General features: G+C 37.8%; 44 protein-coding genes and 2 pseudogenes. 23 read left to right on the top strand and 23 right to left on the bottom strand.

Translation table 11 applies throughout. From position 1 onward, the window contains the following. Positions 1-177: 177 nt before the first annotated feature. Positions 178-642: a hypothetical protein gene (locus tag FJR37_RS11255; protein WP_039201585.1), complete on the top strand. Its 465-nt coding sequence runs from the start codon at positions 178-180 to the stop codon at positions 640-642. Positions 643-689: 47 nt separating this feature from the next. Then, positions 690-2,573, top strand: a complete 1,884-nt coding sequence (locus tag FJR37_RS11250) for an ABC transporter ATP-binding protein (protein ID WP_168466048.1) — start codon at positions 690-692, stop codon at positions 2,571-2,573. A 127-nt stretch (positions 2,574-2,700) separates the two neighbouring features. On the opposite strand, the gene rnhA is transcribed toward FJR37_RS11250, so the two are convergent. From rnhA to FJR37_RS11225, 5 genes are all read right to left on the bottom strand, one after another. Then, positions 2,701-3,609 carry a ribonuclease HI gene (rnhA, locus tag FJR37_RS11245; RefSeq protein ID WP_168466047.1) on the bottom strand — a complete coding sequence of 303 codons (909 nt, stop codon included), beginning with the start codon at positions 3,607-3,609 and terminating at the stop codon, positions 2,701-2,703. 87 nt (positions 3,610-3,696) lie between these two features. Next, the gene (locus FJR37_RS11240) at positions 3,697-4,131 is read right to left on the bottom strand and encodes a GNAT family N-acetyltransferase (protein WP_168466046.1); all 435 of its coding nucleotides are present in this window, start codon (positions 4,129-4,131) and stop codon (positions 3,697-3,699) included. Between the two features lie 541 nt (positions 4,132-4,672). Then, positions 4,673-9,364, bottom strand: coding sequence for an FkbM family methyltransferase (locus tag FJR37_RS11235; RefSeq protein ID WP_168466045.1), 4,692 nt, complete (start codon positions 9,362-9,364; stop codon positions 4,673-4,675). Between the two features lie 156 nt (positions 9,365-9,520). After that, on the bottom strand, positions 9,521-9,670 hold the full coding sequence (locus tag FJR37_RS26195) for a hypothetical protein (RefSeq protein WP_168644775.1): 150 nt from the start codon (positions 9,668-9,670) through the stop codon (positions 9,521-9,523). Between the two features lie 405 nt (positions 9,671-10,075). Beyond that, positions 10,076-10,516 carry a TEK-like protein gene (locus FJR37_RS11225; protein WP_217355244.1) on the bottom strand — a complete coding sequence of 147 codons (441 nt, stop codon included), beginning with the start codon at positions 10,514-10,516 and terminating at the stop codon, positions 10,076-10,078. A 2,052-nt stretch (positions 10,517-12,568) separates the two neighbouring features. Here FJR37_RS11225 and FJR37_RS11220 point away from each other — a divergent pair. Then, on the top strand, positions 12,569-15,355 hold the full coding sequence (locus tag FJR37_RS11220) for a hypothetical protein (protein WP_168466044.1): 2,787 nt from the start codon (positions 12,569-12,571) through the stop codon (positions 15,353-15,355). A gap of 220 nt (positions 15,356-15,575) precedes the next feature. Here the strand turns inward: FJR37_RS11220 and FJR37_RS11215 are convergent, their stop codons facing one another. Both FJR37_RS11215 and ilvC read right to left on the bottom strand, forming a co-directional pair. After that, positions 15,576-16,142: a hypothetical protein gene (locus FJR37_RS11215; protein ID WP_168466043.1), complete on the bottom strand. Its 567-nt coding sequence runs from the start codon at positions 16,140-16,142 to the stop codon at positions 15,576-15,578. Between the two features lie 457 nt (positions 16,143-16,599). Continuing rightward, positions 16,600-17,595, bottom strand: a complete 996-nt coding sequence (ilvC, locus tag FJR37_RS11210; protein WP_168466042.1) for a ketol-acid reductoisomerase — start codon at positions 17,593-17,595, stop codon at positions 16,600-16,602. Positions 17,596-17,935: 340 nt separating this feature from the next. Between ilvC and FJR37_RS11205 the strand changes: the two genes are divergently transcribed. Beyond that, positions 17,936-19,294 (top strand): NAD(P)/FAD-dependent oxidoreductase, encoded by a 1,359-nt coding sequence (locus FJR37_RS11205; RefSeq protein WP_168466041.1) that lies wholly within the window; start codon positions 17,936-17,938, stop codon positions 19,292-19,294. Between the two features lie 607 nt (positions 19,295-19,901). Here the strand turns inward: FJR37_RS11205 and FJR37_RS11195 are convergent. Together FJR37_RS11195 and FJR37_RS11190 are read right to left on the bottom strand one after the other, a co-directional pair. Then, the gene (locus FJR37_RS11195; protein ID WP_039205326.1) at positions 19,902-20,981 is read right to left on the bottom strand and encodes a T3SS effector HopA1 family protein; all 1,080 of its coding nucleotides are present in this window, start codon (positions 20,979-20,981) and stop codon (positions 19,902-19,904) included. Between the two features lie 186 nt (positions 20,982-21,167). Then, the gene (locus FJR37_RS11190) at positions 21,168-22,406 is read right to left on the bottom strand and encodes an aminoglycoside phosphotransferase family protein (protein ID WP_039205325.1); all 1,239 of its coding nucleotides are present in this window, start codon (positions 22,404-22,406) and stop codon (positions 21,168-21,170) included. A gap of 680 nt (positions 22,407-23,086) precedes the next feature. Here FJR37_RS11190 and FJR37_RS11185 point away from each other — a divergent pair. After that, on the top strand, positions 23,087-24,436 hold the full coding sequence (locus tag FJR37_RS11185) for an ATP-binding protein (protein WP_039205324.1): 1,350 nt from the start codon (positions 23,087-23,089) through the stop codon (positions 24,434-24,436). After that, positions 24,420-25,736: a tellurite resistance TerB C-terminal domain-containing protein gene (locus tag FJR37_RS11180; protein WP_168466040.1), complete on the top strand. Its 1,317-nt coding sequence runs from the start codon at positions 24,420-24,422 to the stop codon at positions 25,734-25,736. The genes FJR37_RS11185 and FJR37_RS11180 overlap by 17 nt, the downstream gene beginning before the upstream one ends. Positions 25,737-26,079: 343 nt before the next feature. On the opposite strand, the gene FJR37_RS11175 is transcribed toward FJR37_RS11180, so the two are convergent. After that, positions 26,080-26,427, bottom strand: a complete 348-nt coding sequence (locus FJR37_RS11175) for a Rieske (2Fe-2S) protein (protein ID WP_015080325.1) — start codon at positions 26,425-26,427, stop codon at positions 26,080-26,082. 260 nt (positions 26,428-26,687) lie between these two features. Between FJR37_RS11175 and FJR37_RS26960 the strand changes: the two are divergent. Continuing rightward, positions 26,688-26,885, top strand: a pseudogene (locus tag FJR37_RS26960) (bile acid:sodium symporter family protein); the annotation flags it as partial. Between the two features lie 299 nt (positions 26,886-27,184). On the opposite strand, the gene FJR37_RS11165 reads toward FJR37_RS26960, so the two are convergent. Beyond that, positions 27,185-28,240 carry a tellurite resistance TerB family protein gene (locus tag FJR37_RS11165; protein ID WP_039205319.1) on the bottom strand — a complete coding sequence of 352 codons (1,056 nt, stop codon included), beginning with the start codon at positions 28,238-28,240 and terminating at the stop codon, positions 27,185-27,187. Between the two features lie 257 nt (positions 28,241-28,497). After that, positions 28,498-28,914, bottom strand: coding sequence for a hypothetical protein (locus FJR37_RS11160; protein WP_039205318.1), 417 nt, complete (start codon positions 28,912-28,914; stop codon positions 28,498-28,500). Positions 28,915-29,029: 115 nt separating this feature from the next. Between FJR37_RS11160 and FJR37_RS11155 the strand changes: the two genes are divergently transcribed. From FJR37_RS11155 to FJR37_RS27705, 4 genes and pseudogenes are all read left to right on the top strand, one after another. Then, positions 29,030-30,523 (top strand): dolichyl-phosphate-mannose--protein mannosyltransferase, encoded by a 1,494-nt coding sequence (locus FJR37_RS11155; protein WP_168466039.1) that lies wholly within the window; start codon positions 29,030-29,032, stop codon positions 30,521-30,523. A gap of 348 nt (positions 30,524-30,871) precedes the next feature. Then, positions 30,872-33,181, top strand: a complete 2,310-nt coding sequence (locus tag FJR37_RS11150) for an ATP-binding protein (protein ID WP_168466038.1) — start codon at positions 30,872-30,874, stop codon at positions 33,179-33,181. Next, the gene (locus FJR37_RS11145; protein ID WP_027403448.1) at positions 33,126-33,572 is read left to right on the top strand and encodes a response regulator; all 447 of its coding nucleotides are present in this window, start codon (positions 33,126-33,128) and stop codon (positions 33,570-33,572) included. Before FJR37_RS11150 ends, FJR37_RS11145 begins: the two co-directional genes overlap by 56 nt. 202 nt (positions 33,573-33,774) lie before the next feature. Further along, positions 33,775-35,042: pseudogene (locus FJR37_RS27705) on the top strand (ATP-binding protein). 53 nt (positions 35,043-35,095) lie between these two features. Here FJR37_RS27705 and FJR37_RS11130 read toward each other — a convergent pair. Continuing rightward, positions 35,096-36,679: a B12-binding domain-containing radical SAM protein gene (locus FJR37_RS11130; protein ID WP_039205312.1), complete on the bottom strand. Its 1,584-nt coding sequence runs from the start codon at positions 36,677-36,679 to the stop codon at positions 35,096-35,098. Between the two features lie 323 nt (positions 36,680-37,002). On the opposite strand from FJR37_RS11130, the gene FJR37_RS11125 reads away from it, so the two are divergent. The 3 genes from FJR37_RS11125 to FJR37_RS11115 all read left to right on the top strand — a co-directional run bounded on the left by FJR37_RS11125 (position 37,003) and on the right by FJR37_RS11115 (position 38,018). Then, entirely contained in the window at positions 37,003-37,320 is a 318-nt protein-coding gene (locus FJR37_RS11125) for a S1 RNA-binding domain protein (RefSeq protein ID WP_039205311.1), read from the top strand. Positions 37,321-37,398: 78 nt separating this feature from the next. Further along, a complete protein-coding gene (locus FJR37_RS11120) occupies positions 37,399-37,647 on the top strand; it encodes a DUF433 domain-containing protein (protein ID WP_039205309.1) in 249 nt (82 codons plus the stop codon). Further along, positions 37,608-38,018, top strand: a complete 411-nt coding sequence (locus tag FJR37_RS11115; protein ID WP_152608997.1) for a hypothetical protein — start codon at positions 37,608-37,610, stop codon at positions 38,016-38,018. The genes FJR37_RS11120 and FJR37_RS11115 overlap by 40 nt, the downstream gene beginning before the upstream one ends. 218 nt (positions 38,019-38,236) lie before the next feature. Here FJR37_RS11115 and FJR37_RS11110 read toward each other — a convergent pair whose 3' ends face one another. After that, the gene (locus tag FJR37_RS11110; RefSeq protein WP_039205305.1) at positions 38,237-38,578 is read right to left on the bottom strand and encodes a type II toxin-antitoxin system PemK/MazF family toxin; all 342 of its coding nucleotides are present in this window, start codon (positions 38,576-38,578) and stop codon (positions 38,237-38,239) included. Then, on the bottom strand, positions 38,578-38,823 hold the full coding sequence (locus tag FJR37_RS11105) for a hypothetical protein (protein WP_039205304.1): 246 nt from the start codon (positions 38,821-38,823) through the stop codon (positions 38,578-38,580). Before FJR37_RS11105 ends, FJR37_RS11110 begins: the two co-directional genes overlap by 1 nt. A 120-nt stretch (positions 38,824-38,943) precedes the next feature. Between FJR37_RS11105 and FJR37_RS11100 the strand changes: the two genes are divergently transcribed. The 5 genes from FJR37_RS11100 to FJR37_RS11085 all read left to right on the top strand — a co-directional run bounded on the left by FJR37_RS11100 (position 38,944) and on the right by FJR37_RS11085 (position 40,330). After that, positions 38,944-39,237, top strand: a complete 294-nt coding sequence (locus FJR37_RS11100) for a DUF433 domain-containing protein (protein ID WP_039205302.1) — start codon at positions 38,944-38,946, stop codon at positions 39,235-39,237. Continuing rightward, a complete protein-coding gene (locus FJR37_RS11095; protein WP_039205301.1) occupies positions 39,234-39,578 on the top strand; it encodes a DUF5615 family PIN-like protein in 345 nt (114 codons plus the stop codon). Before FJR37_RS11100 ends, FJR37_RS11095 begins: the two co-directional genes overlap by 4 nt. 165 nt (positions 39,579-39,743) lie before the next feature. Then, positions 39,744-39,959 carry a DUF433 domain-containing protein gene (locus FJR37_RS11090; RefSeq protein WP_039200616.1) on the top strand — a complete coding sequence of 72 codons (216 nt, stop codon included), beginning with the start codon at positions 39,744-39,746 and terminating at the stop codon, positions 39,957-39,959. A gap of 18 nt (positions 39,960-39,977) precedes the next feature. Continuing rightward, the gene (locus FJR37_RS27700) at positions 39,978-40,061 is read left to right on the top strand and encodes a DUF5615 family PIN-like protein (RefSeq protein ID WP_200888894.1); all 84 of its coding nucleotides are present in this window, start codon (positions 39,978-39,980) and stop codon (positions 40,059-40,061) included. After that, positions 40,058-40,330, top strand: coding sequence for a DUF5615 family PIN-like protein (locus FJR37_RS11085; protein ID WP_200888895.1), 273 nt, complete (start codon positions 40,058-40,060; stop codon positions 40,328-40,330). Before FJR37_RS27700 ends, FJR37_RS11085 begins: the two co-directional genes overlap by 4 nt. A 549-nt stretch (positions 40,331-40,879) precedes the next feature. Here FJR37_RS11085 and FJR37_RS11080 read toward each other — a convergent pair. The 4 genes from FJR37_RS11080 to corA form a co-directional block, all read right to left on the bottom strand. Then, positions 40,880-41,836 (bottom strand): NAD(P)-dependent oxidoreductase, encoded by a 957-nt coding sequence (locus FJR37_RS11080; RefSeq protein WP_168466035.1) that lies wholly within the window; start codon positions 41,834-41,836, stop codon positions 40,880-40,882. 229 nt (positions 41,837-42,065) lie between these two features. After that, the gene (locus tag FJR37_RS11075; RefSeq protein ID WP_039200639.1) at positions 42,066-42,431 is read right to left on the bottom strand and encodes a hypothetical protein; all 366 of its coding nucleotides are present in this window, start codon (positions 42,429-42,431) and stop codon (positions 42,066-42,068) included. 490 nt (positions 42,432-42,921) lie between these two features. After that, positions 42,922-43,974: a uroporphyrinogen decarboxylase gene (hemE, locus tag FJR37_RS11070; protein WP_039200619.1), complete on the bottom strand. Its 1,053-nt coding sequence runs from the start codon at positions 43,972-43,974 to the stop codon at positions 42,922-42,924. A gap of 663 nt (positions 43,975-44,637) precedes the next feature. Further along, positions 44,638-45,789 carry a magnesium/cobalt transporter CorA gene (corA, locus tag FJR37_RS11065; RefSeq protein WP_168466034.1) on the bottom strand — a complete coding sequence of 384 codons (1,152 nt, stop codon included), beginning with the start codon at positions 45,787-45,789 and terminating at the stop codon, positions 44,638-44,640. Between the two features lie 677 nt (positions 45,790-46,466). Here corA and FJR37_RS11060 point away from each other — a divergent pair. Together FJR37_RS11060 and FJR37_RS11055 are read left to right on the top strand one after the other, a co-directional pair. Further along, positions 46,467-47,273 carry an SDR family oxidoreductase gene (locus FJR37_RS11060; RefSeq protein ID WP_168466033.1) on the top strand — a complete coding sequence of 269 codons (807 nt, stop codon included), beginning with the start codon at positions 46,467-46,469 and terminating at the stop codon, positions 47,271-47,273. A 17-nt stretch (positions 47,274-47,290) separates the two neighbouring features. Then, the gene (locus tag FJR37_RS11055) at positions 47,291-48,559 is read left to right on the top strand and encodes a hypothetical protein (RefSeq protein WP_168466032.1); all 1,269 of its coding nucleotides are present in this window, start codon (positions 47,291-47,293) and stop codon (positions 48,557-48,559) included. A 275-nt stretch (positions 48,560-48,834) separates the two neighbouring features. Here FJR37_RS11055 and FJR37_RS11050 read toward each other — a convergent pair whose 3' ends face one another. Both FJR37_RS11050 and FJR37_RS11045 read right to left on the bottom strand, forming a co-directional pair. Further along, positions 48,835-49,290, bottom strand: coding sequence for a cupin domain-containing protein (locus FJR37_RS11050; RefSeq protein ID WP_039200623.1), 456 nt, complete (start codon positions 49,288-49,290; stop codon positions 48,835-48,837). A gap of 45 nt (positions 49,291-49,335) precedes the next feature. Continuing rightward, positions 49,336-50,106, bottom strand: a complete 771-nt coding sequence (locus FJR37_RS11045) for a cysteine hydrolase family protein (RefSeq protein WP_168466031.1) — start codon at positions 50,104-50,106, stop codon at positions 49,336-49,338. A gap of 82 nt (positions 50,107-50,188) precedes the next feature. On the opposite strand from FJR37_RS11045, the gene FJR37_RS11040 reads away from it, so the two are divergent. Beyond that, positions 50,189-51,589: an amidohydrolase gene (locus FJR37_RS11040; RefSeq protein WP_039200625.1), complete on the top strand. Its 1,401-nt coding sequence runs from the start codon at positions 50,189-50,191 to the stop codon at positions 51,587-51,589. Positions 51,590-51,908: 319 nt separating this feature from the next. Here the strand turns inward: FJR37_RS11040 and FJR37_RS11035 are convergent, their stop codons facing one another. Then, entirely contained in the window at positions 51,909-52,352 is a 444-nt protein-coding gene (locus FJR37_RS11035; protein WP_039200626.1) for a BON domain-containing protein, read from the bottom strand. A 235-nt stretch (positions 52,353-52,587) separates the two neighbouring features. Continuing rightward, entirely contained in the window at positions 52,588-52,785 is a 198-nt protein-coding gene (locus tag FJR37_RS11030; RefSeq protein WP_039200627.1) for a hypothetical protein, read from the bottom strand. A gap of 32 nt (positions 52,786-52,817) precedes the next feature. On the opposite strand from FJR37_RS11030, the gene FJR37_RS11025 reads away from it, so the two are divergent. After that, on the top strand, positions 52,818-54,251 hold the full coding sequence (locus FJR37_RS11025) for a sensor histidine kinase KdpD (protein WP_039200628.1): 1,434 nt from the start codon (positions 52,818-52,820) through the stop codon (positions 54,249-54,251). Positions 54,252-54,844 lie beyond the last annotated feature (593 nt).

The raw sequence follows: 54,844 nt of genomic DNA, 5'->3' as shown, positions 1-54,844 counted from the left end.
TAGCAATCCTATTTGATTTGTGAACATTGCCAGAGTCAAATCCCCGACTTCTTAGAGAAGTCGGGGATCTTGTTTTTCATAACTAATTTAGGATCGCTATATAGTCCAGGTGATTAAAAATTGCCTAGTACAGTGTATATTAATAATTGACAAAATAATTAAAGGAGAATTTACTCCATGAACAAATTATTAGATGAAACCCTATCTAATGAAATTGCCAAAGCCATCAAAAGTAAAGCTAAAAAACCTTTTGATAATGCTTATAAAGCAGTTTTAATCACCGAAGGGGCAAAGTATATTCAAGGCTTTTTAGTATTTGCTGGTCAGCCCTATAAACCAGTTGAACATGGTTGGATTGAAGTTAATGATGTAATTATAGATCCGACACTTCCCCATTTACAAAAAAATCCCCAAGAACTTTATTATTTTCCGGCTCAAAGTCTGAGCGCTAAAAAGCTCAAAGCTATGATTGAAGAATCCAAAGAAGATTATCCAGAGGATGATCCTTTACCTATTTATGGTGAAGCCCCCTATGATTATTATGGTGATGTCATGCTGGGGGGGCTAGAATATTTGACAGCTTATCAAGCAGCACAGGCAAAATGTCAAGAAATCAATGGCTTAAATTTTGAAAAAAATTAGTCTCCCAGAGCAGAATTTCACATTATTTTTCTCCTAAATTGTTATTTATGGGCATCTCTCCATCTCCAACTAAATCCAATCCCGAATACCGTCGTCGAGAAAATGACTGGCGGTTATTTTTACGCTTAGTTCCCTATGGTCGTCGTCATGGCAAACTATTAGCAGTATCCATGTTCATGCTTGTTCCTATTGCTGTTGCTAGTGCTATCAAACCCCTATTAGTAGGACAGGCAATTTCTTTAATTCGCAAAGAACCAAGTACATATCAATTTCTGCAAAATATGCCTTTATGGCAAGGCTTAAATATCTTGATTGGAATGTTGCTCATTGCAACTACTATCCGCTTAGTATTAACAGGTGTCCAAGGTTATTTAGTTCAGAAACTAGGGCAAAAAATTACGGCGGCTATTCGTGAGGATTTATTTACTCATGTGACATCTTTAGCTGTGCGGTTTTTTGATCAGACACCTGTAGGTAAATTGATTACTAGACTAACGAGTGATGTCGAAAGTTTAGGAGATGTTTTTTCCACTGGGGCTGTAGGCATTGTCTCTGATTTACTATCTATGGTAGTAATTGTGGGATTGATGTTTTCAATTCAATGGCAACTTGCTTCTTTGTTGATATTCATCCTCTTGCCAGTAACTTGGTTGATAATTTATTTTCAACAGCAGTATCGAAGGGCTAATTATAAAACCAGGGAAGAACTTTCTACACTCAATTCTCAACTTCAAGAAAATATTGTCGGTATTAATATAGTTCAATTATTTCGCCGCGAAAAATTTAATGTTGAGTTATTTCGATCTGCTAACCAACGTTATATTAAGGAAGTAGATATTAGCATTTGGTATGATTCCGCAGTTTCTGCAACCTTAGAATGGATTGGTTTAATTGCCGTTGCTGGGGTACTATGTTTAGGTGGTTGGTTATTATTAAATCAACAAATCTCTTTTGGTATTTTATCAGCATTTATTTTATATGCCCAACAATTTTTTGAACCATTGCGGAATTTTGCGGAAAAGTTTACGGTGATTCAATCTGGTTTTACGGCTATTGAAAGAGTAGTTGATATTTTAGATGAACCTATCGAAATTAAAGATTACTCTCAGCCTCGAAGTTTAAATGTAGATTTTGAATTTGGCTATATTAATGAGATAGCTTCTAAGTTAGAATCTCAAGATTTTACACCCGTTCCGGCTTTGGGAGAAATTAAGTTTGAAAATGTTTCTTTTGCCTATAAAGATGATGATTACGTTATTAAGAATTTAGACTTTACTATTCACCCAGGGGAAAAGGTGGCTTTAGTTGGTCCCACAGGTGCGGGTAAAAGTTCAATTATTCGCCTTTTGTGTCGTCTTTATGAACCAACCCAAGGACGCATTCTCATTGACGGTGTGGATATCCGCGAGATTCCCCAGGTGGAACTACGACGTTATATGACGGTGATTTTGCAAGAGGCTTTTTTGTTTGCTGGTGATGTTAAAAGTAATATTACTTTAGGTGATAATTACAGTTTTGCAGAAATTCAACAAGCAGCAGAAAAGACGAATGTAGCGACGTTTATTAACCAATTACCCCAAGGTTATGATACTCAATTACGAGAACGGGCGACAAATCTTTCTAGTGGACAAAAACAACTTTTAGCCTTTGCGCGGGCGGCTATTCGCAACCCCCAAATTTTGGTATTAGATGAAGCTACAGCGAGTTTAGATGTGGGAACTGAGGCTTTAGTTCAATCAGCTTTAAATCAGTTGTTAATCCAACGAACTTCAATTATTATTGCTCACCGTCTCTCAACAATTCGGAATGTAGACCGGATTTTTGTGCTGAAACGGGGGGAATTAATTGAACAGGGAAGTCATGAAGAATTATTACAACAACAAGGATTTTATGCGACTTTGCACAATTTACAAATGTTAGGAGCTGATTAAATACAATCGAGGGCGCATACCCTGCGCCCCTACGATTTTTGCGATTTTAAAATTTTAAAATGTACCTCACCGATTTGAAAATCACTATATCCTACTTGCAAAACCTAATTACGAATTACGAATTATTTTATTCTACTTCTGGTTCTATTTTGTCCCCACGTTCAAGTTCCCAGAGAATTTGATTACCTTCACGTCTTACTCGTGAAACTATCCAATTTCGCCAACGCCATTCATCACCTCGGCTGGTAACGGCGCTAGAGTGAACACCCATTAAGTCTGCTAATTCTGAACTGGTAATTAGGTAGCCTTTTTCGGCAATTTCGTCTGCAATCCGTAAGGTTTCCACCAAGTTGCGAAGTTGTAAAACCCTGATTTCAGTGGGTTGTTCGTTGGTTGTAGTCGCAGTTGGTGTTGTAGATGGTTCCATAGTGCTTGTATCTGATGCAGACGGACTGCTTTCTAGTGTGTTTTTATTAGTTATTGTAGAGTTTATTGGATCATTAGATACTTTTGCTGGGCTTATTTTCCCAATTTTAGGTAAATTTTCGTGAAGAAGTGCAGGTAATAATTGTTTGAGGTGAGGGATTTTATGGTTGGCGAAGGAACGCGCAATGACATCACAGCGTTCATTGCCAATATTACCAGAATGTCCGCGAACGTGTTCCCATTGTACCAGTCGGCTATTGAGTTGATCCAGAATTTCTAGGAGGTCTTGGTTTTGGACGGGATTCCCATCTGCTTTTTTCCAGCCGTTCTTTTTCCAGCCTTTTACCCATTTTGTCACACAATCAATTACATATTTACTATCGGTGTACAGGGTAATAGGTTGCGTTTGTCGAGATGATTTGAAAAATTCCAAGGCGGCGATCGCAGCTTGCATTTCCATTTTATTATTAGTGGTGTGCTGGGATGAATCACCCATTTCGTGAACTGAACCATCACTAAAATAGACAACTGTACCCCAACCACCAGGTCCAGGATTGCCTGTGCAAGCACCATCTGTGTATATACTTTGAATTAGACGTTGAGTAGACATAGTGCAAGTATCAAACTGTAAATATCATCAAGAAAGTCATTACTGACGAATTTTAGTCAATAATCTTCAGACTATCATAGTTAATAATCATGGTTCTATTCCTCCCATAACTGAATCATACCGGTGCATTATTTTCAGTGCATTTACATCATATATAAAACCCCACCGTTCATAAAAAGGAATCATTTCTGGTAAACAGAAAAGAGCAATATCTTCTACTGCTTTTAATTGGGTATGATTAACGACTTCATCTAATAATTTAGCACCAAATCCCATTTTTCTATAACTAGGTTTAACAATCACATCATAAAGAACTCCCCGATAAACAAAATCAGTCAAAACACGACAAAAAGCAATTAGTTCTTTTTCCTCATTTATTAAAGCAATAATAATATCAGATGCAGTCAACATTTTGGTAACACCTTGATATGTCCGATTTTTACTCCAAAATTCATGTTTGTATAATTCCACAAGTTCAAAGATTTGAGTTTCATTTAATTGGTTAACAACTTGGTAATTCATTTTTTAAACTTTATTGTGCATAGTTTTGATCTAATGTGGATTTTATCTCTTGTAGGGTGCGTCAGACCCAATGATTTGGTAAAAAACAGATTTCCTCTATCTGACGCACCTTACTAAATATGTAATGTGGATTTTATGTTATGAGGTACAAGAACCCCACCCCCAACCCCCTCCCCACAAGCGATGAGGGGGCTATGATATACTCAATATATAATAATTTTTAACCCCTCTGGTAAACCTCTCCCCGCACCTCTCCCTAACCCTCTCCTAAGAGGAGAGGGAAAAGGAATAATATTTAATACTGGAGAGACTTTGAACTTGTTCTTTGTATGATAAAAAAGTCCAGCTTCTAGCCGTTTTGAGTATAATGATAAGTTAAAATGCCCCTCTCCGTGTCGGAGAGGGGTTGGGGTGAGGTTCAATCACTCCTACGTCGTCACGCTACGCTATCGAATTTACGTTAAAAATACGTAGGGTGTGTTAGCGACAGCGTAACGCACCAAATCCTTGATCATAGTGCATTACTAATTTCATCCTATCGTTATCCGTCAAGTCGTTTACTGGCAAGAAGTAATCGGCCTTCTGATTGATGACTGTGGAAGGGTTTATGAATAATCTGATTGAGTAAAGATACCGATTGTTTAACTGAGAAGTAAGACGAGAAAACGCGGCTATTCTCGCAGGTTTCAACAACACTTACTAAGAACCAGTCTTGCAGATTATTGTTAAATATCTGATGATCGTATTGCTGACTCACAGGCAGAAAAGGCTCATTTACCCTAATTAATCTACCAGAATTGATATTGGTAATTAATTTTTCCAGTATTTCCACACTAACTTGTCTTTTCCCTAACTCTGTCGCTACTCTAGCCAAACTACAATATCTAGTCAACGAAGGTTGAGCCTTAACAGCTTGCTGAATACATTCAAAGGAATGTTCTAAGGAGGCAAACTTTTCTCCTGGGGAAAGGCTGACTGTTTTTGAGAGAAAGAAGTAATTTAGCCCTTCTAAATAAACTTGATTATCAGCATTGGCAACCGTTGCGTATTCTTGCCACTGATTTAGGAAAGGAGTTGCATAACTATAAGCTGCTATTGCTTCTAACCAGTAGGATGGTTGTGGAAGTAGAGGCTTTTCTTTAACTTGTGTTACTAGTAAACCACGTTCAGCTAATTGTTGCGATCGCTCTGGCTTACAAGCAAACAAGTTTAATTGATAGCCATCTACTGGCTGATTCACATCAAAAGGCACTAAACAACCGATGCTAGAAATTAAGTAGTAAGTCTCATAGCCGAGATTTTGAAATAGTTGAATTAACCGCATATTAATATGTTTGCCATGCTTGAGTTCAAACATAATTAATGGCGATTGCTCAAAAAAGAATCTTTTCCCACCTGCGAGAATCTTGGCTTCTTCTCCTTCTGCATCTAGCTTAATAAAGTCAATTTTCTGCCAGTTACGCAGGGCTAATTCTTGATCCAAGTTCAGCAGTTTAATAATTTCTTGTTGTTGAGATGAATTATCGGGCTGTAGAGAATTTAGTTCACTATTTGTTGATAGAAATAAAGTTGCTTCACCCTCACAATCTGATAAGCCGGCATTAACTATCTCTACATTCGTGAAACCATTAGCTTCTACACCTTTTCTCAATAAAGAAACAACTGAACTAGCGGGTTCATAAGCCGTAATTTTACCTTCTCCTTGGAGTAACTTAGCCATAGTTAAGGTATAGACTCCATGATTAGCACCAATATCTAGGATTTCCATCCCTGGTGTAATCAGTTTGCGAATAAACTCCATTTCTGACTCAAACCAATCACCCTGTTCTAGCAAAACATAAGTTGTCAAGCTGTTGATATCATTCTTAACACATACTTTAATTCCACCCTCAATCTCCACTAGGCATTCATGAGGATCAGCATCAGTGAATTTAAAATATTTAAGCTCTTCAGAATTGTTAGCATTTTCCTGAAAAATGGGAATAATTTTATTAGCAGGTCGAGAACGATACTGTTGTAAAAAACCTTTGAAATTTTCTCGTATTTCACTATCATCAGGTGCTAATAACAACGCACAGCGATAATATTTTTCAGCCTCTGCAATTAATTCCTGTTCTTCTAACAATTTACCTAAAGCTTGATAAGTGGCAGCAGAACCGCGATTAATGGCAAGAGATTGCAAATAAGATGGAATCGCATTTTCTACATCATCTAAGGCTTGATAAGCTAGACCTAAATGATAATATCCCTGGGCATCATCAGGATGATTTTCGATATATTGCTGATAGTAATTAATAGCATCAACAGGTTCTAATTCCACCGGAATAGAAGCATGATTAGGGAGATTTTCGCTGTTAGATATTGTGGTTTTTTCAATATAAATCTGCCACATTTGGCGATAAGCTGCTTCTAAAGTGCTGGCCATGTTTTTCACATCCAACAAAGGAGAGTGCAGCATTCGTTCACGCATATTTAAGCGCAAAGATTGAAGATAATCTGGATTTTGGGCTAATGCGATCGCTCTTTGAACATACTCTGTGGCACTATGGACAATACAATCATCCAAACCAACACTGTGGAGAATACTGGCACTCATGCGCTCCATTTTCCGCGTCCCTGCTAGGGTTAATGTTGGTACTCCCATCCACAGGGCTTCACAAGTTGTAGTACATCCCGTATAGGGAATACTATCCAAATGCAAATCAACCTGATTATAAAGATTCAGATGGTCTTCATCAGTAGCAAACGCACCATATAAGAAGATGCGTTTAGGATCAATACCCTGTTCCACAAAGGGGGTTTGGATTCTCTCGGTAATTAAGGGACTGAATACATCAGAACTAGCGCATTTTAACACCAAGCGAGAATTAGGAACTGCTTTGAGAATTTCAATCCACAGCGCAAAAGTTTCTGGTGTAAGTTTGCGTAAATTATTGAAAGATGAAAAAGTGAAAATTCCCGTTTTTTTTCTAGGAAGTTCAGTAATTTCCGGGGCATTGTTCAGCGGTTCATAACCTACATAGCAACGGGGTAAACGCCATATAGTTTCGCTGGTTTTTTCCTCTGTATCATGGGGGTGAAGAAACTGATCAGTAATCCAATAGTCAATTGTCGGTAAACCTGTGGTAGCAAAATAGCCTAAATATGTAGTTTGAATCGGCGCTGGTTTCATCCCCAAGACCATCATCCGGTTATTTGCCGTATGCCCTGCCAAATCAACGATAATATCTATGCGGTCTGCTTGAATTAATTCAGCCACTTGTAAATCTGAAAGACCCACAGTAGAACGCCAAGCATCGCAGATATCTATAATTTCCTCTGTAATTGCATCCGGTTCTTTGACTTCCCCATAACAGAAAACCTCAACCTGGGTGCGGTCATGGTGTTGAAAAAGGGGTTTAATAAATGAACTTACCGAATGTCTGCGAAAATCAGGGGAAATATAGCCAATGCGTAAACGACGGTGTGGAGTTTTATCCTGAGAGTGGGTGGTGAGGGTTGGTAGCCATTGACTAACTACTTGTTGTTGATACCACAGTTGAGCAGAATCTAATATTTCTTGAGGTGTAAAACTGACAAGAGAAGATAAATTAAACAGAAAACAAGAATGTAGTTTAGGATTATTAGGATTAATTTTCAGGGCTTCATTTAACAGACTAATACACTCTGATAATTTTCCTTGTTCACCGGCAATAAATCCTAAAAGTTCATAAGTTTCGCTATGGTTAGGATTTAATTGCAATATTTTTTGGAAGCATTCTTGGGCTAAATCTGCTTGTCCATTTTTATAGTAAACATAACCTAAATTTTTTAAGGAATCAATGTAATTTGCATTAATCTTTAAAGACCGACGATAGGAAGTGATTGCTTCTGGATAGCGATTTTGATTTTGTAAAACACAACCTAAATTATAGTGAGCCAAAACACAATCTGGATCTAGTTCAATCACCGATTTAAAATAGATTTTGGCTTGTTCCCATTGTCGTTCACGCACCAACATTGCCCCAGTGTCGTTTATTTCTTCTGGGAGATTAAGCAATAATTCTAGGTCTGTTTCTTCTAACAAATTTTGGATGAAATCTGCACCTTCTCCTTGTTGCCAAAGTAAAGCTAAATTGAACTTTGCCCCCTGATGCGTTGGATCTAGGTGCAAGACTTGAGAAAATTGTTCTATGGCTTGAGTAAATTGCTTTTGACGTTTAAAAATCAATCCTAAGCGATAGTAAGCCTTGGTATAATTCCCATTGATGGTGATAGCATGATTATAATGAACAATAGCTTTTTCCCAATCATCCTCCTGTTCATAAACAAAGCCCAAATTATAATGAGATTTGGCTAACTGAGGTTGGATATTCAGAGCGCGTAAATACCATTTTTCTGCTAATTGTAAGTTATTTTGTAAAGTTAGGGCTGTTCCTAGTAAATGGCAAACTTCCGCCGCTTCATTTAACCGCCCCATTGCAGTTAAAATGGTGATCAGATATTGATCAATGGATTCGTAAAATTGTTCCCGTACTTCGGTCTTTATCTGGCTAAATTTACCAATAATTTTATCAATTTGGATTAGCAGTGGTTCTAATTGAATTGCTGCTAAATGTTGTTCTAATCTTTCGGATATACTAAACTCATCTTCGTCATTAAATTGTAGGAGTAATGGTTTGAGCAAAGTTTCAATAATTAAGCATTGCTCAGAACTGAGAATTTCTTGCCATTGTGGTACAGTTGCCGGTGCTGGTAACTGACACTGCTTTAATAACAAATAAATTTCCGATTCGGTAAATTCAATATTTAAATATGTTGCTAACTTAGAAATTTCTGAATGTGGTTCTGAAATTAATTTTTCTCTACGAATTAATAAAGTTTGATGGCTATCAGAAAACCACTTTTCTTGGTATTGTTGCCAAAGGTTGATAAAAGTAGATTCAAAGGTTAATTTCTGTTCTAAAGAAGCGAGAACAGCAGCCAAAATTTCACGGGGATCTTGATGCAGATAAATACTCTTAACTTCACCGTGCTGAATTTTTTCTAAAGTTAATTTTGAGGGAATCTGATATTGAATGAGTGTTACAGGTGAGGATGGTTGTAAAAGCTGAAAATAAGCATCTATTTCCGAGGCAGTATTGCAAATAGTTCCTTGAATATTGCTTTTATCTATTTGAGTTAGTAAAGTCTGGCAAAGATTGTAACCCAGACTTCTTAAATCCTTAGCTGTTCCACCACAAAAAATAATCATAAAACCCTTCACATCCTGATAATTTCTAAAAAATAATGCTCAAATAAAGGCAAATAAAAATAGCCATTTAATTTTTGTCAGGCAGAAATTTTATTTATAGCCGCCGACAGATTCTTGTAGAGACGTTCCGCCGGAACGTCTCTACTCAAAACATAATTAATCTAGAGCCGCAGAACCACCACTTTGCCAAGATTTAACAATACCGATAATGTCACCAAAGCGATGATCATTAATAGCAGTATCAATGGCGCGAGCGATCGCAGCTTGAATAGTATTATCTGGATAATTGACAGTTCCAACATTCATATTTCCCTTGATAATTGCCACCTGACTGGGATCATTACCTACAGAACCATAGATAACTTTTATTGTCAGACTACCGTTAGGGCTACAGCGGAAACCGCTGTTATAAGGTACATCTTAGCCCCCTCATCGCTTGCGGGGAGGGGGTTGGGGGTGGGGTTCTTGTACCTCATAACATCGGGAAATGCTGTAATAGAACCTTGGGGAAATACAATTTCCGAGACAAAACTGTTAATTGTCTTTTACGCTTACCGGATACTCTTGTAAAATAAACTTATCCCCCAGTTGTTGAAGCCAGGGGGATAAACTGTGGAACATAGGGCATTGATTTTTAGCCTATGTCCCATCAAGGTGGTTGACGATTCCTTCTATTTCCTTTAATGAGTAGGAATCGCCGACTTTCTCTAACTAGTCCAACCCACCATTTTGAAAGGATTTAACGATATCGCTAGCGGCACCATATTGACTAGCACCAACCGCAGCACCAATTGCACGAGCAGTAGCAGCTTCAACTGTGTTGGCAGTATAAGTTTCTCTACCAGCGTTCATGTTTGCTGTTGTAATCGCAACTTGGCTTAAATCACCGCCACTTGTTCCGCCAACTACAGAATAGGTAACATTCATTGTGACTGCACCAGTGGAGGCTATAGACTCCTGTGGCAGTAAAACTTCAGCAGCAAAGCTATTGGTTACACCATTGGTTAAAACACTAGTCAGCGCACCGGATACTTTGGAAGATTGAGGATCAGCTTGAGCGGACTCAGCATTGATGAATGAACCTGCAACTGCTCCACCTGCTAAGAGAGAGGCAATGGCAGCAGCTTTTAATACTTTGTTAGATGTTTTCATGATTTTATTCCCTGATTTGTTTATCAAAATAGAACTTACACACTGCCAAAAATTTTCATCATCTGTATCCGAAAAATCTCTTGATTTCAGGCTTTTCAACCTTCGGATAGGGAGCAATTTTTTCAGAGTATGAAAGAAAAACTTTGTGATTCAAGCATCCCGATAAATTCCCATGATAGAGATTAATGCTGTTAGTTTTACTGGCAAGTAAGAACCTATCTATGTGTATCAGTTTATGAATAATTCCGATATTTGTCAATCAGAAAATAATTTAAATTGCAACACTTAATCGCTCTTCGGCACAAGTTATGCCAAATATGAATTTATTTACTTCAAAACCTTTATAAATGAAAGATTTCATAGGTTTGTGTCCTCAAAATATAAGTCTATGTTTTATACTCCGCAAGGTAATAAATTGAGCTTTTGCTTAAATGTAATATATGGATTTAAAAATGCAATAGTTATTACTTTGTCAATTATATAAGCCTTTTATCACTATCGTAACCAATAGGGATAGCTACGTGAATGACAATATCTTTGGAGGATATATTTACGTAAATAAGTACCTAGTTAAGACTACGTAAGTAGGTGAACACAATAAAACCAAACTGTGTAAAGAAATGTAAAATCGCCCAAACCCTTTTCACTCTTGCCTCTTGCCTCTTGCCTTTTGCCTTGCCATAACGACAATTTTCAACGCTCACCTACTTATTCGTCGATAACTATAGTGAAAAGTTCAGTATTTTCTTGATGATAAAATATAAGAAAAATTTTCTTATAGCCAAATTAACTGCTATCATCTAGCCATTAATTCCAAGTTACAGGGTTTAAATTGGGTGAGGATAAGATTACTTTTTAATCCTTGTAATTATATATATTTATATTCTTGCAATACCTTGTCTATTTTCTGTAGCGACTGTTCGAGTTCTGTCATGGAGATTGTTGTGGTGAGCCTTGCTACAAAGCGGTCTTTTCTGACCCAGGTTGGGACGGTCTACCACTTCTTCTAGCATACCTCTAAGATACAAGGTTGGGTTAAGCGAAAGCGCAACTTAACGAATTTTTTGGGTTTTATGCTGATTGCTCCGCAAAGCTAACGTTCCACAATCCAACCTAAAAATCAAGGCTTTTTCCAATTTGGACAAGTATTGTTCTTGGAAATAAAAAAGTAGGTGAACGGCAAAAAAAACCGTAGACGCGGAGCAGCTTCTCATAAGAGTAATATGTAACGAAAAGTAAAGTTGCCCAAAACCTCTTCTCTGTTCCGTGCGATGCACTGAGCTTGTCGAAGTGTTCCCTGTTTCCTTGTCATAACCACAATTTTTAATGCCAACCTACTTATGAAGAAACAAGATATTTTCTGGAGTGCTGGAGTGCTGGTAACTTTGTCCGTGTCGGCACTGCTTCCCGTAAAAGTCCTGGCAACTGAAGAAGAAAAAGCAACCGATTCTATCAACGTTAATACCAATAATCAGACTGAAATACAGGTACAATTTAGAGACATAGGTTTTGGGTTAAATGATTTAACTCCTTCTACCCCAGAGATAACTACCATTACTCCTTTCTCACCACAGCAAAAGTTAAATGATACAGAAATCAGTCTCAATCAATATTCTGCATATCAGTTACCAGAAAATATCCTCTACACAACGTCTAGTTGTGAGGGAAATAGGCTGGAGGATTCTGCACCAATACTCGTCACTAGGAACAATATCCCCAGTGTAAAGGAAGATTTGAACCGACACACCTTTAGCTGTGAATATAGTCCTCATGAGATTTATTATAATATTCCAGATCAAGATTTAAATATAAATAATACTAATAACTTTCATTTATATAAATCTAATTACAACACTACTCTTAGTGGCGAGACATTAATCGCACAGGAAACAAGCAATCAGCAGCAAGCGCAATTAACTCCAGTTGAGCCAAATCTACCTGTATTTCCCAAGGAAGTACCTTCTTTACCGATTCCAGATGATAAACCAGCATTAACTCCTTCTACCCCAGAGATAACTACCATTACTCCTTTCTCACCACAGCAAAAGTTAAATGATACAGAAATCAGTCTCAATCAATATTCTGCATATCAGTTACCAGAAAATATCCTCTACACGTGGCGAGACATTAATCGCACAGGAAACAAGCAATCAGCAGCAAGCGCAATTAACTCCAGTTGAGCCAGATCTACCTGTATTTCCCAAGGAAGTACCTTCTTTACCGATTCCAGATGATAAACCAGAAACGAAACCAGAGGAGAAACCAGCATTAGCTCCAGAACAAAATAAACAAGTCCTGAGAATTTTAATGCGTAGCTTGTTAGAAAACAGCGCATCAAGATATCCATTTTTCGTAAACACAAGTGATAAACTAATTATTAATCCTCGTAATTTTCAACCCTCAAAATTTACTTTCTATGCAAATTTCGGTTTTGATCTAGATAAATTTGCACCAAGTAATGCGTTTCAAAAAGAGCAATTTAGTGATCCCCTCATTAAATCAGCTAATATTTCTATTTATCCCAATGACGAACAATTCTATTGGGTATTAGATGGTAATCGTGTGGTTATTGAAACCCAGGGAAACCATCTAAATTTTAGTTATCAGGGAAATAGTTATCAACAAAAATTGAGACAATTTGCTCAAATTTCTACAGCTTTTTTCGGTGTACAAACAGTATTTGCTTTTCCTACTGCTCTTACAGATTCAGTAGGAAGCAATAAATTAAATGACTTAAATGTTACTATCGCGGGGGCAGAAATCGTCCTACCTCCGGGAGTTCAGCTACCTGATAATGCCAGTTTTAATCTGAATATTACTGGCTCTGATGGTAGTTTGTTCCAAAAACTTATTCCCCTAGCTAACGCACCCAAAGCAACTACAGACCAATTACTAGGAGGAGGTGCTTTATCTGGTAATTTAGATGCTAGGAATGCACCTAAATTTTTCCAAGGCTTTCCAACTGTCAATTTACAACCTTTATTAAATAATGGTGTTAAGTTAGAAGCTGGTAGTATTATTCCCCGTGAAAATCTCCTTGCTGCTGGACTGACATTAGGTGATTTTTTTACTAACCAGGGATATTCGTTTAAAGCTCCAATTACGTCTCTACCTGGGATAAAAACTTTACAAGTTAATCAAATAAATAATAATGATCTTTTTGAAGTCCTTAGCAATCCCTTTTTAACGAAAGAACAAAGAGATTTTCATTATCTTAATTCCTTAAGTTGGTCTAACCTTGGACAACAAAGTCCTGAAGTTACCACTTCTTCGATATTAAGTCCTCAAAACCAAGCTTGGTATAGATATACTTTGAGTCGGTCATATAACCGCACATTACTACAATATGACCCAGAAAAAATTAGATTAAATTATTTAAATGTTTTTGCTAATCCTGGCTTATCTGTAACTACAGCCCAATGGCAAGATACTGATTTAAATCAGACTACAAATGCTAGTCTAGGATTAATATTGGGTAGTGCTTTTAGTGTTATTAATCCGGGTAATTTGAATGCAAGTATTAATGAAGCAAAAGAACAGTTTAATACCGTAAAAACTTTAGCGACGTTGAAGACAAAAGCCACATCTCAACAACGCAGACAAATGAATGAAAGGTTAAATAATACCCTAAGTTATAGTAATACTAATAGTAGCCTTGCCCAAGTTTCTGGAAGTTATACTTTTTCAGGAAATATTACTTCAGATAGTTCCTTATTATTACAACTAAGAACAGGTATTTATCAAAGAAGTGTCCAATTTATTGAGCAAATAATACAACCTTGGACTGATGAAACTCCTGTTGTCATAGATTCGGTTTCTCTTGATGACTTGGGTCCAATGTTTTCTAATATTCCCAAAACTAATGCTAATGCGCCTCAAACGATTACATATACCTTTTTGCAGGCAAAAACTTCAGATGGACAAGTTTTATTTGATAAATCTTTTGTCTTTGATAATAATTTCGATAGTTTGTTTACAGCAGCTTCTATAATTGGAGGAGGAAAAATTTTTGATATAAACTTTAGCAGACTTCAACTGAGTACGTCTCGACAAAGGGAAATTGAAACATCTTCTTATACTGGAAATCTTTATTTACCAGCAGTGGAATTTGTCATATCTGGAAGTATTGATAATCTAAGTTATTCCCTATCTACAGGTATGTGGTTTAATCTTTTTCCTAATTCTGTACCAATGATTGATAATAATTTGGGTAAGTTAAATCCTAATGCTACCGGAGAAAGTTCGCTGGGTGGAATGTTAAAGTTTGCGACTAAAGCAGATTTTCGGAATACCTTTTATGATAAAAATCAACAATGGAGTACAATTATAGTTAATTCCCCTTTTCTATCACTAACTTATAATAATAATCCTAATCGTTTAAATTTATCAAGTCTTTCTATTGGTAATGTATTTCAGTTTGTGAAACCAGATTTTAATATAACTCTTTATCCCGTATTAAATTGTTCCCCCCAAATCCTCAATCCTGATGTTCAATCTACTAGTTTAGGTGATATTAGCACTTTTTTATTGTTTAATTTTTCTCATAAAAGTGGTTTTAATTTCAATACTTCTTTCTCTTTTGGTAATCAAGAACCTTCATATCAAATTGAATCTACCTATGATGTTTTCAAAGATAAAGAATTAGGGACTGTCATAATTGGTCCATACTATTCGACTTATTCTACAGCTACCAAAGGATTTGAAAGTCAGTTAAAAGATCCTAACTATGGGATGATATTTCGTTATGCAAGTGCTAATTCTGGTTTAGTGATGAATTCTCGTTTAGGTAAAAGTGAGGATGGTTTTAGAGGGGACATGAATCTAGAACTTAAATTTTAGCTTCCAAATCAGTAGACATCTCCAGTAAAAATTGTAGAGACGTTCCATGGAACGTCTCTACAGGGGTTTCATGCCACGCATACTTAATTTTCGGGCGTTGCTGATTAAGGGTATGAATTTTAGTCTCACGCAAAGGCGCAAAGACGCAAAGGTAAGATTTTTAAAGGTTCAATTTGGGAATTTCATACCTCAATTCAGCAACGCCAATTTTCGGAGATGTCTAATCTAAAACTGGTACAGGAAATGAAAGGTTAACACTATTTATTACAGAACCAACGGTAGAAATTGGAGTTGTATCAACACTAAAATTGACATCTCCACTAGAAACAGAATTTTTAGAAGGTAGAACTACATTAATAGTAGATACAGTTCCTGATGTCGTAGTTGCGACCGGAATAGCAATAGATTCACTTCCCGTCCCTGTCACTGTCCTTGTCTGAATTTGAGGTGAATTACTACCTTCTTTGATCACAGAAACGAAGCTAGAAGTTGTATTAACTGCTGGACTGACGACAAAATTAGCAGGTACTTGAAATACTAATGGGGTTAATGGGGTTTCAATGGTTGGCTTAGGAACTTTAATGGTTGGCTTAGGAACTGTAGTGGTTGGTAATTTGATGGTGGGAATAATTTGCGCCTGAACAGTTTCAGGTATTAAGGTTGATAGCAGGATAGTTAAGATCAACCCCTGGACTTTAAGACTAGTAATAGATTTGATTTTAATTGTCATGGCATTTAATCCTTTATTTACAAATATTGGTTTAACTTCTATGCAAATATTTGTCATACTTTGCTAAATATTTTCTGCATAAAAAAAGAATTTGGTAAAAGGTAAGAAATTACCAATTACCAATTAAGTAGTGAGACAGAATTAATTACAGCAAATTGTCATCAAACCCGGAACAAGAACCCCACCCCCAACCCCCTCCCCGCAAGCGATGAGGGGGCTAAGATGTACCTTATATGATTGGAAATCGCTGTAAGTAGTGAGACAGAATTAATTACACAATGTTATTGGGAATGGAACGAAGTGAAATGAAGCAATCGCAAGGGTTGTGATTGCTTCCCTTCGCTCGCAATGACTGTAAATATTTTTGTCCAATTACTTACACAATGTCATTGTGTTAGCGTAGCGTGGCGTTAGCCATAGGGAACGAAGTGAAATCGAGCAATCGCCAGGGTTGTGATTGCTTCCCTTCGCTCGCAATGACTGTAAATATTTTTGTCCAATTACTTACCCAAAATTACGCTTTCTTTAACCAGCTAAACATGGCACGTAAATCTTTACCAACTGCTTCAATAGGATGTTCTGCTTCTTGACGACGCATAGCAGTAAAACCAGGTTTACCAGCTTGGTTTTCCAAGACAAATTCCCGCGCAAATTGTCCAGATTGGATTTCGCTGAGGATTTTCTTCATTTCCGCTTTAGTTTCAGCGGTGACAACGCGAGGACCACGAGTATAATCACCATATTCGGCAGTATTAGAAATACTATCGCGCATGGTGGCTAAACCACCTTCTACGACTAAATCAACGATTAATTTGACTTCGTGCAGACATTCAAAATAAGCGAGTTCTGGTTGATAACCTGCTTCAACTAAGGTTTCAAAACCGGCTTTGATTAAAGCACTCAAACCACCACACAATACTGCTTGTTCCCCAAACAAATCGGTTTCGGTTTCTTCCCGGAAAGTAGTTTCCAAAATACCGGCGCGTGTACCACCAACACCTTTAGCATAAGCCATAGCGCGATCGCGTGCCTGACCAGTGGCATCTTGATAAACTGCAAATAACGCAGGTACACCTTGTCCTTGTTCGTAGGTACGACGCACTAAATGTCCAGGTCCTTTAGGCGCAACCATGACGACATCAACATCGGCAGGAGGTACAACCTGTGCAAAATGGATATTAAAACCATGTGCAAAAGCTAAAACGTTTCCGGCTTCTAAATTGGGTTCAATTTCGTTTTTGTAAATTGTTTTTTGGACTTCATCTGGTAATAAAATCATGATGAAATCAGCAGCTTTGGCCGCATCAGCCACATTTTTAACTGTCAAACCAGCAGCTTCGGCTTTGGCTGTGGACTTACTGCCGGGATATAATCCGACAATGACGTTTACACCGCTATCTTTGAGATTCAGCGCGTGAGCATGACCTTGTGAACCATAACCAATAATAGCAACGGTTTTACCTTTTAAAAGGTCTAAATTAGCATCTTCATCATAATACATACGCGCCATAGAAGCATCTCCTGTTTATAAAGGCTGTCATGAAATTGGCAGACTTATGATTGTATCGCAAATTGGGGAATAGGGAACAGGGAACAGGGAACAGGGAACAGGGAACGGGGAACGGGGAATAGGGAACAGGGAACAGGGAACGGGGAACGGGGAACAGGGGGGAATTTCTTTCTGACTCCTGACTCCTGGGTGGGCGCAGGCCCTGCGCCCCTACCTCCTGACTAATCCACCACTTTTCTTTTTTTTTAAGAAGTTCAAGATAAACAGAAATAATTGTGACAATTTTGATACAAATTTGTTAAGAATAGTTACAGCCCTGTAATGGAAGGAAATATTTTTTATGGTTGATCTAGCTGACAAGAAACCAGTTCATCAAGTCGTGATTATTGGTGGTGGTTTTGGTGGATTGTATGCCGCTAAGTCTATGGCTAAGGCTAATGTGCAAATCACGCTGATTGATAAACGCAATTTTCACCTGTTTCAACCACTGCTGTACCAAGTCGCTACAGGTGCTTTGTCCCCAGCGGATATTTCCTCTCCCTTGCGGGCTGTCCTCAGCAAGAGTAAGAATACTAAGGTGCTGTTGGGTGAGGTGAATGATATTGACGCTAACGCCCAAAAGGTGATGATGGGTGAGGAGACTGTCCCCTACGATACCTTAATTGTGGCTACAGGGGCGAAGCATTCCTATTTTGGTAAGGATAACTGGGAAGAATTTGCACCGGGTTTAAAGACTGTAGAAGATGCAATTGAGATGCGTCGGCGGATATTCTCTGCCTTTGAAGCGGCTGAAAGCGAAAGTGATCCGGTAAAACGCCAAGCTTTGTTAACTTTTGTGATTGTTGGTGGTGGTCCAACTGGGGTAGAATTAGCGGGAGCGATCGCTGAATTGGCAACTAAAACCCTGACAGAAGATTTCCGCAACATTGACACCTCAGAAACCAGAGTTTTATTGTTAGAAGGTTTAGATCGGATTCTTCCCCCTTTTGCCCCCGAATTATCCCACACAGCGGAAACATCATTAAAGGCTTTGGGCGTAGATGTGCAAACCAAAACTTTGGTAACACATATTGAAAATGATATTGTGACGATTAAGCAAGGTGATGATGTCAAAGAAATTGCAGCAAAAACCGTGTTGTGGGCTGCGGGTGTGAAAGCCTCAGCAATGGGGAAAGTTTTGACAGAGAAGACGGGAGTTGAGAGCGATCGCGCTGGTCGTGTTATGGTTGAACCAGACCTAAGTATTAAAGGATTTCCCAACATCTTCGTAGTTGGTGACTTAGCAAATTTCGCCCATCAAAATGATAAACCTTTGCCGGGAGTTGCACCAGTCGCCATGCAGGAGGGCGAATATGTAGCTAAACTCATTCAAAAACGTTTGAAAGGTGAAACACTACCCCAATTCAAATATGTGGATAGAGGTAGTTTAGCAATGATTGGGCAACACGCCGCAGTTGTTGATTTAGGATTTATCAAACTCAGAGGTTTCTTGGCGTGGTTTGTTTGGTTATTTATTCATATTTACTTCTTGATTGAATTTGATAATAAGTTAGTTGTGATGATTCAATGGTTGTGGAGTTATTTTACCCGCAATCGTGGCGCGAGATTAATTACAGGTAAGGAAACCATTGCCCCTGTACCAATTGTAAATAGTGATAATCACACGCCAGTTATCACAAAAAAGCCGTTAAATGTGTAGTTGGTAGTTTGTTCACTCGTTCCCAGTCTCCGACTGGGAATGCCCTCTAGAGGCTCTGCCTCCCATAATAACTTGAAATCAAAAACTTATAGTGTGTACGAAAGATTAGGTGATGATGGTTTGACAACTTGGCATCCAGCATTTTTAGCCTTGGGTGAAACTTTCGTCTCATTCCCAGTCTCTGACTGGGAATGAATTCTAGAAAGCTCTGCCTTCAATGATATTAGAGGCAGAGCCTCATCAACTGCATTCCTAGTCAGAGACTAGGAACGAGATGTGGTAGGGATTTGAGCTTACAGCGATTTCCAATCTTATGAGGTACATCTTAGCCCCCTCATCGCTTGCGGGGAGGGGGTTGGGGGTGGGGTTCTTGTTCCGGGTTTGATGACAATTTGCTGTAAGTTGACACATATCAGCTTTTGCTTTACCCCTACTACACATCTGGGTTCTTTGTCATTTGGCAAAAGTTTAAATCTCACCCGTGTTTAGTATACAAGGCTTGAAAATAGTTTATTCACTTACGCCGTACTGTGCTAGTTATTCAGTCATCTGAAGATGACTTCTGCTATGAGACTGGGAATGAATTCCCAGTCGGGTTATTTTCTCCTCAAATTAACGGCTGATAAATATCCTCAGAAGCCGGATTAAGATAGGGATGCTGCACATCAATCAAATTTCTGGCAAAGTGTTGGTTAATTAATTCTATTCTTTCTTCTAGAGCGTTTCTACCCTTTTGCCAAGATTCTAACAGCGCATTGGCAACAATTTGACAACGGTTCATCCCAAAACTTTCTTGAGGAGCAAATTTTTGATTTGGTTCTTCTGCTAACCCTAATCCCGGTGCTAAAAATTTTGTAAATAAGGGAATTTCCGGCTGAAAGTAAGCTTGATGTTTTTGATAAATATCTTGAAGAATATTCCGAATTGTGGGGTAATCTTGGCGGTCAAAATGCAGCACACCTGCATCATAACGCTGATATGCTGTGGGATTATAAAGAACTTGAAAACTAAAGGCAATTGCCACATTATTCAAGGCTTTGGTTAAGCTATCCATGAGGACAATTGCCCCGGATGATGTCACATGAAAATAAATTCGTCCTCCTCCTAAATCAGTATTTTGGGGAGATTGATTTTCTATTGCTGTATTACTTACTGCCACATAACAGCCATTTTGCAAGCGATTTTTAGGCATCCATATTGCTATTAATTCCCCCACTTTAGGGGACTTTTTCCGGGGTTGCAGATGACATTCTGGCTCAATATATAAGGTTAATCCATCCTTGTTTACAGCCATACTACCATCAGGTTCAATTCTCAAAATCTGCCAATCTGGTTCATAATGACCTGTACCATGATTGCTATGATGTAGTTGTTCATAGAATTCTTCATCTACACCTAAACTATTATTTTCTAGGAAATTTATCTGAGATTGACAATTACTGTTTGTGGCTAAGACTGTTTGTAGTGAACCATTGTAATAAATACCATAGAGGAAATTTCTCAACAGTATATTCAAATATTTCTGTTTTAAAGAAGGTGAGTTTTGTTGAAACCTGTTTGCTATATTTGTGGGTAAGGCAAAAGGTTGATAATTGGGATGGTAAATACAAAAATTAGGTTCAATCTGGATATTATTGGCAATATCGAATAATGAATTGAGAATTTGATTGGTAGAGTCATCAAGCATTAATTTGTTTTGCACCTCAAATTTTCGGAAAATATATGGGAAATATCAGGTTTAGATGAGGCTGTATGGCATAATATTTCCAAGAAAATCGACCGCAGATAAACGCAGATAAACGCGGATAAGAAGGGATGAGTTCATGGATTTTATGATTCTGTTTAGCCTCACAATATGATGGAATCATTATTACTAACAACCGCGTAGACGAGTTTTTTCGTAATAAAGACGCACTAATTGTTGTTCTTTATGGGGTTGAGGAAGTTTCTGGAGTGTGGGGACAGATTGGAGGATTTCTGCGGCGGAGATGCCAAAAATCGTCAATACTGCCTGTTCTGGCACTGTTAAGAGGCTTTTAGCAACTTCGAGCATACACAGATTACTATTATCAAAGGATTTTTGGGATTCGATTCTGTGTTGAATTTGTTGAATTAATGCTAAACCTGCAAACTTAATTACCCGCAAAATGAAGTCTTGATGATATTCTAAAATCATGGGAAAAGCATCAAGATAAGCCTGAATTAAAGCTAAGATTGAAGGCTGTATTGCTTCTAGAGGAATCATGGCTAAATTTAAAGATTCTTCTAGGTCTAATGTTGGATCTACTACTAGGCTAGACAGCCACACGCCTAAATAACTGGCTAATAAGTTTCCTAAATCAAAAGCTGGATCTCCCCAACCGCAAGCTTCCCAGTCAATTAATTTTGTCAAGCAGTTATCTAGCTGTTCCCATCGAGAATGAACTAGAATGTTGCTTAATTGTAGATCATTGTGAGTTAAACAAGATGGTTTCCAATCATAAGCTAGGTCAGCGATCGCTGATTCTAAACTTTCGTAACGCTGATACAGGAGATGAAATTGTAGTGCTTCGGTGGGAATTGTCCCAAATGTGTCTGGATTTATTGAGGGTATACCTTGAGCAGGATTGTAAAAATTATAGCGAAACTGTCCTGCGGGGGCAGTGGACATAAAATCACGATACTCACGTTTATTAAACGTGGCTCGGTGTAATCCTGCTAACGTATTACCAATCGCGCTGGCGATCGCTGTGGGGAACATACTACTCTGTTGATAAAATTTTCCTAACTCCACATATTCGCTGAAGTAGCTCCGCACCAGAATAGAATTCTCTTCATCAAAATGTAACAATGATAATGCGATCGCTCCAATATTACCAATCACTGGAAATTGCTGTAATAGTTGATGAAACAGCCATTCATTAAAGAGTTCATGGCAATTTTGCTCATTATTAATGTGACGTTCTTGTTTAATTAGCAGTTGGCGATTATCTGCCAGGATTACCAGTAAATTCCCATTTTTCTTGCTATTTTCTGGCAATACAGATTTATATGCAGCGCCATCTTCCGCGCTACACAGTCCTGCCTTGTGCAGATACTGGATAACATTTTGAGAAGACAGTGATAACAACATGAATTATTTCCTAGTTATTTAAATGGCTAAAGAATTACCGCAGTCAATATTGAGGTGGCTGTAGCAGTTCTTAAGTTAATGGTAAAAAATTTACGAACCATTGCTACTATCTACTAATATCCCATTTGTGTCAGAAAGACCTGCCAAAATGGCAATATTAGCTATTTTTCTACTTTCAAGTCTACGGAAGAAACTATAAAATCTTTACAATATCTGTAGTAGAGCTTTGCACCTTGAATCAAACATTACTGTTGCCAAAATAATTGCTGGTACATATCCAGTGAAAACAACGGTTACTTACATTTGTCAGTGATCCATGTTTCCTGTATGTATGTTAGCAATTTATCCTGACAATCAGTATTAGTTTACTTTTGTCCCCAATCCCCTCTAGTATAATATATAAATGGCTACACTTGTATTCCTGTAGGTATAAGAGTCAGGAGTCCAGGAGGTAGGAGCGCACGCTTCGCTATCAGGAGTATGGCTAACGCCACGCTACGCTATCAGGAGGTAGGGGCGCAGGGCCTGCGCCCATTCAGGAGTTCAGGAGAAAGAATTGGAGGGAGGCAAGAATAATATAAATTAGACATAAGTAATAGGACAGAATTAATTACACAATTGATTTTTCTGTTCCCTGTTCCCTGTTCTCTGTTCCCTGTTCCCTTTTAACCAGTTGATTGATGGATCATCTACCAATGCTGACGGCAAATACTATATCTTATACAGCGGTGCAACTTTTACAACGCCAAGCTGCCTCTCTTTTACTGTACCAATCTGTCCTAGACAGCGACGTAGGCAGAGCGTTTCTGAATTTATTACAAACCATCCGTTATACTGATGCAGATGGGCGAGATTGCCTCCAGGCTTACGGTAGTTATTTCCAAGCTTTAGCCAACAGTCATCAAACCTGGGAAGAATATCTGATTCAGCAAATTCTGACTGCGGATAATCCTTTTAGCAAATTGGCACAACGAGAGGAGTTTAGGCAATTACCCTCGGCTTTAGTAGTGGCTGTGCAACATGATTTGCAAATATTACAAAGTTTATATGAATGTAATAGTGCAGTTTTAAGTGAGTGGGTACAAATGGCGACGCATTTACCGATTTCTCCTGTGGTTTGGTATCAAGAACCGGAAACCCTAGCAGGAGAAACGGGTTTAATGGTATCTCTTCCCCTGTTGGCAAATTGGGGTGATGCAGTAGCAGATTTAGCCGCTTATTATCAGCAATATGGAACTGGTTCCTTTGCCCAATATAGAGCTTTCCGTTGGCAAAGTGGGCAGTTAGTTGGTATTACTTGTCCTGATGCGGTAAAACTGTCTACATTAGTGGGTTACGAGTGGCAAAAAGATGCTTTAGTCAAAAACACAGAGTTCTTATTGTCAGGCGAAACTGCATTGCACGTTTTACTGTATGGTAGTCGTGGTTCAGGTAAGTCTTCTTTAGTTAAATCTTTATTAAATGAATATAGTCATCGAAACTTGCGCTTAATAGAAGTTTCTAAGTCAGAATTGCCAGATTTACCAAAAATTGTCGAATTGTTGCGAGGTGTTCCCCAAAAATTTATTATTTTTGTAGATGATCTTTCCTTTGAAGAAGATGATAATAGTTTTAAAGCAATGAAAGTGGTTTTAGAGGGAAATGTAACTGCCAGACCGGAAAATGTAGTTGTATATGCTACGTCTAACCGTCGCCATTTAATCCGGGAATATTTTACTGATAGACCAGCCCCCAAGGATAACAATGAAGTTCATGGTTGGGATACAATGCAAGAAAAGTTGTCTTTTAGCGATCGCTTTGGTCTAACATTAACTTTTGAAGCCGCAGATCAAAAAACCTATTTACAAATAGTCCAGCACCTAGCAGCAAATATTAATATTTCTCCCGAAGATTTAGAATACAAAGCTTTACAATGGGCAACCCGTCATAATGGTCGTTCTGGCAGAACCGCAAGGCAGTTTATTGACTTTTTAAAGGCAGATTTAGCTGTATTTGGTGAAAATGTGAGGAATAATGACGTTAATTACTAATAATTCTAACAACTTGGCTACCATAAAACCTAGTAAGATGCAACCAACTATAGTTAGTCATCGAGTCGTACTAGGAATAACCGCTTTTAGTGTCAGTTTTGGTTTAAGTCTTGTTCCTAATTGGGATATTTCTAGAGCCTTTTTTACGGGAATAATTACGGTATTAGCTACTTATGCAGCCGCATTTCTCGTTGATAAACGGCGAAGAAATGATGAGTGGAAAATGATTGGTTCTCTCCAAAGACGGATTCGAGATATAGAAGGGTTAAAATCGCGTATTCTCAAAGAAATACACCAATTAGAAGAATATAGAAATTTATTGTATGCAGAAACTCAGCAGTTAGAAAACCAAATTGGAGATTGTCGTAGTCAAAGAGATAGTTTACATCGAGATATCGGGACATTTGCGGCTCAAAAAAAGCAAATTGAAGCCGAAATTTATAATCTTAAAAATGAATTTGCACATTTAGAAAATAGTAATATAGAGCTAAATAATAGTTGCAATAATTTGATTGCAGAAAAGCGACGATTAGAGCTAAATTGTCACGCCTCCCGTGCTGAAATCAACCAAATTCAACCTCAAATTGATACAATCAAACAGCAGAAAAAAGAATTAGAAAATGATGTAATTTTGTTAGAAAGACTTAAACCACAACTAGAAGAAAAGCTTTATGAACTACGCATAGAAATTCATAATCAAGAACTGGAAATTACTAAACAAAATAATCTACTAGTAGAAACAGGTATAACTAGAAATAATCTGGAAAATACGCTCAAATCATTACAGAATAAGACATTAGAACAAAAAATGGAAGTTAATCAACTACAAAATCAAATTTCTGTCTTACAAGATGAACGGGATTTATTACAAAATCAAGTTTGGGAATTACTTCAACAAGTGGAAACAATCAATCCCTCAACATTGCCCGATAATGAAGAAAATAATTTAGATTTATTTCCTTTTGATGAATTATTAGAACCATTAGATCCAATAAATGGGAAACCTGATCACACCGAAAATTTACCAGCGAAATGGAATAATTTTTTCAACCATCTCCCCGGTTATGAAATTCAGGTTTTGAAAGCCATACTGGAACAAGACAACCCCAAAGCTACTATTAAAGAAATTGCTGAAGCTAATATTACTATGCCCAATCTTTTGATTGATGCTATTAATGAAATAGCTAGTAATACGATTGGTGAATTAATTATTGAAACCAATACTGAAGTTCCTGAAATTGTTGAAGAACATTTATTAAATGTGAAAACAATGATTACTAAATATTCAGAAATCAGTTAAGTAGGTTGGCGTTGAAAATTGTCGTTATGGCAAGGCAAAAGGCAAGAGGCAAGAGGCAAGAGTGAAGAGGGTTTGGGCGATTTTACGTTTCTTTACACAGTTTGGTTTTATTGTGTTCACCTACTTACAGCAGAATTCAGGAGTAAAACTGGCTTTGTGTATTGAGATTTTGTACCTAAAAATGATTTAAGGCAGAGTCTTTGAGAATTCATTCCCATACAGAGTATGGGAACGAGAGAAACGAGAAATTGAGAACCGGACAAGGTAATCACAATATTAATTGATCGTGAAATTCAGATTTTTGGGCGCAGGCCCTGCGCCCCTACTTTTGCTATGATGCTGCTTAGACATCAATTAAAATGTTGCCTGCTTCCACTTTCAGAGGATAGGTTGGTAAGGTTTTTTCTGAGGAAACCATTGACAGCAATTTACCAACTACGGGTGGGAAGGGACACCAAGTTTTGACTTCACCATTACCCAAATCAAATGCACTGCGGTGGAAGGGACAAACTATCGCCCCATCTTCAATTTTTCCTTTCTTCAAAGACATTTTTAAGTGAGGGCAGGTATCATCTACAGCATAAAGCTGATTTTCGTGGTTTAAGAGTAAGATCTTGCGATCGCCCACTTTAACTACTTCCCGCGCACCAGCAGCCAGTGCGTTAGCAGCTAAAACTTGAGTCCAAGCCATGAGATTCTCCTTATTTTCAATAGACCTGTTCTTAGTTTCTCGCAATTGTGTCCTATGCGATCGCTAAGGAATGTGAATTAAATAAGGTGCAAAAGTAGGGTGTGTTAGCGACAGCGTAACGCACCATTCCAGGTTACATCAGAATTGCAGGTTATTAAATTTGCGATCGCTAATCATACAGCAATTTCCAATCTTATGAGGTACATCTTAGCCCCCTCATCGCTTGCGGGGAGGGGGTTGGGGGTGGGGTTCTTGTTCCCAATCCTCCTCAACAAATCTGCATTGCCATCGAGGTTGGTATTCAGAATGGCACATTAGCGATCGCAATTACGGCTGGACTACTCAACAATCCTGATATGGCAGTACCGGCTGCGGTTTACAGTTTGTTTATGTATGTAACCGGCTTTATTGCTATTAGTTACGGTAAAAAATTGGCTACAACCAACTCTATTCATTGAACATTTTCAAAATTACTAAGTAGGTGAACACAATAAAACCAAACTGTGTAAAGAAATGTAAAATCGCCCAAACCCTTTTCACTCTTGCCTCTTGCCTCTTGCCTTTTGCCTTGCCATAACGACAATTTTCAACGCTCACCTACTTAAACCAATCAATTTTGTAGGGGCAAATCCCCTGTGGTTGTCCCAAATACCGGGATAGGCACGGAGGCGCTACCCCTACATTAAATCCAAATATTTTATAACCAAAGCCATTAGGGGCGCAGGACCTGCGCCCAAAATAGGGTTATCCCTTAGATTTAGGCAAACTCAATCGTACGCACAAAATCTAAAATAGCTTTTTTCATTTTCTTCGCTTCTTCCTTCACAGAACCAGATATTTCACCATTTAAAAAGCTGCGTTGACTACTAACTATATACAAACATTCATTATTGACAAAAGACAGCAATCCTCTATAGGCATCTAATCTTATGCCATTATTGCCATTAGTTTCCTGCTTGGATATAGTTGAACCTTGAGGCATATTTACTAATACATAGTAATAAGTTTCTAAAGTATCTTGCCAATATTCTTTATATTTCACTTCCGCCGTAGGAACATGAGAAATAATGGCTTGAGGGACATATTTATCCACCAAAACTCTATGCAGATATACCTCATCTTCTTGGGATTCTAGATCATCAATTTCTTCTAGGGAGAGAGGATAATAATCAATTCTGAGTAAAGTCCCAGTATCGTCCGAAAAACTCACCATTCCTTCCTCAGTTTGCAGTGTTCCTCCCTGTTCAGAATTTACAGGAATAGGAACTATAAAGTTACCCAAAGGTGATTGATAAAATTGTTCACCATCTTCATTGAAAATAACTGCTTCATATTCTTCCTCGACATATTCCTCCTCATCCCCAGCTTCTATTGAGGAAATTATCTCTTTGATAATTTCTTCTGCTTCTTCATCATCCAGTTCTAAAGCTATTTGTAGTTGTTTCAGGAAAACCTTTTTATTTGCCGGGATAATTAAATTTTCCGCATCTAAAAGCATAATCACTCCAGCCGCAAAACCATCTAAAACTGCTTCACCAGAAATCGCCGCATTAGCAGCATTAAACAAAGAACCTAATCCCACCTCTCCGGCAATTTCTATGAGTCTATCCACCGTTTCTAGCATTTCTTCTTCTGAGTATTCATCAAATATCTCAAACTCCCAAAGAATATCAGCTAAACTTTCGGCATCTATGTCTTCACTGCCAGAATCAACTATTGTTGTAATTACAGCGATTGCCGCTACCGCTTCTTGTGCATTTAATGATTCTTTGATCGTCTCTTTCGATTTGAAAATATAATCATACTTTGTCATAACTTCTATCTCCTCAATTAATTTGTTGTTTGTACTCAATTACTAAGTAGGTGAACAGAAAAATTTAAAGGTATATAACGGTATGTAAAGTTGTCTCAATGCGAGATTCTGATTGGGTTTCAGCCATTTTACAAAACGCAATACCCCTCATTTTTATTTTGTTTACCTACTTAGTACAACACGGCGTAAATAAACCAACCATTCTAAATTGTTAAAAAGCCTTACTGTCTTCGTTTTGACTTTTGACTTTTGACTTTTTATTTCCGCCTTGCGGTGCTAGGTTGAGAAATCCGGGTTTCAATATCTTCCAATGTCCGCAATAATAGGCGATTTGCCTGTAATTGCCAACCCCATTTCTGAATCCTAAAGGCTGCTACAGTCCCCCCAATAGCTGCTAATAAGCCAATGGGTTGATTCAGGGAAATACCCAATAACAAACCCAAACCAGCAATTCCCCAAAATGGCAAAGCTACGGTTTGTCTTTGCTCTTCCACAATTTCTGCAATTTTACCAGATGGTATTGTAGCTAATAATGTCGCTTTTAGTTGCCTCTGTTCTGCTAATGGTACTGATAGACTAATCTTGCGGCGGAGTTTTTCCATTTTGCGGGCATCAGTGCTATACTCCGTAAGTTCATCTTCTGCCATTTTTAGCAGTCGTTCTAATTGTGACATAGTAGATTAAGTTTTTTGACTGTATTAGAGCTATTATTCTATATTTGTGGACAACAAGATCCCCGACTTCTTAGAGAAGTCGGGGATCTAACTCGAAAAACCCCTGAAGAACATCATGAAAAAAACTTGGTTTCGATTAGGCATAATAAGCATATTTCTACTTTCCTTGAGCTTACGTTTTTGGGGACTAAGCAGATTTAATACTTTAGTATTTGATGAAGTTTATTTTGCTAAATTTGGTAACAACTATCTGACCCATACACCATTTTTTAATGCTCATCCACCATTAAGTCAATATCTGATTGGGTTAGGGATTTGGATGAGTCAATACATTCCTATTGGTCGAGATACTGTCAATAGTCTCACAGATTCTTTATTATCTCCTTGGAATTATCGGTGGGTAAATGCGCTCACTGGTTCATTAATTCCCGTAATCGTGACTTTATTAACTTATCAATTTAGTTATCGTCATCGGTTTGCTTTGTTAGCAGGATTTTTTACAGCCTGTGATGGATTATTTTTAGTAGAATCTCGTTATGCTTTAAGTAATGTTTATATAGTTATCTTTGGTTTACTCGGACAATGGTTATTATTGTTGGCATTAGATCAGCAAAAACAAAACCGTTGGTTGTGGTTAATTCTCTCTGGTATTAGTTTTGGTGCTTCTATTGGTACAAAATGGAATGGTTTATGGTTTTTAGCGGGTGCTTATGGTGTATGGATAGCAGCCTGGATAATTCGCTGGTTGCAACATGAAGATCATCCATCTCGTAGTCCATTATTTTCTTACTTACGGTTTTTTAATTCTGCCAATAATTCCCCAACGGATACTATAAAATCACCCTTGCAAAATCTGACAAAAATAAATATTTGGCAAATGGGTTCTTATTTAGGAATTATTCCCGCAGTTATTTATAGTCTGATTTGGATTCCTCACCTCCAACTAGATAAAAGATATGGATTTATTGAAGTTCATAAACAAATTTTACACTTTCATCTGCAATTAGGTGGTAATAGTCCTAGCGTTCATCCTTATTGTGCTGCATGGTATAAATGGCCATTGTTAACTCGACCAATGGCTTATTATTATCAAACTGCTCAAAGTACCAAGGATTCCTTACCTGTATTTGGACCGCCCTTACCTGATGGTGCTGGTAAAGTAATTTATGATGTTCATGCTATTGGGAATCCTTTTCTATGGTGGTTTGGTTTAGCTGCAATGATCTTTCTAATTGGTATGGTAATCATCACAATTACGATGCCGATAATTGAAAAAAAGCGGTTATTTATCCCGAAAAATCTCGGCGTTGATACTTGGATTGGCTTATTTTTAGTCATAAATTATGGGGCTAATCTCCTCCCTTGGGTGGAGGTAACAAGGTGTGTTTTTATCTATCATTATATGTCTGCGGTTGTATTTACATTTATAGCGATCGCTTGGGTTGTTGATCAATGTCTGCTGAGTTATCATCGGCAAATTCGGGCAGTAGGTGTGACTATAACTTTTATCATTGTCGCTGCTTTCATTTTCTGGATGCCTATTTATTTAGGTTTACCTATCTCTCCTGATGGATATAGAATGCGGATGTGGTTTAGTTCTTGGATTTAGTTAAAAGTAAAAATGGTGGAAAATTGAACGCAGATAAACGCAGATAAACGCAGATAAATACGGATGAATTAATGAATTAATTAATTTCATAATTTTGTGTAGCCACACATAAAATTGAAATTGCTTAATATATATACACAAAGACTGCGGATTTAATCATCTGACCTTTTACATTTCTTATCTATATATTTGGAAAGAGTTAGTCCTTCTGTGTCAGAATAGCAGGTATTAGCAACTATAACTATGAGCTTTGCCACTATCAAAGGTACTAAAAAAATTTTTATAGGTATGAGGCGTTTAGATTAAATCTACAGATTTTATGCTCTAAAATGATAAGGGAAGGGTTTTATGGATATCAATGTCAAGCAGCAGCATATTAATATCACTAGCTTAAAAGAAGCACCCATACATTTGGTTAGTGAAATTCAGCCGCACGGCATTTTGTTGGTCTTACAAGAGCCAGATTTACAAATATTACAAGTTAGTCGCAATACTTTCAGCACTTTTGGCATATCTCCAGAAGATATTATCCAAAAGGAGTTGGAAGATTTACTAGATCCTTACCAAATCCAGAAAATTAAATTTTGGTTGTCAGAAGAAAATCTGGATTTTATTAATCCTACAAAAATTTGGATTAGGAAACAAGGGGATGAATATACAATATTTGATGCCACTTTCTATCGTAACTCTGAAGGATTTTTAATCTTAGAATTAGAACCTACGGCATCTCAAGAAAATATTCCCTTTTTAAGTTTTTATCATTTAGCTCAAGCCTCGATTAATCGGTTAGAAAAAAGTAAAAGCCTCCGTGATTTTAGTCAAATCATTGTGCAAGAAATTCGCAAAATGACCGGATTTGACAGAGTAATGTTATATAAATTCTGTGATGATGGACATGGTTCTGTGATTGCTGAAGAAAAAATAACTACTTTATCATCTTATTTAGGATTACATTATCCAGAGTCAGATATTCCTCAGCCAGCACGACAATTATTTCTAGAAAATTCTATTAGAGTTATTCCCGATACAAATATTCAATCATCAGCCGAACTTTTCCCTAGAATTAACCCAGTTAGCGGCAAACCCATTGATTTAACTAATTCAATTCTCAGAAGTGCTGCACCATGTCATCTAGAATATTTACATAATATGGGCGTGGCTGCATCTTTGACAATTTCCTTAATTAAGGATCATAAACTTTGGGGTTTAATTGCTTGTCATCATCAATCACCCAAATATGTTTCCTATGAATTACGAAAAGCTTGTGAATTTTTAGGAAGAATCATATTTTCAGAAATTTCTGGCAAAGAAGAAACTGAAGATTACGACTATCAGCTAAATTTAAACCAGATTCAATCACTATTGGTTGAATATATGTCTCAAGAACCGAACTTTATTGATGGTTTAGTCAAAAATCAAATAAATCTGCTCAATTTAACTAATGCTGAAGGTGCAGCCATCTATTTTGGTGGAAAATATACTCTAATTGGGAATACTCCTCAAGAAGAAGAATTGAATTTTTTAGGAGAATGGCTGAGAAACAATGGAGAAGACGAGGTATTTTTCACCGATTCTTTACCGCAGATCTATCCAGACGCGATTAGCTTTAAAAATGTTGCGAGTGGTTTATTAGCTATCCCCATTTCTGGGAAAAATTATGTATTATGGTTTCGACCAGAAATGATTCAAACTGTGAATTGGGGTGGAAATCCCCATCAGGCTTTTTCAGTTGATGAATCCGCAGGAAATGTCCATTTGTCTCCCCGCAAATCATTTGATTTATGGAAAGAAATAGTTCAATTAACATCCTTACCCTGGCAAAATGTAGAAATTCAAACTGCATTAGAATTGCGAAAATCAATCATTAATATTATCCTCCGTCAAGCTGAAGAATTAGCTCAATTAGCTGAAGATTTAAAACGTTCTAATGCAGAATTGAGAAAATTTGCCTATGTCGCTTCCCATGATTTGCAAGAACCATTAAATCAAGTAGCCAATTATGTGCAACTTTTGGAAATGCGCTATGAAGCAGAACTAGACGCAGATGCAAAAGAATTTATTGGTTATGTTGTCGAAGGTGTAATTTTAATGCAGACGTTAATTGATGACGTACTCGTATACTCCAACGTAGATAAATTAGGAATTGTTTTTCAAGTTACCGCAGTCGAAACAGTTTTAAATCGGACTTTGAAGAATTTACGTCAACGCATTGTGGAAACCGGCGCAATTATTACCCATGATCCCTTACCCACAGTTATGGCTGATGAAACACAATTAATCCAGCTATTTTTGAACCTCATTGGTAACGCAATCAAATTCCGCAGTAGTCAGTCACCAAGGATTCATATTAGTGCGAAAAGATTAGAAGATGAATGGTTATTTTCAATTCAAGATAACGGAATTGGGTTAGATCCGAAATTTAGCGATCGCATTTTTACTATCTTTCAACGTCTACACACCAGAGATAAATATCCGGGTACAGGAATAGGTTTGGCTATTTGTCAGAAAATAATTGAATGTCATCGTGGACGAATCTGGGTAGAGTCACAACTCGGTCGGGGTGCGACCTTTTACTTTACAATTCCCGTCAGAGGTTGTGATCATGAGCGTCAAAATGGCAGAAACACACAAAATTATCTTTTTAGTGGAGGACAATAAGGCTGATATTCGTCTCATTCAAGAAGCATTAAAAACCAGTTTATTACCTCATCAAGTAATCACAGTTAGGGACGGTGTAGAAGCTATGAATTACCTCCATCAAGAAGGAGAATATGCTAACGCACCACGTCCTGACTTGATTTTATTAGACTTAAATTTACCCAGAAAAGATGGTAGAGAGGTATTAGCAGAAATTAAATCCGATCCTCAACTCAAACGCATTCCCGTCGTCATTTTAACAACCTCAAAAAATCAAGATGACATTTTCCATAGTTACGACTTACACGCTAATTGCTATATTACCAAATCTCGTAACCTGAGTCAATTATTCCAAATCATCCAGAGTATTGAGAAATTTTGGTTTTCTACCGTTACCTTACCATTAGAATAAAACTACCGAATCAGGAGGTAGGGGCGCAGGGCCTGCGCCCACTCAGGAGTCAGGAAGAAGAAAGAATAGTCTTTTACTTTCTGGCTCTTGCTGTAAATTTTATATCTCCTATAAGTGGATACTACTACATTCAATATATCCTTGAAAACTAATCTAATAAAAGTCTATTTAACCAAGAACTCGCAAAAGGTAAAACCAGGAAATGATTACCGCAACTTCCACACTAAAAATTCTCTTAATTGAAGATAACTTAGCAGAAGCCAGGTTATTACAAGAGTTTATTAAACTCACAAAATCTCAAATTTTTGGTTTAGTTCACGTCCAAAGACTTCAAGACGGAATCAAACAATTAAATAGCCAAAAATACGACGTAATTTTATTAGATTTGACCCTTCCTGACAGTCAAGGATTATCTTCCATCCCTCAGTTACTTCAGCAAAATCCTAGCAATCCCATCATAGTTCTGACTAACACAAATGATGAAGAACTAGCCATTGAAGCAGTGAGACAAGGAGCGCAAGATTATCTAGTCAAAAGGCACGTAAATCCAGATACATTGGTACGTTCTGTGCGATATGCTGTAGAACGCAAACAATTTTTAGAACAATTAAATCAAATTAATCAAACATTAGAAACTCAAGTCGAAGAAAAAACCACAGAACTCTTAAAATTCCAAGAAATTAATCAGCTTAAATCTGAATTTGTTTCCACGCTTTCCCATGATATTCGTAATCCTTTAAATACTATCCTCCTAGCAGCAGGATTACTAGAAAGGCATAATCAAGCACTGATAAATGATCAAGAAATCAATCATTTACAACTGATTCGTTCTGCTATTAAAAATGTATCAAATTTATTAGATGAAGCTTCATTAATTGGTAAATCTGATTCCGGTCAATTAGTATACCAACCACACATACTCAACTTAGAAAATTTATGCTCTGAATTACAGCAAATTGTCATCAAACCCGGAACAAGAACCCCACCCCCAACCCCCTCCCCGCAAGCGATGAGGGGGCTAAGATGTACCTCATAAGATTGGAAATTGCTGTAGTACAACAATCTCAATTATCTGCCCAAGAAAAACAATTGAACTTAATTTTTACCAGTTCTGAACACTGTTTGGAATTTTCTGGGGATGAAACCCTCCTCAAGCATATTATTAGTAATTTACTCAATAATGCCATTAAATATTCAATTCCCCAAGGTACAGTTTTATTTGAAATCATCAAACAGAAACAATCTGTAATTTTAAAATTTCAAGATCAGGGAATTGGGATTACAGAAGCAGACCAAAAACAATTATTTCAACCATTTCACCGGGGAGAAAATGTGGGCATAATTCCTGGTAGTGGTCTAGGACTAACAATCGTCCAACAGTGCATTATAGCCCACAGAGGGGAAATTACAGTTAATAGTCAAGTAGGAGTAGGTTCAACTTTTACAGTGACTTTGCCGATCGCAAAATAAAATAGATCCCCGACTTCTTAGAGAAGTCGGGGATCTAGAGGATCTAGTTATTATTAAACTACAGCTTCGACTTTTTCCTTCACTGGTACATAAGGTGTTTCTGCACCTTGGGCTAAATAAGCAGCTAATTGACTTTCGATTTCATCGCGGACAATTTGCCGATATTCCATAAAATGCTCAATGTGGGCGCAGGTAGAAACATATTGTTCGATTACCTTGGGATTATGCTTGAGAATACTAAAGAAGTGATGCCAGAATTTCCAGCGAGTTTGGCGTTTAAATCCTTGTCGCCAAATTACAATTAGTAAGGCTCTGACAACTACCCATTCTGGGGTTTTTGCCGGTGCTGTCCACTTGGGAGAACCTAACATCATAAAACAGCGATAGGTGCGATCTAAATAAGCAACTGGGTCATATAAAGCACAGAAGGCTTCCACATATTCCCTAGCCAATTCTTCTAGGGGACGGGTAGGAATAAAATTCATCAATGTAGTTTGATTGATGTTCCCGTCTTGGTTTTCTCGCAATCTACCTTCTTTGGTTAAACGATGCCACAGCGCAGTATTGGGTAACGCCTGTAACATGGCAAAGGTAGTAGAAGGAATAGCTGCGAGTTCAGCAAAACGGACAATGCGATCGCCTGCACCCGCTTTTTCACCATCAAAACCAATAATAAACCCAGCCATTGGCCGCAGTCCAGCCTTAATAATGGTTTCCACGGACTCAGTTAAGGAACTGCGAGTATTTTGAAACTTCTTAGTTAGTTGTAAACTATCTTCATCTGGGGTTTCAATCCCCAAAAATACCGCTTTAAAGCCACAATCAACCATCAACTCCATCATTTCTTGGTCTTGTGCCAAATCAATGGAAGCTTCGGTATCGAAATTGAACGGATATTGATGATCTTCCATCCAAACTTTTAACTCTTTCAGCAACAACTTCACATTTCGCTTGTTGCCAATAAAGTTATCATCCACCATAAACACACCCCGCCGCCAACCCAAATCATAGAGATAATCTAATTCGGCTAACAGTTGTGCAGGTGTTTTAGTTCGGGGTTTGCGTCCATATAAAACAATGATGTCGCAAAATTCGCACTGGAAGGGACAACCCCGGGAAAACTGCACCGACATCATATCATAGGCATTAAACTCTAATAAATCAAAGCGGGGAATAGGTGTACTAGTAACATCAGGTTTTTCAGCAGCCCGGAAAACTCCCGATTTGTCCCCCCGTTGCACAGCTTCCACAAACATGGGTAAAGTCAGTTCCCCTTCATCAAGAATCAGGTAATCTGCCCCTGCTGCTTCCACTTCATGGGGTGTAGAGGTAGGATAAGGACCACCCAAAGCCACCAGCTTACCCCGTCGTTTCGCTTCCCGAATTTGCTCAAGTAAGTCTTGTTTTTGGACAATCATGGCGGAGAAAATCACCATATCTGCCCATGCCCATTCTTCTTCTGTAGCGGCGCGGATGTTACGATCTACAAGCTTAAACTCCCACTCTTGGGGCAAAATTGCCGCTACCGTCACCAAACCCAATGGTGGCAACAAAACCTTTCTGTCAACTAGCGCCAGAATTTTCTCATAAGACCAAAAGGTGCTTGGAAATATTGGATAAACTAGCAAAACACGCATAGTATCACCCCTCACGATTTATTTGTTATCTAACTGTAACTAAAATTAAGACTAATTGACTTTTTTATCAAGCCTGTTGTATGGGAGAAACTTTCAGAATCAGGATAACCAGGATTTAAGGATTTACAGGATGAAGAGTGGGATTTTCTCACTAATTACGTATCATCACTTGTACAAACCTCGACTTGATACTTCCTTCCCATTCCAAAATTACTCATGTTTTTTCTCTGTGTTCTCTGTGCCTCTGTGGTTCGTTATTAAAAATTTAGGTAATTTAAGAGTAGGATAAAAGTAACTAGCAACTTGGGTGAAGATAATTTTTTATGGATAGTACAAGTTGGGAAAATATTAAATCTAAATATAAGCTAGGTCAGTTTGTACAGGGCAAAGTTGAGTTTCATGCACCCTTTGGCGTTTTTGTCAATATTGATGATTCTTTAGTTAAAGGGTTGATCAAAATCCCTGACTTTTTAGATGAAGGGGGGATGAGTCAAGAAATGTATCCAGAAATTGGTACAACTGTAGGTGCGGTTGTGGTTGGATATAACGAGAGTAATTGCCGCGAGGTGTATTTAAGTGCAAAACCTAGTGTACTGCATAAAGCTCTTGTACCTTTGAAGATTCCTGCTTTAGCTAGTTAAAGCTAATTGACTTTTTTATCAATTTGCCTGTTGTATGTAAAAATGGAGAAAGAATTTTTATATTTCAGGAGTCCCACCGTGCTGGCTCAATTAGATCGCATTACTATTAATCCTAATGTTTGCCTTGGACAACCAACAATTCGAGGAATGCGGATTACTGTGGGTTTTGTCCTGAAATTGCTGGCTAGTAACCTTTCGGTTCAGGAAGTTTTAGCAGCTTATCCAGAATTAGAAGATGAAGATATTCGACAGGGGCTTAACTACGCAGCTTGGGAGAGTAGTAAATTATGGACAACATACCTCGCATTGTTACCCAAGAAGATTTAATAGAGCATGGATTGTCTAAGTATATGATCACAGAGATAGTTCAGGGCTTAGACTTTTCGAGAAGAAAAAATGGTCTTAGACTTTATGCTAACTCAGATATAATTGTAGCCATTGAGAGCAAAATCGCCAAATCAAGAACTCTTCCCATGACGAGCAAAAAACTTCAGTTTGTACTTGCTTGGTTAAAAGGTGAGTCAAATCTGATTAAAGTTGACTTCTTGAAGAATCTATCGCTTGAGGAGCGAATAGAAACTCTTAAAACTCGAATAGATGCTGCTGACAAAAGCATGAAAGCCAATGTGCTGAAAGAATATGAACAAGTCCAAAAAAGAGTTCAGGTGGCTCTTACAGGCTCTAAGTTGGTTGTCTAAGTTAGCCGACTAATCAATTGTTAAAAATGCAAGGATATAGGAATAATTTTTGCTGATTTTGTCTAAAAATAATCCGCCTTTTTTATTATGTATGAGTGCGATGAGGGAAGCGATACCTATGCCTACGGCTCCCGTAAGGGATACGGTAAGCTTCGCTAACGCAAGAGATAAACTAGAGGAGTGCGATCGCAATTTTGTTTTAAATAGTCAGCAATAAACTACAATCCCATCAAAATTTTCAGTCTGTCTTCCACTTCTGCTAGTGTCTCTGAAGATACATTTCCCCAACACTTATCCAGACGTTCCACAGAGATTGATCTAACGTCTTCACATTTAATAAAACTTTGGGTTTTCATCCCTCCCTCTGGAGAGTCAATTTTTACGTGAAAGGGGATTCCTTTATCTTTAGATGTAATTGGTAACACAACTACTAAACCAGATGCACCTTGATTAAATAGATCCACCGAAATAATTAAACAAGGGCGTTTTCCTGCTTGTTCATGACCCCGCACAGGATTAAGGTCTACTAGCCATATCTCCCCTCTAGCGATTTTTGCCACTAACCTTCAACCCCGTCCGCTATAGTTTGCTCCCATAACTGTCTCTCAGAAATCTCTTCTTGCCACAGTGTTTCATTCTGCCTTAAAACAGTGAAAGCTTCATTGGCTCGTGTCAGAAACAAAGACCTGCGATAATTTTCAATAGCTCGATCTAAAACTGATTGAATTGTCTCACCAGAGTCCTCCACCATCGTTAGCAGAGTTTTGTGTGTAGTTTCACTGATACTAACTTTTAGCTCAGGCATTACTTGTTCTCATAGTTCACTGACATCATTATAGCATTCCGAGGGCGATACCTTCGGTAAGCTTCGCTAACGCATGAGATAAACTAGAGAAAACATCAGACTACCTGAGCAACTTGTCCTATGTTTGCTGAAACCTCCTCACGCTATGTTACCCGCAATGCTGAAATTTTAGGTGGAGAGCCAATTATTACAGGCACTCGTACATCTATCCGTGCTATTGTCGGTCTATGGCGATTAGGCATTATGCCAGAAGAAATCCTCAATCATTTACCACATTTAACACTGGCACAAGTATTTGATGCCTTGAGTTTTTATCTTGATCATCAAGCAGAAATTAATGATTATATTGAACGAAATCAAGTACCTAATGAATTAGTACATCCTGCTGTAAAGGCTGCATTAGGCACAGTATGACCATCTTTGCAGCACTTTACATAGATGAGGATATGTCCGCATTGGTCGCCACCCTTTTGCGTTCGCGTGGTTTGGATGTGACAACTGTTCCTGAACAAGCAACCCTGGGAAAAACTGACCATCAACAGCTTGAATTTGCAACTTCTCTAAATAGATGTATCCTCACCCATAACCGAATTGATTTTGAACGACTGCATTTTCAATACATAGAGGAAGGCAAACAGCATTCTGGGATTATCGTTGTCCCTCAAAAAAATGCCTATGAAATCGCACAACGGGTTGGTATTTTGGTAAATATATTAATGGCTGATGAAATTAACAATCAGCTATTGTATGCATAAATATGATTTTGTATAAACCCACCTTTTTTATTTGCATGAGAGCGATTGCTGTGGTGAGGGAAGCGATTCGCATGAGATAAACTAGAGGAGTGCGATCGCGTAGCTTACCGAAGGCGATCGCTCCTCAAGTAAAACACTAATAAACACCTTTACATATTTGTAACTATGGATTGGCAATCTCGAATTACCATTGACCCAAATATCTTAGTCGGTAAACCTATTATCAAAGGAACACGACTAGCTGTAGAATTCATCATCGATCTTCTGTCCCAAGGCTGGAGTAATGACGAAATTTTGCGTAATTATCCAGGTATTACCCTTGCAGACATTCAAGCCTGTCTTGCCTATGCTAGTGCTTCTCTAAAATCTGAAAAAATCTAGGCTATTCCGGCCTAATTCATGCGTTTCCTTGCTAACGAAAACTTCCCCCTTGATGCTGTTGAAGCTTTGAGACAAAACGGACACGATGTAGCCTTAGAATAGATTCACCTGGCATCTCTGATCCTCAAGTATTAAGTCGCGCCCAAGCAGAAAACCGTATTCTCTTAACCTTTGATAAAGACTTTGGAGAATTGGCTTTTCGTTCACAGTTACCTGCTACAACTGGCATCATTTTATTTCGGATTAAAGCACCTTCTAGCGCAATAGTAGCTGAAAAAGTCTTAATAGCGATCGCTCTGCGTGATGATTGGTATGGGCATTTCAGCGTTGTTGAAGATGACAAAGTGAGAATGAGGAATCTTCAAAAATAAGGGGATATAGGAAAATTTTCGCTGATTTATTCTAAAAATAACCCACCTTTATTGTTTGCATCAGAGCGATCGCTGTGGTGAGGAAAGCGATTCGCATGAGATAAACTATAAGTCCTAAATTTGAAAAAACAGCATAAATTAATCCCTATTTTCATCCTGTTAATCCTTTAATCCTGGACATCCTGATTCAGACAATGGTCTTTAGATAGGAGAGTTAGAGATAGGACGTCTTTATGATGTACAATTCTGATTCAGACCAAAAAATTAAAAATTTTTTTTTGTGGATTTTTTTTATGGGGTCAAAATCGCTTGACTTTTTTTTCGGAAAATGATATTTTTATAATGGGAATGCGTGCCTCAATAAAATTTTTGCTCATGCTCCATTATATTAATATACTTAATATACCACAGTTCTTCGCCGCTGAACCCTGAAAATAAAAATTTTTTTGAAAAAAACTTATTTAAAATCAGAAAATCAATAATTAAAACTTATGATTTATGAGGTTCTGATAGTCGGTTTTAACCGACATACCTGAAAATGGCTGGGATCTAAATTCCACCTTTCACGCCGCTAATTTTCAAAACATCAGTCATTGTGGCACAGTAATTTGGTAAATTGAAACTGCTAGGATTAATAGCATTAGCATAGCTAAAATGACGATAATTCATACAGAATCTATCCCAGGCTGCCATTTGAATGCGGAATACAGCAATAATTACATTGGCTAAACCTAAAGATAAAGGAATGCGGAAATAAATCTTTTTACGGAAATAAGCACAAACTTCTTCAATGGCTTGATTTGCTGTTAGGGAAGATTGTCCTAACACAAATCGGCGGGGATCTCCCTGTTGTGGTGGATAATCAATTAAATATTGGATAACTGTGGCAATATCTTGACCATGAATGAAGTGAAAACTGCCATCTGCTTGTAAAAAACGAATAAAATTAATATAGTTAGTAACTTCAGGAATACCAGATGTGAGATGAGAGTAGGGTTTTTTATCATCACCACCTAATACTAAGGTAGGAAAAACCGTGGTAATTTTGGGAAAAATAGCTAACTTTTCGATTTGATGTAAACAATCATATTTGGAACGGATATAATCTGTCCCAATTTCCCCGGCTTCTTTAAGTGGTTTGTTTTCGTTGTTCAAAACACTGGCTGTAGAAAAATAAATTACCTGTTCACATTTTTCAGGATTTAACAAACTCATTAATTCTAGAGTTTTGAAGACATTGATATCAAAAATGCCCTCACCACCCCAGGAAGTGGCTGTTAATACGGCGATATCAATGGTTTTGAGTAAATTAGAGAATTTACCAATCTCTTGCATATCACCCTGAAGAATGGTGATTCCAGGACGGACTGTAGTATCTACTTGAAGTTTATTAGGGTTTCTAACCAGGAGATATAATTCGTGATTGGTGTTTTGAATTAAGGCTTCGCTGATATAGTGACCGATACAGCCACTTGCACCTGTAACTAAAATACGTTTTTTGGTCATGAATTTGGGAGTTTTGGTTGTTATTCGTGGATAAGAGCAGTTTTATGAATTAAATATTAATCCAATTTAAGGCAAATTAAAGATTTTTTACTATTATATCAATTTTTGTCTAATTCACTCTACTAGATTGGTGCATTTAACATCCCACATTGTACAAGTAATTCTCGTTCCTTTAATCTATCAATACGATTTACTTGTAGTAATTTCACTGTGACTCTTCCCACTGCTGTTAGAGGAATAAATTTAGCGCTTTTAACTTTAAAAAAGCCCTGGCTTTTGCTATCCTTACCAAATGCTCTAAATACTGATATTGTTCCCAAATCATTTCTTCAGCAGGAGTTAAACCTTGAGTTCGATTTTTTTCCAATAAACTACTAATCTGTTCTTGTAATTCTACTGAAGGACGTAAAGCAATAATTTCTGCTGATGTTGGTAACTGTGCTAAAAATTCTAATACTTCTGCCATACCTGTAAACCCAGGTTGGGATGCAGCATTTACTTCTCGGATTCCTAACTCTAAAATTTGTGGTATTTGATGCTTAAATAATTGCAGTTGAGTTGCTAATTCTTCAGGAATATCTAAAGTAAATTGCATAATTTTTCCTTCAACCTTTAAAAGCGGGCATTGCTGATTTGAGGTATGAAGATGATTTTTGATGATTTTACAACCCTTGTAGAGACGTTCCATGGAACGTCCCTACAGCTAAATTCATACTTGGTTTCAGCAGCGCCTAAAAGCGATTATAACAAAATACAGGTTTATTCTCAGCGACTATACAGAAATATATCTCGTTCCTAGTCTCTGACTAGGAATGCAGTTGATGAGGCTCTGCCTCTAATCTCATTGAAGGCAGAGCCTTCTAGTCCACATTCCCAGTCAGAGACTGGGAACGAGATGAATATATATAGTTTAGATTTAGCCGAGTTCTAGACTTGTAACTCCAAAGATCCGGTTCATTGGGCGAATTATCAAGGTGTCCGTAATCATAATATCTTGTTAATTATTTGCATCAGTAGATTAATTTATTTTCAGTAGGAAGAGGATACCCCGTCCCTACTGAATTTGGTAAAACAAGAGTAGCTGACTAGACCAAAGCGTTGAGATTTTTGGCAGTTTCAAAGAAGAAAGCGACGTTTTCTTCCGGTGTTTCGGGGAGGACACCATGACCGAGATTGAGGATATGTCCCCAGTTACCAGCTTTGCGAACGGTGTCCAAAACGCGATCGCGGATAAATTCCTTAGAACCAAACAATACACCCGGATCAAGATTACCCTGTACTTTGACGTGCTTACCTAATCTAGCTCTGGCATCTGCCATATCTACTGCCCAGTCTACAGTAATGATATCTGCACCAGAAGCAGGCATTCTTTCCAAAAGTCCGGCACTACCTGTCACCAACAAAATTAATGGTGTGTCAGGATGAGTGGCTTTAACTTTCTCAAACACCATTTTTTGATAAGGTAGCGCAAAGGTATCATAATCTTGAGGGCTTAATTGTCCTGCCCAAGAATCGAACATTTGTACTACTTGAGCGCCACAATCAATTTGATAGCGGACATAATCAGCGATAGAATCAGCTAATTTAGTGAGTAGCTGATGGAGAATTGTCGGATCTGAGAAAGCCATGTTTTTGATGATGGAATAGGTTTTAGAACCCTTACCTTCCACCGCATAAGCTGCTAAAGTCCAAGGTGCGCCAACAAAGCCTAACACCGTTGATTGATTACCCACTTCCTGCCGTAATGCTTGCAAAATCGTTTTGATAAACGGCAGTGCTGTTTCTGGATCTAAGGAATGCAGTTGATCAACTTGTTGTTTAGTGCGTATGGGCGAATAAATAATCGGTCCCTTTCCTTCCGCAATATCCATATCAATCCCCATTCCTGGTAAGGGGGTGACAATATCGGAAAACAAAATTACTCCATCGGGTTGAAACGCTCTCCAGGGTTGGAGGGAAACTTCGATCGCCACTTCGGGAATTTCTGAGCGATCGCGGAATGAAGGATATTTATCCCGTAAATCCCGGTAAGCTTTCATGTAGCGTCCCGCTTGTCGCATCATCCATACAGGAGGACGATCTACTTGTTCACCACGAGCAGCCCGAAGCAGGAGAGGAGCCGTTAAGGAAACACCCATTTAACACTTCGTCCTAAGTCACTTTTATATTTCACCATTTAGCTTACCATCCTCAGATTCCTCTTGATCTACCTATCTATACAGGTCTTAAGGTTGCTTGACTTAACTTAATAAAACGTTATGTTTTTCCTGGTGAATGGAGATAAATATAGAAAAGAATCAAGTCAATGGGTGAATAAGCTAGGACGAATTTACAGAGATTTCTAATCATATAAGGTACATCTTAGCCCCCTCATCGCTTGCGGGGAGGGGGTTGGGGGTGGGGTTCTTGTTCCAGGTTTGATGACAATTTGCTGTAAGTTTGATTTAGTGAAGTTAGAAAATAAACCATTCTCAAAATTACATACAGCAGAATTCAGGAGTCATAATAGATAAGAAATATGAATAAAACTTGACTAAGCATCCTTTTTATTCGTTTTTAAGCGACAATAGAAACATAAGAAAATAGAGTTAAAAGAAACAACTAGTTAAGCACTAGCTAGGTAGAGGTGGAATATGACAACCCAAAATTTGCTCATCCCTCATGCTTATACGTATCTGCTCGTAAAAATTAGTGTTTTAGTTTTAGCATTGTTGCTGTGGTTTGTGTTTACAGCCGCACCTGTTATTTAATTGGATTTGAAACTTAGAGATGTTGCAGAAAACGTCTCTATTTTATGGATGTTAGCGATGAATATCTTTTTGAAAATTAACAGAACTAGTCAGCCAACCCCGTCGCCAGAAAAAGTATATTAGACTGGTAGCAATTAACCCCATTGCTCCTAAACATAGGGGGTAGCCCCAATACCAATTTAATTCTGGCATATTGTGGGGCGATTTTTCAGTGTTGAAATTCATCCCATATACCCCAGCAATAAAAGTTAAGGGAATAAAAATAGAAGAAACCACCGTTAGCAACTTCATAATTTCATTCATTTTATTACTGATTGCCGATAAATACACATCCATTAAACCAGCCACTAATTCTCGATAAGTTTCCACTATATCCATCACTTGGACTGCATGATCATAACAGTCTCGCAGATATATTCTCACATCATCACTAATTAATTCACTACCATCTCTAATTAAAGAATTAATTGCATCTCTTTGGGGCCAAATTGCGCGGCGAAGTTGCAATAATTCCCGCCGAATTTGATATATTTTTTGTAATGTTTGTTGACTAGGATTGACGATTACTTCTTCTTCTAAATCATCAATTCGTTCGCCATAAAGTTCTAAAACTGGGAAAAATCCATCAATAATTGCATCTAATAAAGAATAAGCTAAATAATCACTACCTTGTCTGCGGATAATACCTTTATTCTTATTAATTCTCATTCTTACACCATCAAAACAATCATGTTCCGGTTCTTCCTGGACTGTCAAAACATAATATTTGCCTAAGACTAAACTTACTTGTTCACTATAAAAACTGCCATTATTATGATTAGGTACAACCATGTGGGCAATAATCACCAATTGTTCTTCATAATCCTCGATTTTTGGTCGTTCTACCATATTGACAATATCTTCCAAAATCAGAGGATGTAAATCAAAAGTTTGACCTAAACGATGTAAAATATCTTTACTACCTAAACCTTGAACATCCACCCAAGAAACTGATTCTGTATCCAAATAATTAAGACATTCTTCAGGGTAACTTATTTGTTTATGAATAAGTTCAGTTTGATTATAGTCAATGAGAAAAATAATTGGTTGTTCAGCATTTTCATCAACAATGATTGTTCCTGGTTGAGTTCCTGGTTCGTGATAGAATTCCTTCCTCCGTGACTTCTTCATAGCTTTGGTAGCGCGGCGAATTTTTCTAACCATAAATTTTTACCCTGTAGATAATAGTGATTAAAATTTTAACACATATAATATAATGTCCATAAAGACAAGTTTATCTGCGTACATCTGCGTTCATCATCTTCCATCTGCGGTTAATTTTTCCAATTTTACATCACAGAAATGGTAACTTCTATATACAAATAAAATAAAAATATGCTTATGCAACCGAATCAGCAACTATTTTGGTTAATTGAACCTGAAGCAAAACCATTGCAGCAGATTATAGTTGCTGATTGAAACCAGATTTTTGATTGGAACCTGGAAACCAACTCCCATTTCTGGGGTAATGTTAGCTAGATGCCTCCGGCACGCTGGCGCGAACGACCTGTTATAAGAGCTTGCTTGAGCTTGCAACACTGTTCCAGTGACCTTAGAACTGTTTAATCACAAGCGACAGAGCAGGGAACTAGTGAAGCAGCGCGGTCTTGGGGGTTTCCCCCATGAGCGACTGCTGAACCCCGAAGGGGCAACGCATTCGGTGGGTGTCGTGACTCAAATAACGGCTACCCTTCGACTATGCTCAGGGTGGTCTGGTCAGTACGGCCTGCTTGATTTCTCTTACAAGCCCAGTCCCTTTAGGGCTGGGTTACTGACGGACATAAAGGTAAAACCAAAATTATTGTAGATTAAATATACCCTATTCCAGAAATCTTCCATTTATGAATACTAGTGAAAATCTCATCTTAGTTGTCGGTTCTAGCGGTGGAGTTGGACAACTTGTAGTTAGTAAACTATTAGAAAAAGGCTTACAAGTTCGTATTCTCACCAGGGATGCCGAAAAAGCCGCCAAAATGTTTAATAACAAAGTAGAAATTGCAATTGGTGATATCTGTAAACCTAGCAGTCTCACAGCAGCAATGGTAAATATTACCTCTATTATTTGTTGTACAGGAACTACCGCTTTCCCCTCCGCAAGATGGGAATTTAATCAAACCCCCAACATAATCGAATTAGGAATTACCGTATTTAATCCCCAATTCCTAGAAGATAAAGCCAAAAATACCCCCACTAAAGTTGATACACAGGGTGTAATTAATCTTATATCAGCAGCACCAAAAAACCTCAACCGCTTCGTATTTGTTTCTTCCTGTGGAATTCTGCGTAAACATCAATTTCCATTTAATATTCTGAATCTTTTTGGTGTACTTGACGCTAAAGAAAAAGGAGAACAAGCCATTATTAATTCGGGAATTCCTTATACTATTATTCGTCCCGGACGTTTAACCGATGGACCATATACATCCTATGATCTCAATACCTTACTCAAAGCCACAAGTGGAGGTAAATTAAACATCATTTTCGGAACAGGAGACACAATTTCCGGTGATACTAGCCGCATTGATGTAGCTGCAACCTGTGTAGAAAGTTTATTTTATCAAAGTTCTGTGAATAAAGTTTTTGAAATAGTTAATCAAGGAAATAGACCGACTATAATTGATTGGCAAAATCTTTTTTCACAATTATAAAAAAGAGAGCAAAAAACATGAAATTGAATAACTTTAAAATCCCACTTTTTTTAATATTTGCTAGTTTTGTTTTTTCACCAGCAGGTTATACTCAAACACCAGAATCACAAACATCTCAACTATCTGAAGAAGTTACTAAATTACGGACACAAGGACAAACAGGATTAGAAACATTTATCAAATCCCATATTAATAACCTAACATCTCCACCAGAACCACAAATTAAAACAGCCTTAGATCAATTGTGTCAACAACGAGATTGTTATGCTTCCAAATTATATTGGTATACCGATTTAGAACAAGCCAAAGCTGCTGCTAAACTTAGTAGTAAACCAATCCTTTCCTTACGATTATTGGGGAGATTAGATACAGACCTTAGTTGTGCCAACAGCCGGTTTTTTAGAGTAGCATTATATCCCAATACCGAAATTTCCCAAGAATTAAGAGACAAATTTATCTTGCATTGGCAAAGTGTTCGTCCTGTTCCCAAAGTCACAATTGATTTTGGTGACGGACGCAAATTAGAAAGAACCATCACTGGTAATAGTATTCATTATATTTTAGATAGTTCTGGTCGTCCCATTGATGCCATTCCCGGACTTTATGGACCAAAAGCTTTTCTTAAACAACTCCAGCAAGGGGAAGTAATTGCAAGAATTTTAAGTAATCAAAATGGTGAAAAATACAATTTATTATTACAACAATATCATCTGCGCCGTCTTGACGACATTCAAAACCAATGGAGAACAGATTTATCTAAATTAGGTATTCAATCTCCACCCCAGTTAGTTCGCACAAATAATCCTACATCACTTCCTAGTGCTAGATTAGCAAGTTCCTTAGCAGTTTCTAAAGCAGTAGTTGAAAGACCAATTCTGAATTCTATTCAACCAGAACCAGCAGAAACTTCTTCAGAAATTCTTAACCAAGCAACTTGGAATAAATTAGCTAGGCTATATCAAAACGATGCTAGACTGGATAAAAATAGTATAACTTTAATTGAGGATAAAAAGTTACCAAATACAACAGATAAAAATAATTTATCCAGAGTAATTCGTAATTTTGAAACCGTCATGGCTTTAGATACTGTCAAAAACGAATATCTGCTACACAGACAAATTCATCAATGGTTTTTAGCAGAAAATCAAACATCAAATATTAATCAGTTGAATGAAAAAGTTTATGCTGAATTATTTTTAACTCCCAGTTCTGATCCTTGGTTGGGTTTAGTCAACAATGATACTTATAGTGCCATAGATAACGGTGGTATTGTGGAAAAGAATTAGAGTTGAGGAGTGTAAATAACCTCAGCAAAAACTTTGATTTTCTGGCGTTGCTGAATGAAAGTATGAATTTTTCTCACGCAGAGACGCAGAGGCGCAAAGAGTAAGAGTAAGAGTTTGAGAAAGGGAATTTTTGATTTTCAGAGGATGTTTGAAAAAGGTAGGGAAGGGGGGTTAGGTTTCTGGAGATTATCAGTTTCATCTAATACTTTTCAAACAACCTCTCATACCGCCATTATCCAACGCCTATTTTCTTACCTGGTCCGGTTTTTTGTAATCTAAAAAAACTTCAAAGAATCTAATCTTCCCAGAATAGTCATATCTTCAGCATCTAATTCTACGGGAATACCACTACGAATTAGTTCCGAAAAATCCTCATTGGGAACCATAATGGTTAAGGCATAAAGACGGTTTTTACCAGTATTTCTAATTAAATGCGTCCCTGTTGGTGGTACTAATAAACTATCTCCAGCTTTGATATTTACCGTTTTACCGTCACAAATTGCAATGCCTTCTCCTTTGAGAATAAAAAACATTTCTACAGCCCATTGATGCCGATTTGGTGGTGTTTGTCCACCGACATCAAAGATTTCTATACAACAAGTTAAAGAAGTATTTGCACTTGCAGAATCAAAGATAATTGCTAATCGGTTAGAGTCATGGGGACTAATCCGATATGCTTGATAATCTTTGGGAGATTTAATAATGGGAATTACACAACGAGTATCGTACATATTGGTAATGGGTAATTAGTAATTGGTGTTTTTACTCCAATTAAATTAATGATGAATTGCGGTTACAATTGCAGAAGAATCTGTTACAAAACCGAAACATTGTTGGACATTATATAAAGTTGCTAACCAACAATATTCCGGTGAAGTTGTCGCGGTACAATCTTTGACTAAAATACAGTCATATCCTAAAAAATTGGCATCACACAAAGTTGATAAAACACATTGATCAGCATTTACACCAGCAAAGAATAGTGTAGTTAAACCTAAATTTCGTAAAATACTGTCTAACGGTGTATCCCAAAATCCACTCATACGATACTTATCAACCTGGATGTCTTCTGGTAGCTGTTCTAGTTCTTCCACCACAGCAGCAGCCCAACTGCCCTGCATTAGTACCTGAGAACCGTTACTGGGAAGGGGATCACCTAATCCGACTCCTGCCCCTGTGGGGTTGTATACGTGCAATAAACCGGCGCTGATATTTAGTAAATCTGGACGATTTCCCCAATTTAGCCAAATTATAGGTATATCAGCAGCCCGCAGTTGTGGTAACAATTGTTGCAGAGGGGCAATCGGTTGACGGGCAGGGTTAACATCTACACCAATGTGTGCTAACCAACCATCAGGATGACAAAAATCGTTTTGCATATCAATGACAATGATAGCAGCTTTGGATAAGTCGCAACGCAGAGTTTTAGTTTCTGTGGCTAAAATGGCTGGTCGTGGAGTCTTTTGAGGACGAGTAATATCTGCAAATGTCTGACTTACTTGCCAGTTATTGGGTGCAAATCCTAATTTCTGAGTGGGTAGATTCATAAATGCCAATTCTCGATATCGTTTTTTACGTTGTAGCTTAAACTTAGGTTAATGGATCAATTACTTAATTAAGGTTAAAATCATGAACTTTACAATTAAGAATACTTTAATTAGCGTTGCCGATAGTTACGTAACTACAGACGTACAGGTTATAGATGGTAAAATCACCGCTATTACCCCTAATTTAGAAATAATTGGCACAGAAATTAATGGAGAGAACAAACTGCTGCTTCCTGGTTTTTTTAATGCCCATACCCATTCTTCGGAAATGTGGCAACGAGGAGTAATTCCCCCTTTACCTCTTGAATTGTGGTTAGCACATTTATATGATTTTACTCCTTTAAATACAGAACAAGTTTATCTCAGTGCTTTGGGAACGGCAGTAGAAACTTTACTTTCTGGGGGAACAAGTATAGTAGATCATTTAGTATTAATTCCTGGAGAAGAATTAGAAACTATTGCTACAGCAGTTCGCGCTTATCAAGAAGTAGGCATCCGGGCTTTTATTGCCCCTCTAATTCAAGATGAATCTTTGAGTATGGGCATACCTAATGGAGAATTACAAGCAAATCATGAACCTTATTTTCGTTCTTCTGGGGAAACTTTAGCAATTATGGAAACAGCGGTAAAACAATTTCATCAACCAGAGGTAGGAATTAATATTTTAGTTGCCCCGACGGGGATTCAATTATGCAGCGATGATTTATTTACAGGATGTATTTCATTAAGTAATAAGTATGATCTTTGCCGTCATACCCATTTATTAGAAACCAAAGCCCAGGAAAACCTGGCTAAAGAAAAGTATGGTTGTACTGCGGTTGCCCATTTACAACGACTTGGTTTTTTGAACAGTTGCACAACTTTAGCACATTGTGTATGGTTGAAGGAATCTGATATTAATATTCTTGCCCAAACACAATCTACAGTCGTCCATAATCCCTTAAGTAACCTCCGTTTAGGCAGTGGTATTGCCCCAATTATCAAATATATTCAAGCGGGGGTTAATGTGACCTTTGGCTGTGATGGTGCTTCTAGTAATGACTCCCAAGACTTGTTAGAAGCTATTAAAATTGGTTCGATTCTACATAATCTTACAGAACCAGATTATCAATACTGGATTACACCCAGGCAAGCTGTGAAAATGGCATCTTTAGGGGGTGCAAAAGGCTTAAATGTAGAAGAGGAACTTGGTTCTCTTACTGTTGGTAAAAAAGCTGATTTAGTTTTATATGATCTCAATAATTTATCATTACTTCCCCGCACAGATCCTATTGGTTTATTAGTTTTAGGTCGTCCTGTCAATGTTGTTAATAGTGCTTGGGTAAATGGTAAGCAAATTATTAGTAATGGGAAAATTACTACAATTAATATTGATGAACTGCGACAAGAATTATTTAACCGAAGTCACTGGGAAACACAGCCTAAATCAGCTAATGTAGATAAATTAATACCTCGTTATCGGCAAGTTATGGGATTAGATTAATGTTAAGTTAAGCAAAATAAGGCGTTGCTGAATTGGCGTATGATTTTTGAAGGTAGAGACGTTCCATGGAACGTCTCTACAAGAGTCTTGAACGTGTGCAAAATTATTTTCATCCCTAAAATCAGCAACGCCCAAAATAATTGAGGACGGGGTTTCCCCGCCCCTACAGAGCAATTTCATCACCTTGCAGGTAGGTGAGGGTGGTATGAAGTCAAGTAACTAGTACAGGTCGGCGGAAATAAACAGACCATTCCAAATCGCTGGAAAGATCATTATATATTCGTTTTGACCTTTGACCTTTGACTTCCGCCCTGCGGTGCTAGGGTTTTTTCTCGGTCTTTACAATAGCTTCTAACTTGACACTTTTCACGCCAGGTATTGCTTTAATGAAAGTTTCAGCCTGTGTGATTTCTTTTTGAGAAGTTGCTGTTCCTTTGAGGATAATTTCACCGTCTTTGTTAGTTATTTCTAACTTGTTTCCGGGTAGAACTGTTTTCAGTTTTTTGCTAATTTCAGTTTTTAAGTCGGTTGTGGATTTAGAAGTTGTAGTGGGAGTTGTAGTGGGAGTTGTAGTGGGAATTGTAGTGGGAGTTGCGGTGGAATTATCTATAATTCTTGTGGTATCAGAAGCAGGTTTGGCTGGAACAACGGGGGTTGTGCTGCTAGTACCAGTAGTTTCTGAACCTGTTTTTGGTGCTTCTTGACAACCAACCATGCCAGCTACTAAAACGCCACTAACTAGAAAAGGAATGAGCTTTTTCATGTTGATTTCTAAAGTTGAATACTTGAAGTGATGGAGTTTACTGTGAGTGATACCCAGGAGCAAATCTTAAAAAAGAATTAAATTTCTACAACCAAAAGTCATGAACCAAACATCCAGATAACTGATGGAATGACAACTTTTCAATAACTAAATTAAAACGCTTTTATTGAAAAGAGCCAATTTAATTGTACTCATGGCTATCGAATATTAACGGTTTGATGCTCACAGGTAGCCACTATCTATATATTCTCCATCCTAAAGACTCAGCCGCATCTTTTTTGGGATTGGCAATGGGTGATTGGTAATGGGTGACTGATTCGGTGACAAAGAGAGGATATTGCACCTTGAAGGTTCGGTTATACCACTTTCTATCTTTACCCCAATGACGATAATCTCGTGGATGTAGAGTGCAAATGTCTAATATAACCACCATTAGCTGCTGAAGCAATCAAGAGGTTAAAAACTGTGTACGAATGGATTTTGCCGAGTCTCAAGGAAGTTTTATCTAAAAATCAATCTCCTGTCGCTGAGTGTTCTACGGCTAAGGCGGAGCAGCAATGGCGTGTGAGTCTGGCGGCTACGGAGAACTTGCTGTTGAAAACTTTAGCCACAAGTTCATCTCATGATCCTCAAGGTTTGGTATTAGCTGCACCTGCACCTTTATTTAGTCACCCCGAACTAGCACAACGATTACAAACAATAACTTTTACAGCTAGACCTTTTAATCCTTTGGCGTTGATGCCATTTATGATGCCGTCAGAAGTGGCGCAGCATATAAATAATATAGAAATAAATACTTTTCATACTGCTACTTTTCAAGAATCTATTTTACCTTTATTGCCGGCTGATCCTCTGGGTGCAGAACAGTTTTGTTTGATATTTACAGATAAATTTAGATTGGTTTTGGTTTTAGCGGAAAATGAGAATGGTAAGAAGGAATTTTTGTTTTCTTTTGAATCGGCAGTTGTCCAAAAGGCTTGGGAATCTATAGGTGCCAGGGTGGTTTTAACTAATCCTGAATTGTTTGCTGACTTAGATGTTAAGGTACAAAATTATCCTTTTGTTGCTCCAGATTATCAAGTTGTAATTCAATTTAGTCAGTTATTACTGCAAGAGTTAACTATTCCCACAGAAGTTACGCATACTTCATTATCTTTTCATTCACCTACTCCACCGCCAAAATCTCCATCTCGTTCGGATGTGGAGTTGCTCCAAGCTTTTGCCCATGAGGTTCGCACTCCGTTAACGACTATTAGGATGATGACGCGGTTACTATTAAAAAGGAAGGATTTGCCTGTTAATGTTATCGGTCGTTTGGAGGTTATTGATCATGAATGTACTGAGCAAATTGACCGGATGGAGTTATTATTTAAGGCGGCAGAGTTAGAGAATTTATCACAACCTTCAAAATTTGCTAATTCCCAATTATCGCCGATGTGTTTGGATGAGGTTTTACAACAGAGTATTCCCCGTTGGCAATTGGCGGCAACTCGGCGTAATTTAACTTTAAATGTGGTTTTACCGAAGCAGTTACCGACGGTGGTTAGTAATCCGGCGATGCTGGATAGGGTGCTTACTGGTTTAATCGAGAATTTTACGCGCAGTTTACCTCCTGGTAGTTGTATTCAGGTGCAAGTAATTCCTGCTGGTGATCAGTTAAAGTTGCAATTGTCTCCTCAGTTTGATTGTCAAGATCAAAGCTACCAGATAACGCCACCAATTCGGAAGTCGTTGGGTCAATTATTGATGTTTCAGCCGGAAACAGGGGCAATTAGTTTAAATATGGCGGCAACTAAGCATTTATTTCAAGCAATTGGGGGGAAATTAATTGTGCGTCAACGTCCCCAAAATGGGGAAGTGTTGACTATTTTTTTACCTTTGGAAGTTAGAGGCATCTGAATGTGAATATGCTGCTGCCATACCGCGTTTGATCTCAAATCGCTGTATTTCCTTGCGTGTAATCAAGCAAAACGAGAATATATGATACAATCTTCAATTGTGAAAGCTGGTAATCGTTTCAGAAATTAATTTCCCAGGCTAATACAAAACTTTACAAAATTAATAGCTATTCCCTCAACAATTTTAGCCATGAATTTGCTCAGAAATGATCTAATTCGAGCGATCGCAAAAATTTCCTATTGACAAATTGACAAAAAAGTGGTACTCAACCTGTCAATGTTATTAATTTTAGTGATATTTAGGACTTACGCACGAGTCACGGAATAACGTATCCCTTACGGGAGTCGATAGGTTGCGTAGCGACGCAGGAGCTATAGAACTCCAGGCACAGAGAACACAGAGAAATGAGGGTTTGAGGAATATTTTGCGTAGGTAACAAGAAAATTAAAAGTTTTTATAAAAAATATTAACAGTAGAAAGCCTTGCCATATCTAGGTTATAGCCACAAAGACGACCCAGGTTTCTAGATTTATCAAAAAATATTACGAAAACCCCTTTACAAATCGAAACATAGGGCTTAATATAAATTCATA

The sequence above is a fragment of the Aphanizomenon sp. UHCC 0183 genome (assembly GCF_009712065.1).
Taxonomy (GTDB): Bacteria; Cyanobacteriota; Cyanobacteriia; order Cyanobacteriales; family Nostocaceae; genus Dolichospermum; species Dolichospermum heterosporum.
This window is presented reverse-complemented; position numbering and strand designations above follow the sequence as displayed.

Bases quoted from the DNA above. Each gene is read 5' to 3' on its own strand.
- FJR37_RS11095 (WP_039205301.1), top strand. From the start codon at position 39,234: ATGACCATCTTTGCAGCACTTTACATAGATGAGGATATGTCCGCATTG.
- FJR37_RS11040 (WP_039200625.1), top strand. From the start codon at position 50,189: ATGAACTTTACAATTAAGAATACTTTAATTAGCGTTGCCGATAGTTAC.
- FJR37_RS11105 (WP_039205304.1), bottom strand. From the start codon at position 38,823: ATGCCTGAGCTAAAAGTTAGTATCAGTGAAACTACACACAAAACTCTG.
- FJR37_RS11250 (WP_168466048.1), top strand. From the start codon at position 690: ATGGGCATCTCTCCATCTCCAACTAAATCCAATCCCGAATACCGTCGT.
- FJR37_RS11130 (WP_039205312.1), bottom strand. From the start codon at position 36,679: ATGCGTGTTTTGCTAGTTTATCCAATATTTCCAAGCACCTTTTGGTCT.
- FJR37_RS26195 (WP_168644775.1), bottom strand. From the start codon at position 9,670: ATGAATGTTGGAACTGTCAATTATCCAGATAATACTATTCAAGCTGCG.
- FJR37_RS11125 (WP_039205311.1), top strand. From the start codon at position 37,003: ATGGATAGTACAAGTTGGGAAAATATTAAATCTAAATATAAGCTAGGT.
- corA (WP_168466034.1), bottom strand. From the start codon at position 45,789: ATGGTTAGAAAAATTCGCCGCGCTACCAAAGCTATGAAGAAGTCACGG.
- FJR37_RS11225 (WP_217355244.1), bottom strand. From the start codon at position 10,516: ATGAAAACATCTAACAAAGTATTAAAAGCTGCTGCCATTGCCTCTCTC.
- FJR37_RS11115 (WP_152608997.1), top strand. From the start codon at position 37,608: ATGGACAACATACCTCGCATTGTTACCCAAGAAGATTTAATAGAGCAT.
- FJR37_RS11255 (WP_039201585.1), top strand. From the start codon at position 178: ATGAACAAATTATTAGATGAAACCCTATCTAATGAAATTGCCAAAGCC.
- FJR37_RS11175 (WP_015080325.1), bottom strand. From the start codon at position 26,427: ATGGCTTGGACTCAAGTTTTAGCTGCTAACGCACTGGCTGCTGGTGCG.
- FJR37_RS11205 (WP_168466041.1), top strand. From the start codon at position 17,936: ATGGTTGATCTAGCTGACAAGAAACCAGTTCATCAAGTCGTGATTATT.
- FJR37_RS11055 (WP_168466032.1), top strand. From the start codon at position 47,291: ATGAAATTGAATAACTTTAAAATCCCACTTTTTTTAATATTTGCTAGT.
- FJR37_RS11155 (WP_168466039.1), top strand. From the start codon at position 29,030: ATGAAAAAAACTTGGTTTCGATTAGGCATAATAAGCATATTTCTACTT.
- FJR37_RS11050 (WP_039200623.1), bottom strand. From the start codon at position 49,290: ATGTACGATACTCGTTGTGTAATTCCCATTATTAAATCTCCCAAAGAT.
- FJR37_RS11165 (WP_039205319.1), bottom strand. From the start codon at position 28,240: ATGACAAAGTATGATTATATTTTCAAATCGAAAGAGACGATCAAAGAA.
- FJR37_RS11100 (WP_039205302.1), top strand. From the start codon at position 38,944: ATGTTTGCTGAAACCTCCTCACGCTATGTTACCCGCAATGCTGAAATT.
- FJR37_RS11180 (WP_168466040.1), top strand. From the start codon at position 24,420: ATGACGTTAATTACTAATAATTCTAACAACTTGGCTACCATAAAACCT.
- FJR37_RS11235 (WP_168466045.1), bottom strand. From the start codon at position 9,364: ATGATTATTTTTTGTGGTGGAACAGCTAAGGATTTAAGAAGTCTGGGT.
- FJR37_RS11090 (WP_039200616.1), top strand. From the start codon at position 39,744: ATGGATTGGCAATCTCGAATTACCATTGACCCAAATATCTTAGTCGGT.
- FJR37_RS11030 (WP_039200627.1), bottom strand. From the start codon at position 52,785: ATGGTGGTTATATTAGACATTTGCACTCTACATCCACGAGATTATCGT.
- FJR37_RS11150 (WP_168466038.1), top strand. From the start codon at position 30,872: ATGGATATCAATGTCAAGCAGCAGCATATTAATATCACTAGCTTAAAA.
- FJR37_RS11215 (WP_168466043.1), bottom strand. From the start codon at position 16,142: ATGACAAATATTTGCATAGAAGTTAAACCAATATTTGTAAATAAAGGA.
- FJR37_RS11075 (WP_039200639.1), bottom strand. From the start codon at position 42,431: ATGCAATTTACTTTAGATATTCCTGAAGAATTAGCAACTCAACTGCAA.
- FJR37_RS11035 (WP_039200626.1), bottom strand. From the start codon at position 52,352: ATGAAAAAGCTCATTCCTTTTCTAGTTAGTGGCGTTTTAGTAGCTGGC.
- FJR37_RS27700 (WP_200888894.1), top strand. From the start codon at position 39,978: ATGCGTTTCCTTGCTAACGAAAACTTCCCCCTTGATGCTGTTGAAGCT.
- FJR37_RS11195 (WP_039205326.1), bottom strand. From the start codon at position 20,981: ATGCTTGATGACTCTACCAATCAAATTCTCAATTCATTATTCGATATT.
- rnhA (WP_168466047.1), bottom strand. From the start codon at position 3,609: ATGTCTACTCAACGTCTAATTCAAAGTATATACACAGATGGTGCTTGC.
- ilvC (WP_168466042.1), bottom strand. From the start codon at position 17,595: ATGGCGCGTATGTATTATGATGAAGATGCTAATTTAGACCTTTTAAAA.
- FJR37_RS11220 (WP_168466044.1), top strand. From the start codon at position 12,569: ATGATACAGAAATCAGTCTCAATCAATATTCTGCATATCAGTTACCAG.
- FJR37_RS11190 (WP_039205325.1), bottom strand. From the start codon at position 22,406: ATGTTGTTATCACTGTCTTCTCAAAATGTTATCCAGTATCTGCACAAG.
- FJR37_RS11160 (WP_039205318.1), bottom strand. From the start codon at position 28,914: ATGTCACAATTAGAACGACTGCTAAAAATGGCAGAAGATGAACTTACG.
- FJR37_RS11145 (WP_027403448.1), top strand. From the start codon at position 33,126: ATGAGCGTCAAAATGGCAGAAACACACAAAATTATCTTTTTAGTGGAG.
- FJR37_RS11060 (WP_168466033.1), top strand. From the start codon at position 46,467: ATGAATACTAGTGAAAATCTCATCTTAGTTGTCGGTTCTAGCGGTGGA.
- FJR37_RS11080 (WP_168466035.1), bottom strand. From the start codon at position 41,836: ATGACCAAAAAACGTATTTTAGTTACAGGTGCAAGTGGCTGTATCGGT.
- FJR37_RS11185 (WP_039205324.1), top strand. From the start codon at position 23,087: ATGGATCATCTACCAATGCTGACGGCAAATACTATATCTTATACAGCG.
- FJR37_RS11045 (WP_168466031.1), bottom strand. From the start codon at position 50,106: ATGAATCTACCCACTCAGAAATTAGGATTTGCACCCAATAACTGGCAA.
- FJR37_RS11240 (WP_168466046.1), bottom strand. From the start codon at position 4,131: ATGAATTACCAAGTTGTTAACCAATTAAATGAAACTCAAATCTTTGAA.
- hemE (WP_039200619.1), bottom strand. From the start codon at position 43,974: ATGGGTGTTTCCTTAACGGCTCCTCTCCTGCTTCGGGCTGCTCGTGGT.